This window comes from Lyngbya sp. CCY1209, assembly GCF_055795065.1.
Window position 1 is genome coordinate 1 of sequence record NZ_JAYFER010000421.1, and the last position, 47,906, is coordinate 47,906.

Consider the following 47,906-nt stretch of genomic DNA (forward strand, 5'->3'; position numbering starts at 1 on the left):
GGAACTGTACCCGACGAAGGTTGTAAATCTGCCAAAACTTCCGCGACGGACTGATAGCGACTTTTGGGTTTGGTTTCAACCAAACGGTCTAAAATTTTGCCGAATGAGTCACTGACCGGATTTCCATTCAAATAATCTCGCCAGACCCATTCCACCTCCATCGCATCATACAAATCAAAAGGATTCATCTGAGTCAACAAATGCAAGCAGGTGACACCCAAACTATATAAATCGCTGGTATATTTGGGTTTTCCCACTGCCTGTTCTGGGGCGCAGTATTGCGCCGAACCGATAACCGTTCCGGTGACACTGAGGGACGTGCGCGACATCTGTTTGGCGGCACCGAAATCCACCAAGACTAATTTTTTATCGCTTTTTCGTCTGATGATATTTTCCGGTTTGATGTCCCGGTGAATGACTTTTTCACTGTGGACAAAATCCAAAACCATCAATAAATCTTCTAACAATGACCGAATTTTCTTCTCGGTGAACACGCCATTGTTATCTAATTCTTGTTGCAGCGTTTCCCCGTCGATAAATTCTTGGACTAAATATTGCCGGTTATCGGCTGTGAAATAGGCTAAAAGTTCGGGGATTTGGGGATGTTTGCCCAGTTCTTCCAGGCGCCGCGCCTCCTGGTCGAACAGTTCGGCGGCTTTTTGTAGTGTAGCGGTTCCCTGCGCTTGGGGGAGAAACTGCTTGATGACGCAGGGGGGTTTGGAGGGTTTGAAGTCATCGACGGCGAGGAAGGTGCGTCCGAAGCCACCCTGTCCGAGGATGCGTTGAGCCTGGTAGCGTTCGAGGAGTCGCAGTTTGCCCCCACATTTCTGGCAAAACTGGGAACCGTCGGGGTTGCGGTGGAGACAGTCGGGGTTGAGGCACTGGCTCATGATTCGGGATGGTTATGGTTACTGATACCTGATTTTATTCAATGGTTTCATGGCAAAATCAGGTTATTTTGACGAAATAATCCTCCGTGTCCTGGAGTGCCTCCGTGGTTTTTCAAGTCAAACCGCTTACATATTTCCCCCCTCGCCCAAGATTGGGAGAAGGGTCGGGCGATGCCCTGAGCTGGGTCATTGGGGATGAGGGTCGAATCCAGTGCTGGGTTGTGACACGCTGACGCCGTTGGCGAAACATAACTTAACACGCTAAAACCCTCGAAATCTCGGGGTCGCCTCTCGCCATCCAATATATTTTTGTAAAGTCACCAAATGCACCATCACACAGACTGTTGATAAAAGCAACCTGGGCGGGGACTCCTTTGCGAGATAGCAGTAGGTAAGAAGTTTCCGTGACCACGCACCAAGTTGTAATCAATGGTTCATCAACTTTTTTTAAGGCTCGTTTTGCCGCTTCGTGGTGGGTGTCACGGCGGTCAGCAAGGGCCAACCAAAATCCCGTATCAACGACGATCATGCTTGGCTTGCATTTCAGTTTTTAGGACGGATTTATAATTGCTGGAAAGATCGCTTTCGACAGAGCAACAGCCGATGAAGCCCGATCGCTCTAACTTTTCAAAGGGATGTCGATTTTTTTCTTGTTGTAGCTTTTGTCAATCGCAGCGCCCAGAATGTCGGAAAGCTGTTGTTCTGTTTGTTCTTGAATTGCGGCCAATTGTTCCGCCGTGCGATCGCTCAAATGAGTTTCGATTTTTAACATTTTTATTCGGCGTTTAAAGGTTTGTATTGCCATCAATTTTAAATGAAAAATATCAAAGTGTCAACGGGCATAATGAACGGCTCCGAGATTGGGAGAGGGGTTTGGGATGAGAACCGAATCTTAAGTTTTCTTAAATTAATTGTAAATAAATGAATCCGATCGCAACGAAACATTGCAAGTCATTAATAAAAATTAATTGTCATTCAGTTTCGATCGCCCGCCCCCGAACCCGATCGCACCCTTTCCACCCGGACGAGAATCCGCCCAAACCCCCGCCAGACGGGGACTTTGGCATCAAATGGGTCCGACGCGATCGCCAAAATGTTAAATTAAAAATTTGTGAAGATCGGGTGATCAAACGTCCACCGAGTTGACTTTCGTGATATTAGTTAAAAGTGATTCTCAATATTGCCGTTCGATAGGCTTAATTAACTATGGGTACCGATCGCTCTTCCGCCGATCTCAGCTTCAACCCCTCAGATCGAAACTCAGTTTGGCAAAAATTCACCTACATCGGAAACCACGGCACCGAGAAACGGGCGGGAGAGCCATCTGGAGCCGATCTCGTCGCCGTCGGAAATCCGTCGCACACCAACAGTTTCCCCCTCTCCACCGCCCGGGCGGGCGATCGCCTGCGGATCGTCTCCCTCGACTGCGACGGGGCGAATGCGCGTCTGATGGGGATGGGATTGATGCCCGGTACCGAAATTAATGTCATTAGCTGCACCGGCAATGCCAGCGTCATGGTCGCTTTGAACGATCATCGCCTGGGACTCGGGGCGGACATGGCGCGATGTATCCGAGTCGCCCCCGTCTGGGAGACGCCGCCGGACGCCGCCGAGTCCGAAGAACAACCGATATCCGAACACTCAAAAAGGAAGCGATCGCCAATGAACAGCCAAACCGAAACCCCACGGGTGACACTGCGGGACGCCGCCATCGGTTCCCGGTTGCGGGTCGTGGGCTACGACCCCACCGCCCGGGCCTACAAACGGAAATTGCTGGCGATGGGACTGACGCCCGGAGTCGAATTTACCGTCACCCGCCACGCCCCCCTCGGAGACCCCACCCAGATTCAAGTCCGGGGATTCTATCTGAGTTTGCGAAAAGACGAGGCCGATGCCCTAAAAGTCGCCCCCGCCGAATAGCAGGGCCGTTTCATTCTCCCCTGAGAAATGGTTGGGGAAGCAGAGGAAACAGAGGAAGAAAGGGGGGAATTAATTATTAATTGTTAATTATCAATTATCAATTATCCCCACCGCCCCCGGCAATTTTTAACCGAGAATGAAACGGCTCTGCTTGCCGAATCAATAGAAGCAGATCTTAAGGAGGAACCGGACGTGAGTCAATCCATCCAACTCAACCGCCGACCCGAAACCGAAAAATCCCTCTACGCCATCGCCCTCGTCGGCAACCCCAACTGTGGCAAAACCACCCTGTTCAATGCCCTCACCGGCAGCAGCCAGCGGGTGGGCAACTGGCCGGGGGTGACGGTGGAGCGCAAAGAGGGCAGCTACCGTTACGATAACCAGACGGTGACGGTGATCGACCTGCCGGGGGTCTATTCCCTGGACGTGGAAGACGCCAGCACCGGCCTGGACGAACAGGTGGCGCGGGACTATTTGCTCTCCGGGGAAGCGCAACTGATCGTCAATATCGTCGATGCGTCGAACCTGGAGCGCAACCTGTACCTGACGACGCAACTGCTGGAAATGGGGATGCCGATCGCGATCGCCCTCAACATGATGGACCTGGCGAAAAAGCGGGAAATTGCGATCGAAGCCGAGCAACTCTCCCGCCGCCTGGGGTGCCCCGTCATCCCCATGAGCGCCAGCAGCGGGCGGGGCGTCGATCGCCTCAAAGACGTGGTCGCCGACGCCATCCAATCCCCCCAACTGCCCCAGGCTCAAGTCGCCTATCCCCCCGTCATCGAAGCCGCCCTAGCGGACATTTCCGAAGCTCTCCGGAGGGGCGACACCTCCCCGAGTGACGCCCGCTGGCTCAGTGTCGGCCTGCTGCAATACGACGACAGCCACGCCAACATCGATCGCGACGTACTCGGGCGCATCGCCACCCACCGCCACCGCATCCACCAAACCCTCGGCGACGATATCGATTTATTGATCGCCGACGCCCGCTATAGCTGGATTCACCAGATCTTGCAAGACGTGACAGCCCGCGGCAACGTCATGGGGCAGCACCTGTCCGATCGCATCGATGGCGTCGTGTTAAGCCGCGCCTGGGGCATCCCCATCTTCCTGGCGGTGATGTACCTGATGTTCCTGATCTCCATCAACTTCGGCGGCGCGTTTATCGACTTTTTCGATATCGCCTTCGGCACCATTTTCGTCGGCGGCATCGCCCACGGACTCGAACAGATCGGCGCCTCCGGTTGGCTGATCGGTTTTCTGGCCGACGGGGTGGGCGGCGGTATCCAAACCACCGCCACCTTCATCCCCCAAATCGGCTTGATGTTCATCTGCCTCGCCATTTTAGAGGACTCCGGCTATCTGGCCCGGGCCGCCTTCGTCATGGACCGGTTCATGCGGTTCATGGGGCTCCCCGGCAAATCCTTCGTGCCCATGATGGTCGGTTTCGGGTGCAACATCCCCGGCATCATGGCGACCCGAACCCTGGAAAATCGGCGCGATCGCCTGATGACCGTGCTGATGAACCCCTTCATGTCCTGCGGGGCACGGCTTCCCGTCTACGCCCTATTCTGCGCCGCCTTCTTCCCCCGCAACGGCCAAAATATCGTCTTCATGCTCTACATCATCGGGATTTTCGCCGCCGTCTTCACCGGACTGGTCCTCAAACACACCCTGCTGCAGGGCGAGGCGTCCCCCTTCGTGATGGAACTGCCCCCCTACCACATCCCCACCCCCAAAGGCGTAGCGATCCGGGCCTGGGAACGGTTGCGGGCCTTCATCACCCGGGCCGGTAAAATGATCGTGATCATGGTCGTGATTTTGGGCCTGCTCAGTTCCGTGGGCACCGACGGCTCCTTCGGCAAGCACGACAGCCAGGACAACCTCCTCAGCGCCGTCAGCCGCACCATCACCCCCGCCTTCGCCCCGATGGGCATCACCCAGGACAACTGGCCCGCCACCGTCGGCATCTTCACCGGAGTCTTCGCCAAGGAAGTGATGGTGGGAAGTATGGATGCCCTGTATACGGAACTGGCCAACCAAGAAGCCGGGGCGGATGAAAATCTCGCCGCCGAACCCCCCGAAGCATACAACTTCTGGGGCGGCATGGGAGAAGCGATCGCCTCCATCCCCGCCAATTTGGCAGATTTGGGCAACCAGGTCTTAGATCCCCTCGGATTGGGTATCATGGATAGCGCCGGCGACCAACAGGCCGCGGCAGAAGCCCAAGAAATCAGCTATACCACCTTCGGGCAGATGTACAAGCGCTTCGGTTCCCCCCAAGCCGCGATCGCTTTCCTCCTGTTCGTGCTCCTCTACTTCCCCTGCGTCTCCGCCACCGCCGCCGTCTACCGGGAAACCAACCTGGGTTGGACGATCTTCGTCGGCGCCTGGACCACCGGACTCGGCTACTGGGTAGCAACATTCTACTACCAAGCCACCCGGATCGGTCAAAATCCCGAAGCGGCAACCACCCTCGCCGGACTCTGCCTGGTCATGGCCGCCGTCCTGACCGGCTTGAAAGTGGCCGCCAAACGCCGTCAGATCAATTGATAATTGATAATTATCCAAGTATCAATTTCTGAGAAACCGGGTTTTTAACAGCATCTCAAATTCCTCCGAACCACTCGGATAAAAACCCGGTTTCTAAAACCACACCCCACACCCCACACCCCACCCCCCAAACCATGATACTCACCCAACTCCAAAACCACCTCAAAACCCACCGCCGCGCCTCCCTCGCCGAGCTCGAACACTCCCTAAAAGTCGATGCCGACGCCCTGCGGGGGATGCTCGGTAAACTCATCCAAAAAGGGCGAGTTTGCAAAATTAACGGAAAAGCCTGCGGTGGCTGTCACAGTTGTGCCCCGGAGGCGATCGAATTTTACGAATGGACCGCCCATTAAACCGCCCCCTTCCATAGAACCCCAAGGAGCGAAATCAATGCTTTCCAAAGCAATGACCGACCAACTCAATCACCAGATCAACCTGGAGATGTATTCATCCCATCTCTACCTGCAAATGAGTGCCTGGTGCGCCTACAAAGCCCTCGACGGTTGCGCGTCATTTCTCAGCCAACACGCCGCCGAAGAAATGACCCATATGCACCGCCTCCTCAACTACGTCCAGGAAACCGGAGCCCTCGCCGTCGTGGGCGGCATGGAAGCCCCGCCCACCCAGTTCAACTCCCTCAACGAACTGTTCGAGCAAATTTACGAACACGAGCGGTTTATCACCAGCAAAATCAAAGATCTCGTCCACCTCGCCACCGTCGAACCCGACTATTCCACCCTGCAATTCCTGCAATGGTACGTCGCCGAACAACACCAAGAGGAATTCTTATTCAAAGGAATTCTCGACAAAATCGAACTAATCGGCACCGAAGGCCAGGGCATCTTTTTCATCGATCGCGAAATCGCCACCCTAGCCACCAACCCAGCCAAAGAAACCACATCCATGACCCCCGCCGTATGACCGTCCGACACCGATCGTGATAAATTATTAGAGGAGGTAGAAATAGGATTTTCGAGATGTCCGATCGCCCAGACCGCGCCGCCCTGGAACGGGCCTTAGTGGAAGCCATCAACGACGAATATAAAGCCTGTGCCACCTATGGCAAGATCATCAAAAAATTCGGTCCAATCCGCCCATTTGTCAATATCATCGAATCGGAAAAGCGCCACATAATGGCGCTAATTCCGCTGTTCAAAAGATACGAAATCCCCATTCCCGAAGACGACTGGGAAACCCGGGTGACAGCTCCCGCCTCCGTGCAGGAAGCCTGCGAAGCCGGCGTTCGGGGAGAAATAGAGAATGCCGAAATGTACCGGCGGTTGCTATCTGAAACCCGCAACTATTTCGACGTGCAGACGGTATTCTTAAACTTGCGGCGAGCCTCCCAATTCAACCATCTCACCGCCTTCCGACGCTGTGCCGAACGGGGCGGCACGGCATCCCCACACCGTCAGGGAATGAGAGGTGGCTGCGGTGGCGGCGGCGGCCGGGGTCGCAGACACCGCCGCAGAGGCGGCTGGGGAAACAATTGATCATCGATAATTAATAATTAATTTCTCCACCTCAACCTCCCAAACCAAAATCATCTGCGAAAATCTGCGAAATCTGCGGATTCCTTCATTCAGCAAAAAGGTACATTGACCATGACAGACGCAACAGTAACACCAGAGGTGCAACCTTCGGCCGGTTCGGAACTGGCGCCCCAGTTGGGCAAATTTTTGGACGAATACGATGAAATCGTGACGATTTTGCCGGTGGTCGCCGGATTACTCGTCACCAGCCGCCTGCGACTCCGCGGCGCCCAGGCTTTGCTGGTCAATTTGCTGATGGCGGCGATTATCCGCCAGGTAGTCGGGCAGTTGAAACGGCAGGCCCACGCCACCCCCGCGACGGTTCAAACCGCCGACGCCCCGGCATCCGACAAAAACGGCGCGACCCCCGGCCAACAGGAAGATTACACCATCGTCCATTCCGTCCCGGGGCGGATTCGGCTGCGGATTCCCCGCCTGACGGTGGATGCCCTCTACGCCAAGCGGTTGGAAAAATTGCTCTCGGAGGACAGCCGGGTGAAATACGTCCGCATCAACCGGGCGGCATCATCTTTGGTGATTCAATACGACGGGGCCGGGGTGTCCGAACTGGAGTTGGGCATCTACTTGCTCAACATTTTGGAACAAGCCGAAGCGATCGCATCGGAAACGACATCATGACAGCTTTGAAATCAATGCCGGAGGAGAACTCCGAATTTCCACCCGTCCTTTTATCGTCCGGCGAATGCCAGGTCGTCCACCGCATTCCGGGGCGGACCCGATTTCGCATTCCCTTACTCGGGGAAGATCCAGACTCCACGGCGGCGGTGCGGGAAGTCCTCGAATCCACCCCCGGCGTCACCGACATCCGCATCAATCGAATGTCGCGATCGCTCGTCGTCCGCTACTTTCCGGAATCCTCGGTCGAAGCGCAAATTTGTCGGCGGGTGTCGGACTATTTGCGACAGTTGGCGGGGCGGGACGAAACCGAAACCGACCTTTCGACTGCCGAGGAGACGACTGAAGAAGATGCGGGATCGAATTTGCGCCTGCCGGTTGCTGCCGTTTCCCTGGCGTTGCTGAGTCGGTTTCCTCGACTGGGGGGGCTGCGACTCGTGGCGCGAGTTGCCTTTCTGGCGGCGGCGTTCCCCGTGGCGCGGCGGGCCTTCGAGAGCGTGGTGGTGCGGCGGCGGTTGAATATCGACTGCCTGGATTTTCTGGCCCTGAGTTTGAGCGCGGGGCAGGGCAAGTTAGTCACCCCGGCGATGGTGATCCTGCTGCACGAGTTGGGGGACGCCATCCGGGAGCGGACGGCCCGGGCGACGGAGGTGCAGACGGCGACTTTGATGGACGCGATCGGCCGGTTCGCCTGGGTGAAATACGACCCCGATCGCGAACCGGAACAAATTCCGAGCGATCGCGTCCAAGTCGGAGATACGGTCGTCGTCTATCCCGGCGAACAGATCCCCGTGGACGGCACGGTATTGCAGGGGGAAGCGGTCATCGATCAGCAGAGTTTGACCGGGGAGGCGATGCCCGTCGTCCGCCGTCCGGGGGAATCGGTGCTGGCTTCAACCCTGCTGCGGTCCGGACAGCTTTACCTGCGGGCCGATCGCGTCGGGATGCAGACCCGGGCGGCGTTGAGCATCGAATTATTGCAAAAAGCCCCCGTCCACGACACCCGCATGGCGAACTACGCCGAAAAAGTGGCCGATCGCCTCATCTGGCCGTCTCTATTGCTGGCGGCGATCGTTTTGGGGGCGACCCGCGACCCGGCCCGGGCGGCGGCGATCCTCACCCTCGATTTCGTCACCGGCATCCGGGTTTCCATCCCGACGGCATTTCTCGGCGCCCTCAACCACACCACCCGCCACGGGATTTTGGTCCGCAGCGGACGGACCCTGGAACAGTTGGCGGAAGTGGATACGGTGGTTTTCGACAAAACCGGCACCCTCACCGAAGGAACCATCGCCATTACCGGCGTGACAGTGGTGGAGGGGGGATTGCCCGCCGACGAGATCGCCCGGTTAGCCGCGGCGGCAGAACAGCGACTCACCCATCCGGTGGCCGAGGCGATCGTCGAATACGCCCGAAATCAAGGCCTGACGATTCCCACCCGGGGGGAATGGTTCTACGAAGTGGGTCTGGGGGTGCGGGCCGTCATCGACGAACGAGAAATTTGGGTCGGCAGCGAACGCTTTTTGGAACTCTCCGGCGTGGAGTGGGGCGGCGGTTTGCCCGAGTTGGACGGGGAATCCCAATCGTTGATTTATGTCGCCTGCGATCGCAAATTCCAGGGCGTGATCCGATATACCGACCCCCTGCGGCCCGAGAGCGATCGCCTGATCCGCGCCCTGCAAGAATCCTACGGCATCGAGGTGCACCTGCTCACCGGGGACAACCCCCAGCGAGCCGCCCAGGTCGCCCAGAAACTCAGCATCCCCACCTCCCGCGTCTACGCCGAAGCCTTCCCCGACGAAAAGGCCCGCATCGTCCGCAACCTGCACCGGGCCGGACGCACCGTCGCCTTTGCCGGGGACGGCCTCAACGATTCCGTCGCCCTCGCCTACGCGGATGTTTCCATCTCCTTCGAGCGGGGTTCGGATATCGCCCGGGAGACGGCGGACGTGGTGTTGATGAACAACAACTTATTGGACTTGTTGGAAGCAATTTCCATTTCCCGCCAAACCCGCAACCTGATCGACCAAAACATCGCCCTCGTCGTCGTCCCCAACCTCGCCGCCCTGGGGTTGGCTTCTACCATCGGCCTCAACCCCCTGGTGGCAACGGCCGTCCACAACGGATCGGCGATCGCGGCGGGGGCGAACAGCCTGCGGCCCCTGGTCGAACACCAGTTGGATTGGCGGAATTCCGGCTGACCGGATTTTCGGATTTGTCCGTCAAATTGTTGCCAATGCTTCTCATTTGACGGGCAATTCCTGCTACGCTGGGAATCAGTAGAACTGTTATCTCCAACGTCCTATGTCTCTCGTTCACTTGGAAAAATCGGTACTGACCTTCCACTTCCGAGAAATGCTCGAAGGCGGACACGGCAATCACCCCCTCGTCTGGGTGGGGTTGGGCGTCCTGGTTTTGGGACCGAAACTGCTGCCGAGTCTCAGCCAAACATCTCAACCCGCCACCCCGGTCAAAAAAGTATTGCCCCCGTCCCGCCGAACCGAAGTTCCCCTGTCCCAGTGGGTCGCCGAGGCGAAGCGGCGGGAGATGTCCGCCGCCGCCTCTTCCCGCGTCGTCGATGCGGAGGTTCGTCCCCTGTCGATGTTGAATTGATCCGATTATTTTTCTGACAAAGCGATCGCGCGTTGACAAATTGAGGAAGCCTCAATTTCAAGGGAGTTTGAGTTTTTCCGACTCCCTAATACCGACTCCCGACTCCCGCGCGAAGCGCCATCAAAGCGTTGCCGTCTGAATCCGTCCCTCTGTTCCCAAAAAAGTTCAGCCGGCAACGTCAGTTTGACTTAATCCTCCGATGTCGAGGATTTTGCAGCGGAAAGGGCTGGAGTTTGGGCGACTTTTTGCTGCAGGCTTTCGGCCTGGGCTTCGGCTTTCGCCTCCGCGACGATATCCGCCATCACTTCACCCGTCTCGGCCAGTGCAACTTTGGTCTTTTCCAACAGTGTCACGCCGGATTTTAGCGTCGATTTGAGGACGGGTTTCACCAGGGGTAAAACCACCGGCGTCAGGGCAACCGCAGCCACTCCGACGACGATCGCCCTCGTATTCGGGTTGGCTGTCAGCTCGGCGATCCGCTGCCGCAATCCAGTTGCCCCCTGATAGTTGTATTGTTCCATCATTTTCGTTCCTCTTCTATGCCGGGATGCCAATGGCATGACATCCCACATTTATTTTACTCTATATCGGTGCGATCGGGGATATTTTTTTTGGCTTCCGTTATTGATAAAAATTAAGGATTGCCATCGCTTCAAACTGCCAAAAAATGAGGCGAAAGTCATCAATTGGAACGTCCTGTTGCCGGGGGAAAAGTGACGCGATCGCTTGACCGTTTCATCACTTCCCGGGTGGCATAGATGGCACTGACCAGAATCTCGGCGGCGCGATCGATTTCGGATTCGGTGGTAAACTTGCCGACACCAATTCGCAGCGCACCTTCGATCGCATTTTGGGGCAAACCGATCGCCCGCAAAACGTGGGATGGCGCTTCGACTCCGGAAGAACAAGCCGCCCCCGTGGAAATGGCGAGGCGATCGCGCACTCGGGCGATAATCGCACTGTTGGGAACGTCGGGAATGGAAACGTGCAGGTTTCCCGCCAGTCGATTATTAATATCTCCATTAATCACTAAATCGGGGATTTTTTCAAGTAGAAAATTCTGCAATTTATCCCGCAATTTAGCAATCCTTATCTCATCTTCCGCCATCTCCGCACCCCGCAGGCGGCAGGCTTCCCCCAACCCGACAATTCCCGGCACGTTCAGGGTTCCGGGACGGATTCCCCCCTGGTGTCCGCCACCGAATCGAATCGGTTGCAAGTGATAACCTTTTCGCATCACCAACGCGCCGACTCCTTTCGGGCCGTAGAGTTTATGACCGGAAATCGCCAGATAGGTGATGCCGGATTCCTCGAAATCGACGGGGATTTTTCCGACGGCTTGGGACCCGTCGCAGAAAAAGGGAATGTCGTGGGTTCGGGCGATTTTGCCGATATCCGCGATCGGATATATCGTCCCAATTTCGTTATTTGCCGCCATCACGCACAGGAGGGAAATGCGATCGGCACAAACTTTTTCTATTTCTTCTAAGTTCAGTCTCCCCCGGGAATCAACCCGCAAAAATATCAACTCTGCCATTCCTTTTTTTTCTAAAGCCTGACAGGTATCTAAAACGGCTTTATGTTCCACCGGAGAAAGGGCGATTCGCGGTTTTTTGGGATTGAGAGATTCAGCCAAAATACTCCCTTGAATTGCCAAATTTATGCTTTCAGTCGCGCCGGATGTGAAGGTGATTTCTTTCCGGGAGGCGCCGATTAATTCCGCCACTTGAATCGCGGCTTTGGATACGGCTTTTTTGGCGCGATCGCCCCAAATATGATCGACACTGTTGGCATTCCCAAATTCTACCGTCATGTAATGCAGCATCAGTTCCGCTACCCGGCGATCGCTTGGGGTGGTGGCGTGGCAGTCGAGATAGATGGGGGAAGATTCGGTCATTCTCTTTATCCCACGGCAAACTCCGTATAACGTCGCACTTCCGGCGGATGAAACCCCAAAACAATCTGATGTTTTGGAATTCCAGCCCTCACCAAATCATCCGCTATTCCATCCTCCAAACCGTCCTCATGAATCCAAACCTTATCCCCCACAATTTCCAAGTGAACGATACAGCCATGTACGCGCTTTCCATTCACCTCTCCCACGGTCAACAAAACATAATTTTTGCGATCTTCCCCGATCGCCAGCTTTCGTTCTAAATGGCCGTGAGCATAGGGCAATCGTGCATATTCCTTCAAAATCGGAGCGATGATTTGATAATAATGATCTAAGATATCCATTGACAGATCGCCTCCTTTTTTTCGTCAAAGACAATCAAACTTAACCGCTTATTTCTCAACAAAACCTCGCCAATTGGCTCTTCAAAAATGTCTTCAAAAACATCCTTTTTTATCGCCAGATACAGCGACCGTTCTGGCTCGATATCTTGCATGATATCATAATATAACACATATTGCCCCAAGGCATTCTCCACTACTGTCATGTAATGCAGCATCAATTCCGCCACCCGGCGATCGCTCGGGGTGGTGGCGTGGCAGTCGAGATAGATGGGGGGAGATTCAGTCATCGGATAGGAATTTATCGAGCTTGTTGATAGAGAGAACGGGCAAAATTTAAAAGTTCTGTTTGTTTTTCTTCGGGAAGTCGTTCGAGTAACAATGAAACTTTATCGGTGGTGGTCAACCATTGTTTTGTTTTGGCTTGCCAAACGACAATAAATTGCTGTATATCAAGCGGACAGAGAGCTTTCATTTCTCCCTGTTCGTCGGAAAATTCAACCTCAAAATGGGTGGCATCCAAACATTCAACGATCGCACCTCGATCGCCGATGGATAACTGATATTCTGGCAAGTTCGAGAGGAGTTCTACAATATCAAAGAGTTCGGGTTTCATCATGATCGCTTTTTAATAAAAAGAGTAATCAGTCGAGCTTGTTTGGAATTTTCGGGAATTAACCAACCTGTCCGCACCGTTTCGATTTGGGCGGTTTCGATTCCTTGAATTTCGAGATCGATTTGGTATCTTGTACCGTACTGGTCTTGATTTTGGGGGATCGCTTCGGCATCGAGAACTTTCTGATGAATTTGGTCAAGTAATAATTGATAGTTGTCTATTGTATAGCCTAAATATTTGGCAAACATCAAGGCTTTATTTTTGCCTTTTGGGTTGTCTGGGTTAAGAGCATAATCGGTGAGTTTACGACGCTCAATCAGGATTTCATCGACCAGTTCTCTGAGTTTCATGGCTCATTCGAGGATGTGGGAGACTTTAACATCGAGTAAATATTTTACGTTCATGAACGACTTACTTCATTACCTCGTGTTCTGCTTTTAATTTCAATAACCGACTCACGGATGACGGCGGATTTTCATCTTGTTGACGTTCGGACTGTAGGCAATATTCCAACCAGTTGCCTATGTATCGGCTGACTTCTTCCCGATTGTGGAGATAATATAAAATTGTGGCGTACACTTGCTCCAAAGTGAGGCATGGGTAGGCGATCGCAATTTCCTCGGCGGTGCGACGGCGATAGATGTACTCATACAGAATCGTTTCGATACCGATTCGCGTGTTTTTGATCCGAATATCGTTGGGTGCGATCGCATCAAAATAATCGATAATTTTCATGGTCTTTCCGTTCTGTTTCTTGCTATTGTAGCTTAAAGGCTAACTTGGATTAAAGTTTTCATCAGCCATAAATTTTAGCATCAGCGATCGCGACCCCGACGAGCCAACAAGCGATCGCGCACCCCTTCGGGATCGAATCGACGCTGGTTTTGCCGGCGAATTTCCTCGGCGCGATGTTTTCGTTGCTGCAAATAGTTTTCCACGTCCTCCTGTCGTCGCAAGTAAAACGCGATCGTCGCATAGATGTCGGCGAGTTGTAAAGACGGATATTGAGATGCAATTTCCTCGGCCGTTGCCCCTTGATTAAAAGCGGCAACAACGGTATCTAAAGTGACTCGCGTTCCGCCAACGCGCACCACTCCATCGGGATGGAATTCTAAAGGGACGGGTTCGAGGGGAATTGAAAATGTCATGGGTTTCTCCTTGGTTATGGATTCTCTCCATTATAATAACTGAGCCTCCCTCAATACCTGCTGCCGAATCAAAGGACTCAACCCCGCTTCCGTCACGATATCCACCCGACATCCCAACAAATCCTGTAAGTCCATCAACAAATTGAATCAATAATCTCTTGAAAATTCATGATTAACTTCCCTCAACTCAGGATATCTATAAAAATAGCATATCCGCGATCGCGATCGCCTCAAATTGGGTCGGTGCTGCTGGCGTTGCCTATGTAATGCAACATCGATCGCTTGCGGTGGTGGCGTGGCAGTCGAGATAGATGGGGGGATATTCGGTCATCGGAAATTAAGACAGATACACCCAATCCTGAGAAAAACCCTGATTTTTTGCCAATCCTAACAGAGGGCCGATCGCCGATTCATAGGCATTCATCAAGCGATCGCGATCGAGTAAGTCTTCTGTTGATAAATTGAGATCGCTGATAAATGGTTCGATTTGTTTCTCCCACTTTTTCTGAGCCAGTAAATCGTGGGAAGTCACCAAACCCAAATGCTGAAGATAAACGAATTGATAGAAATATCGGGACGATGGCAAATTGTTAGACTTGGCAGAATTGACTTCTGGGACTACCGGAACTAAATTCCATAATTGATCGTGGGCGACAAATGACCAGGGCAAATAATGATCCAAGCTGAATCGAGAATAATCTAAGATCTCCCCGGAATAAATGCAGCGAGTTTCGGGATGCTGATTTAAGGTTAATTTCCAATATTGTGTTTGTTTTGATAGGGGTTGCCGCTTGGAGGGCATAAATAATTTATTCACCAAAGCGGGGGTGTTGGGGTTGCGTTTTTGCATATATCCCAACCACTCCCAAGCCGCCCAAGCCCGAACGATCACATAATTTTTTTCTAAATATTCCGCCCAACTGGGATGGATGATAATCGCCTGACAATGTTGCTTTTCTCTAGAATCAAAACAATACAGCGGTTTTTTGGAATTAAAATACTGCCCCGCCAATCCCGGCATCGCCAATTCCAATTCGTTACCCCGACCCCGGCTTACTCCCGCCGCTTTGATTTCTTGTTCTAGGAAAGGTGCAATTAACCGAAATGGAACATATCGAGAAAAATGAGATATAATATCTTTTAAATTTTGGGCAGAAATCGCTTTTCTGAGCAGTCTTTTATCGGTGTCGGTAAATTTGAGGATCGGTTCGGAAATTTCTAATTTTAAGGAATCCAGTTTTTTTGCGATTTGATCCTGCGTCCCGAAAGACAATTTAAAGTAAGTGTGGGGATACCAGGCATTCGCCAACATTTCGACGATGATCTCTTCAAAGCTGATTGACGATAAAACCTCAAACTCTCTGCGTCTCAAAATATCCAGCAGAGACAGGAAGAACAGATATTTATAAGAATTTGTCGTATCTGCGAACAGTCCGGAGAGTGCCGCCACATCCACATCTTCAGACGGGGGCAGTTCGGCGGGTTGTTCCACGGGTGCGATTTTTTCCAAAGCCATCCAGTCCCCCAAATACAGCCTGACAAATTGCCGAGAGGCATCTGGGTTGATGCCTTCGAGGGCTTGGGCGATATCCACAACGGTTTCGGCTGTGGGATCGACCTGGCCGTGAAACCATCGGTTAACCACGGTGCGTTTGGCGTCTAATGCGATCGCCAGTTGGTTTTGACTGATCCCGCAGTCTTCTAACGTCTGTCTGAGTGCGTCGCCTGCTTTGCCCATGTTCTCTATGTTGCCAGAGAAGCCGGGAACCGTAAATGTAAACATTTATGTATACACATTTACTCGAAATTTGTTAACATATATGATAACATCCCGTTGAGATTTCATCAGCCTATGTCATACCGAGATAGCCTGTATACCTGGTCAGTGGTGCGTTTGCTGCCCGATATGCGTCGGATCACCGTCGGGCGATTCTGGAAGCGATCGGATGCTGACGGACATCTGGGACTTCTGCGACGGTTGATCCCCTGGGGTCGGTTCGTGGTGGTTTTCGATCCCCCGCCTGACTTGACACGCAAAGCCGATCAATGATTGATTTTTATTCCCAGTCCCTTCGGCTGGGAATGTTATGATTTTTATGAAATGCTTGAAAAAGCGATTTTTTACCAAATAATCGCTGCTTTTTGAGTCGCAAAATCATATAAATATGACATTTTAATTTATACTGAAGACTCGAAAACTTACAAATGACACGCCAAACAGGGTTCGTCCTCATCTTCTTCATCTAAGACGGAAGATAGCACGTCCGCTAGAGGTCGATTCGGAGGCGATTTTTTGGCTTCCTTTTCCATTGATTTTTGATGATTTTCGATAATTTCCTCCTTCCGTTCGAGGAGTTCGAGCAGCGTTTCCCCGTCCGTCCAGGTGTAATTCCTGCCGTCCCGGTGATTTTGCTCGTATTCAACCGCCTGGGCAAACAGGTCGGGATGTTCCTCCGCCAGCTTCACCCATTCGTATTTTCGCTGAAAAAAGCAGAAAAAGCAACCGGAGCGACTGCGCCACCGATAATAGTCGGGGAGTCCGATGCCACTCTCCTCCAGCAATCCCATGATGTCGGATTTGACCAAACCCCGCTCCTTAAACGGATAGACGGGGCGGATGTTCGGCTTGGTGGAGATATAGCCGTTTCGGTTTTCGTCGGCTCGGATGCCGATATAGCTGATCGTTTCGTCGTCTCCGATGAATTCCTCCAAGGGCTTGATTTTCATCATCACGGTACACCAGCGCTTTTGGGGGGAGGGGAGCAACCCGTCATGAACGTCGAGCCAGTGATCGAACCCTCGCTTGGCGCTGAGATAGTGGATCGTAATCCCCAAGCGGGCTTTGATGCGATCGAGATATTCGTAAGTCTCCGGCAACTCCTTGTGAGTGTCGCAGAAGAAATATTCCATCTGCGGCACTTCTTTATGAAGGAGGATGGCAAGTGCAGTGCTGTCCTTGCCACCGGATAACCCGAGGATATGTCGGACGGGTTTGTTACTCATATCTTATAATTTTCCCACATTTCGCGCTGCTCACCCTAGTCTAGCAAAATTTGAGAGCGCTTTTTTACCAAATTTTACTCAAATCCAGAACGAATCCGGGCAAGATCGGATCGCCACTCACCGCAGCCGGATGATTGAGGCAGTCTACCGGATTGCCGGGACGATAAATGTAAACTCGACGTTGTTTTCGGTCGATCAGCCACCCCAGTTGCACTCCATTATCGATGTACTGTTGCATTTTTTCTCGGAGTGGTTTTAATGTGTCAGATGCCGATCGCAATTCCACCACAAAATCGGGGGCGATCGGTGCAAATTTTTCCTGCTGTTCCGGCGTGAGGGCGTCCCACCGTTCCAACTTTATCCAAGCCGCATCCGGGGAAATTTCCGCTCCGTTCGGTAAGGTAAAACCCGTACTGGAATCAAACCCAATTCCCGTCCCGTCTCCTTCAGTCCAGTTATAAAGCTGCCCGAGCAGTCTAAAATTGCGTCCGCCCGTTTCGCTGCCGGTGGGGGGCATAATCACCAATTCTCCCGTTTCCGTGCGTTCGAGGCGCAAGTCTCGATTGAGTTGACAAAGTTCAAAAAACTGCTCCGGGGTAAGCTCGATCGCGGGATGGAGATGCAGCACCAAAGGATGATGTTTAACCGTCTTCGAGATGTCCGTCGGATTCATGGTCAATCACCTTAATTTTGCGATCGATTCACACTGATTTTATCTTCTTCAGGCTTCCGAGTTTGACGCTTTTCCTGCATTTGGGCAATATTCTCCTGGGATACCGCCCCCAAAACTCTCTCTGTCAGTTTGGCAACCAAAGCCTGCTGAAGTTGAGGATTGTCCCGCACCAGGGAATTTTGTAAGATATCTTCAACCAACGCCTCGATTTTATCCTCCGACTCGTGTTCCACCCAAACCATGCGGTGGGTTTCTTCGCCGTCGGGACGGGTGACGGTAATCCGCCGCGCCTCGAATCCCTCGCCCTTGGCGGCGACCTCTTTTTGCAGGGCTTCCAAGTTCTTAAACCGCCGCGCGATGTCGCTGAGTTTCATCTCGAATCCGGTGGCGTCCGCATCCGTCCAAGACTCGGCGGGTTTGTCCGCGACGATCATCACCAACGCTTCCAACCACTGCCGATCGCTCTTACTTTCGTCCGCCGCGGCCCGGGCAAAACTCTTGAGGATGCGTTCCAAACACTGACCGCTAATATAACTCGCCCGAACCCGCAAATCTTCCCGCAGGCGAGTTTCCGGACTCCTGATCCCGAAGGCCTCGTACAACTGGGCCTGACAGTCATTCAACAGGCAATCGTAGGCCGTCTGAATCTCCCGCAACGCCTCCACCAACTTGCCGCGCAGGGTCTTGGCCGTGGTGGTATCCTCCGCCTTTCCGGTCGTGATGGCGGGCAATCCGCAAGCCTGCGGCAGGGACGTAAACACCAATTCATCCGGTTCTTGATCGCGCTTCAACGCCTGCAAAACCCCCACCGCTTCGTCACTCAGACGCCGGGTTTGGGCGGTGTAGGCGGGCAGTTTTTTGACGAATTGAAATAGCGGTTTGACCACCGTCAATAACGTGACATTGCGAACCCCCGCTTTGTTGAGGGGTTTGCGGTTTCCCCACATCGCCTCCAATTCTTTGAAAACCTGCGATCGCAATCCCACCACTTCAAAATATTTCACCGAAAAGCGATCGGGATACCTCACCAATATCTCGAAATGTTCCAATCCCAACACCGGGATAAACGTGCCGTCTTTGTAAACCCCCACATCGTCCACATGGTAAAGCAGCACCGCCGCCAAAATATCGCGATCGCACCCTGTTTCATGCCGTAGGGGGGCGCTTGCAGGCGTTGATACAGCAAATCTAAGGTTTGCTGCCGTTCCTTCGCCTCCAGACAAAAGGTTTCGATCGCCTCCCAAACCGTGGAAATTCCCGAATCTTCCGGCGGGGGATAAAATCCCCACTCGCCATCCTCGCACCGATGAATTTTCGTCTCATTCAAAACCGAATAATAAATACTCACTTCCGGGCCGTATCCTTCCAACCCCAACCGTTCGCGATCGGCCCGATCTAACATTGCCGAAATCAACTCCAATCTCGCCTTCGCGCCTTGGGAGGTGAGGTCGCGGCGGTTGATCAATTCGTTCCACAGAACCGGCGTTTTGGAATAAACCCCGTCGCACACCCGCGACAGTTGCGCGTTTAAATCGGTGACGTGATTGAGGGTTTCTCGCCCTCCCAAAATCCAGCAAACATTGTGATTTTCCCCCACGTCGAAAGCCTGACTGAGGGTGTCGTCGAACAATTCTTCCGCCTGCACCAAACGATAGCGCACTTCCCGCCGCGCCACCCCGTCGCTTTGCAACTCCGGCGCGTTGTGTTGGACGTGCCGCAGGGCCGCAAATTCCCGCGCCTGCATCCGCAGCGTCTCCAATTTCGCGGCACAAACCACGATCAAAGGTTTGCCGTCCGCCGTCATTTCCGGAACGCGATCGGGCAATTCTTCCCCCACCCAATAGGCGATCGCGCCGTCGGCATTTTCGAGGGTACAAGCGAGGGTCGAAAGCTGTTCTAAATTATCCAAATAGCGCCGTTCAAAATAGCGCAATGTACCCGTAAGATAACTGTGCCGTTGGGCGACCAGCGGTTCCATCGGGCGGATGTCCGACAGCAGATCCACCAGGGGGGAGCGATCGCTTGCCAGATAGTCCGCGATCGCGCGATCGACGTTGAAATCCGACCCCTCCCAAATCCGCAATTCGTCCACCTGCCGCCGGTAGGTGACGATCCCTTTTTGCAACAAGTTATCGATCGCGTTTTCCCACTCCCGGGACTCGTCAACATCGTCGCCCATCGCCAATGCAACGAGCGATCGCGTCGCCTTCAGTCCCCCCGTGGTGGTGACGATATTTAACGTTCCGATGGTTTTGAGCACCCGCAAACTGTCATTATCCAGGGTTTTAGAAACGTCGTTGATCAACCCCTGCACTTCGATCCACCGCTGCAATTTCGGGCGGGAAGTGATCCCCATCCCCACCGCTTCGATAAAGTAATCGTAAACGCGATCGAGCTTCAGCGTCGGCAGTTTCGCCCCGTCCGCCGCCGTCTCTTCCAAGTAGCGTTTGAACGAATAGGGTTCGGCACTGGTGAGGAATGTAAATAACGAGCGATCGTTCTGGGCGTATTGGGTGCACAATTCCGGCAACACCAACGCCGTCACCGGATGCAGGGGATAGGTCGCAGACACCACGTCGGCGCTAATCTCCGAGGTGAGTTCTGAAGGCAGCAAATCGAACCATTCTCTCGCCCGGTTATCGATCACGCAGGCAAATTTTTCAGCCTCCGAAGAATCGATCGCTTTGCCGATCAACCGCATCATTTGCGGGGCCGAATCTTTGAACGGAATATCCTCGAATCTTCCCTGAATTTTCGCCCATTCGTTGCGCTGAACCGAAGCCAAGCGCTCCCCGTAGTCCGCGAAAGCCTGGTGCAACAATCCGATCAGATAAATCGGCGCATCGCTCTCCCTCGGCAGTTCCGCCAATTGCTGTTTTTTCCCAATTCATCGATCAGGATCAAAACCGGAGCTTTGGCCGCTTTAGAAATTCCTCTAACTAACTTGAGAATATTTTTAGTTTTGATAGATTTTCCGTCTTCGATCTCGACATATAAATCCATCAATTCTCGGGCTATTTGCGACCTTTTACCCGGTTTTATATCCTTCCAAAAATTTTCGGAACCATGATACAGCGCCCTGACGATTGTATGGCTCAACGGTTCCCGCTGGGCCGTGACAACCGCCCGAAAAAAACCGGATTCCGGAATAATTTTGGTCAGCGATTCGTACTCGTCACTCTCCGCCCCCAAGGTCGATTCTAACAGTGAAAAAGCCCGCTGACGCGCATTATTTTCCCCGTCCCCACAGGCGGCAATGAGGAACTGGGCGAAAGACGATTTCCCGGTTCCGTAGACTCCGGTCAATGTCCAGGCGCGATTCGCTTCCGGGTTGGCAAATCCGGTCAAAATCCGCCGCAGCGCATCCAGCGATCGCTCGGTGATAATATATCCAGCCAATGCTTCTTCTCGGTCCAAATCCCGCTCGATATTGATCGAACGAGAATAGCGCCGATTCAGGCCAAAATAATCCGATAAAAATTTAGTCATAATTGCTTCCGTCCCGCCTCAAATTATAGTATCGTTCTATTATAGAATCTGCCAAGTCTTGGGGATTTTCGGTAAAGGAAAATTGAATCAACCCAGCCGCTTCCGACAGGGCGATCGCATCCCATCCCCGCGCCACCCGTTCGATCGCCTCGCAGACCGCACTTTCGGGCAACTTGAACACCATCCCCGGACTGCCGACATCGTAAAGCAGCCGGGACAGGGCGATCGTCCGCTGTTCCCGCCCCACGAAATTCGCGTATTCCAGACAGGCCGCGACCACAATTTCGGCGGGCAGATTCCGCTTGTTGTTGACCCGAAACGTGTAATATTTTGTATTTCCAGAACGGTGGATCAATCCCAATTCCGCGAACGGACAGTCGATAGAATCCTCGCTCACCTTCGCCTGGGATTTTTGTCTGACGTACATCCGCAGGATGCAGCTCACATCTTTATTGATCGAAGAATCGGCGATATTATTTTTCAGCGTTTTTCCGTAGTCCGACACCCCCAAAAACAGATCGTTTTGGGAAAATTCCACCGGGCGAAACTGATTGAAGGTATAATGCCAAGCGGCAGCGTCGCAGGTGGGTTTGAGCAAATTCCAGTGCAGCAGCCACAGAGAAGCCGGATCTTCCAAAAACGGGTCCCACCCGCCATCCTTTAAAAGATTGTCGCCGAATTCCGTCGGGCGATCGCTTTCCAAAATTTTAAACGCCTTGCACCAGTAGCGGATCGATCGCACCATATTTTTCCCCACCCCGAGACGCACCGGCGCATCTTCCGCGAGAAATACGTCGCTATCTTCTTTGGCTTTATCAAAACCCTTTTTGAGCCAGCCAAACCGAGGGTGAAAGGTTTCGTGGCGGGCAAAAACCGGATTCACCAAGGCTTGCTGGTTCGGGAGATTAATATTGAGGGGAACTTGAATCATCAATTAATTGCAGACAAAATACTATTGTTGCCAATGAGGGTCGCTGCGAGAAACACGAACAACAAAACGTCACCTCTCACATCGAACCACACCGCGATCGCGTCGTCAACCCGTCCCCCGATCCCGAGGGCGATCGCCGGCCGCGATCGACTAAAAGCGCCACAAAAATTCGTTATTTTTTCTCCGACAAAATCCACTCCGACAAAATCGGATTCACCAACTCCGGCGCCTCATCCTGGGGACAATGCCCCACCCCCTCCAGCGGCACGAACCGTTTCACCGCCTCAAAATTGGCGAACTCCCGCCCCAGGGCGATCGGTTCCCAGGGGTCCTCCGTCCCCCACAAAACGATCGCCGGACAGGGCAAAATCGGCAGCAGATCCTCCGGTAAAGGACCCTGGGAATAGCGGGTAAACGCCGCGAACACATCCACCGCCCCCCGATCCCGGGCCGGCGTCAGCAGCATTTCCACCAATTCATCCGTGACGGCATCCGATCGCCGGTAAGCTTGCAACAGGACCCGACGCACCGTCCGGGGGGTGGCAATTTGCCGAAAAAATAACTCGCTCACCCACCGCAGGCCCAAAACTTGCTGGGCGACTCCCGCGCCGAAGCTGCGATACCAGGGAATCTCCGCCCGCTTGCGATCGTGCAGCAACCGCAACGAACAGTTTAACAGCGCCACGTCGCGGGCGACATCCGGATGGGACACCGCCGCCTGCATCGCCACGATACAGCCGATGGAATTGCCCACCAAATGGGCCGGTTCGCCGACCACCTGGCGACAAAAATCGGCCACCAGATCCCCCCAGGTTTCAAAGGTGTAGGATACGGTAGCCGAGGGCAGGGGTTTAGCCGACCCCCCGAACCCCAACAGGTCGATCGCGAACACCCGGCACTTTTCGGCCAAAACGGGGATATTTTTGCGCCAGTGTCCCCAACTCGCGCCGAAGCCGTGAATCAACACCACGGCCGGCCCGGTTTCTCCGGCGGCGGTGTAGCAGATGGGAAACCCTTTCCAAAGCCAAGTTTGAGTCGTGACAGTTGCTGCGGTCATGGGGCAAATGAATAATGAAAAATGAACAATGAAAAATTCCCGACTCCCCACACCCCACACCCTACACCCTACACCGGATTCCAATTTGGTGCAGGGACTCCCCCCGACGTCGGTCCGTGGCAAAATTTGGGAATAGCCAAAACTGTCCTCTCACATCGGAGAGGCGAAATCTCAATTTTAAAATGCAATCGACCCTGACTCCCCCCTCCGTCGCGGACTTTCTCGGATCGGAAATCGTCCCCGACTACGAAACCGCCAAAGTCGCCATTGTACCCGTCCCCTTCGAGGCGACCACCACCTACCGCAAGGGGTGCCAGAACGGGCCGGCGGCGCTGTTGGAGGCCTCCCACCAACTCGAATGTTACGACGAGGAATTGGGGCGGGAAATCGCCTCTGAAGTGGGAATTTACACCCACCCGGCGATCGCAGATACTCGCCGCGACCCCTCCCTGTCCCTGGAAGAAATGCTCCGCGTCACCCGGGAAACCGTCAAATCCCTGGCGAAAGATGATAAATTTGTCATTGCCGTCGGGGGCGAACACGGCATCACCGCCGGGGTGGTGGAAGCCTATCTGGAACTGGAAACCGAACCCTTCACCGTCGTCCAAATCGACGCCCACGGCGACCTGAGACACGAATACGAGGGGTCGATTTACAATCATGCCTGCGTCATGCGGCGGGTGTTGGAGATGGGGTTGCCCACCCTGCCGGTGGGAATTCGCAGCATCTGCCGGGAAGAAGCCGACCTAATCCGGGAGCGGGACATCCCCGTGATTTGGGCGCGGGACATCGCCACACAGCCGGACTGGATCGAAAAAGCGATCGCCCGCATCCCCACCCGGCGAATCTTTCTCACCATCGACCTCGACGGCCTCGACCCCGCCGCCGTGCCCGGAGTCGGCACCCCCGAGCCTGGAGGGCTGTCCTGGTACGGGTTGCTGGCGTTTGTGCGGGCGCTGTTGACAGACAGCGAAGCGATCGGCTGTGATGTAATGGAATTAGCACCCGTCGGAGATTCCGTCGTCTCCGAATTCACCGCCGCCAAATTGATCTATAAACTGATCGGATACCAAGCCGTGGCCCGGGGTTGGGTGAAGTGACGCGGAACTCCGCTCCCCGGAGATTTCCGAGTGTCATTCCACCCCCAATTCCGACCGCCCAACTCTCAGATTGTGAACCGCGATCGCTCGAATGTTGAACTGCTTATGAAGGGTACTCCAATTAACAGCTATGCGCCCGATTTTGAACTGCCGGGGGTGGACGACGAAGTTCACCACCTGGCTCGCTATCTGGAACGATTCCGGGCCGTCATCGTCGTCTTCATGTCCAACTGCTGCCCCCACGTCCGCTCCTCGCTCGAAGGCTTGAAGCGGTTGCAGGCCGAACTGCAGCCGCAGGAAGTCACCTTGGTGGGGATCAACGCCAACGATGCCGCCCGCTCCCCCGAAGACAGCTTCGAGAAAATGAAGGCCTTCGCCGACTCCAACGACCTCAACTTCCCTTACATTCGGGACGTGAACCAGGACGTCGCCCAATGTTTCGGCGCCCGAACGACCCCGGAGGCTTTCCTTCTCGACCACGAAGGAATTCTCCGCTACCGGGGTTCCATCGACGATTCCCCCGACGGCGGATCGACCCCCGGCCTCCTCCACGCGGCGGCGGCCCAACTCCTGCGCGGAGAGGCGATCGAGCCCGCCGTGACTTCCCCGGCCGGCACCCCCATCCAGTGGCGGGGGTGACGGGCGATCGGTTTTCGATCCCCTGGGGGTCGGACGTCGCCGCCCCGGAAAAAAAGCTGAGAGGAAATCGCACCTTTCTGTTATCTTATTGGGGAGACAACTGCCAAACCGGTCGCCCCCATTGGTGATGTTTCCTGATTCGCGTGTGAGCCGAAACCTGGCCGAGTGCACAAATATAGTAGGTTTTAACGATACCCCAATGAAACCAACCCGACGATTTCAACCGTGCAGACCACCCGGAACCGTTGTCGCGATCGCCGTCGATCCCCGGGGATTGGGTCGTTCTCAACAGGGGGATTAAATGGGGACCAAATATAAGCGGATTTTACTGAAACTGAGCGGCGAAGCCCTCATGGGCAGTCTGGGATACGGCATCGACCCCGCCGTAGTCCAGGGCATCGCCCAGCAGGTGGCCGACGTGGTGGCCAAGGGCGTCCAGGTGGCGATCGTCGTCGGCGGCGGTAATATTTTCCGGGGCATGAAAGCCGCTTCGGCGGGCATGGACCGGGCGACGGCCGACTACGTGGGCATGATCGCCACCGTCATGAACTCCATCACCCTCCAGGATGCCCTGGAACAGATCGGCGTCCCCACCCGGGTGCAGACGGCGATCGCCATGCAGGAAGTGGCCGAACCCTACATCCGCCGCAAGGCGATCCGCCACCTGGAACTCAACCGGGTGGTCATTTTTGGGGCCGGTTCCGGCAACCCGTTTTTTACCACCGACACCACGGCGGCCCTGCGGGCGGCGGAAATTGACGCCGAGGTGATCTTCAAAGCCACGAAGGTGGACGGGATTTACGACTCCGACCCAGCCGTCAACACCGACGCCCGCCGCTACGAAACCTTGAGCTACGGCTACGTACTCACCCACGACCTGCGTGTAATGGACAGTACGGCGATCGCGCTGTGTAAAGAGAATGATCTTCCTATTATTGTATTTAATCTCACCGAGCCCGGCAATATCGGCCGCGCCGTGATGGGCGAACCTGTAGGAACATTTGTTGGAGGTTCTTGTGAAGTTAAGTGAAGCTGACAATTTGATGAAAAAAGCCGTCGAGGCGACTCAACGCGCTTTCAACACCATCCGCACGGGGCGGGCGAACGCCTCCCTGCTGGACCGGGTGACGGTGGAATATTACGGCGCCCCCACCCCCTTAAAATCCTTGGCCAGCATCAGCACCCCCGACGCTTCCACCCTCACCATCCAACCCTTCGATCCCAATACGCTGGGGCTGATCGAAAAGGCGATTTCCACCTCCGACGTGGGACTCACCCCCAACAACGATGGGACGGTGGTGCGGTTGAATATCCCCCCCCTGACGAAAGAACGCCGCCAGGAGTTCGTCAAGATGGCCGGGAAATACGCCGAAGAAGGCCGGGTTTCGGTGCGGAACATCCGCCGGGACGCGATCGACTCGGTGCGGAAGCAGGAAAAAAGCGGCGACCTCTCCGAAGATGAGTCCCGGGATTTGCAAGACCAAATTCAAAAGATAACGGACAAATACACGGCTAAGGTGGACGAGCTGCTCGAAGCCAAAGAAAAGGATATTATGACTGTTTAGGAGAATTTTTCAATTCCCGACAGTTCAAATCCGGCTCCCGTCAGATCGATATCGGAGGTCAGGGGTAGAAGCGGCATCGTCGCCTGCGGGGCCGGTATCGAAAACCCAAGACAGATCAGATCCACTCACAATGACAACTCTATTCGACTGCATCATCGTAGGAGCCGGGCCAGCCGGCGGGGCTGCGGCCTATCACCTTGCCAAACGGGGCCATTCGGTTCTCGTCCTGGAAAAAGACACCTGGCCGCGGAATAAACCCTGCGGCGGCGGCGTCTCTCCCGCCGTCGCCGAGTGGTTCGACTTCGATTTCGCCCCGGCTATCTCCACCACCGTCCAAAAAATCCGCTATACCTTCAAACTCGGGGACCCGGCGGAAACGGACATCGCCAAACCCATGTGGATGGTGCGCCGGGATGTCTTCGATGCCTTTTTAATGCAACAAGCCCAAGACCAGGGCGCCCTCCTGCAGGCCGAAACCGAAGTCAAAGGGATTCAGTGGAAGGGGGAGGCTTGGGAAGTCCTCACCGGCGGCGAACCGGTGACGGGCCGATATTTGATCGCCGCCGACGGTGCCAAAGGGCCGGTCGCCGGGTGGCTGGGCATCAAACAGTCCAATCCCCGCACGGCCCTGGTGACGGAGGCCGGTTCGTTTTCCGACGTCCCCACCTTTGAATTTGGCCTGGTCAAAAATGGCAGTCTGTGGGGATTTCCCAAGGCCGACGGCTACACCGTCAGCACCGCCACCTTCCGGGGGGGGGAACCCAAGAGTTTGAGCAAAGACCTGAGCAAATATGTGGCGGAACTGGGGTTGGATGCCAACTCCCCCGTCCTTGAACATTCCCTGCGCCTGTGGGACGGCGATCGCACCCTGCACGCCCGCAACGCCCTGGTGGCCGGGGAAGCGGCCAGCATCCTCGACCCCCTCTCCGGCGAGGGGATTCGCCCGTCGATGTTGACCGGGGTGAAGGCGGCCGAAGCGATCGACGCGGCCCTCGGCGGCAACGGCAATGCCCTCGAACAGTACACTCAGACCGTCCACGAAGATTGGGGCGCCGATATGGTCTGGGCCGGGCGCCTGGCGGGGTTGTTCTACCGCTTCCCCGGTATTGGCTATAAGGCGGCGGTGAAAGTCCCCGTCGCCACCCAACTGATGAGTCAGATCCTCTGCGGCGAACTCCGCTACGCCGACGTCGCCAACCGGGCGATTAAGCGACTGAGTCCCTTTTAGAACCGAAAGAAGTCGTCGAGGGGGCGGAGGGGCAGAGGGGCAGAGGGGCAGAGGGGCAGAGGAGCGGAGGAGGCGGAGGAAGCAAGGGGGCAGGAAAAATCTAAAATTCCCTATTCCCTATTCCCTATTCCCTATTCCCGACTCCCGACTCCCGACTCCCTATTCCCGATTCCCGACTCCCGATTCCCGACTCCCCCACTCCCCTTTGCCCAGACGCCAGATCGCGTCTGGGCATCGAGTTTTTGGGTGCGACCGGATTGGGGCGGGCACAAAGGGGGCGATCGCGACGATCCCGTAGCCGCATCTCGGCTTCGGTCGGGCGGTGACATTCCTTCTCCCTTGGATGATGATATCATATCAGCAGATATCGGTTGACTTCTGCGCTTTTATCTCCCTATTGAAAAACCAACAGTTCTTCCTGATTGGGAGTGGCTAACTCTCCCACTTTTGCCCCGGATCTTGCCAGAGAATGAATTTCTCTCTCCCCCGATAGTCTCCGGATCTGATCCACTTCTAACGATTAAATTGGCTCCGAAATTCGCTAAAATAACTCCAGGAGACCCGTCCGGATCGCACGGTCATCATTACTCTCGCGACCGCCACCATTTGAGATTTGAAGGAGGGCGGTGATGGGTTCGATCCCAACTCGGCACTTTTGTCGGGCCGGTCAGTTTCGGGGCAATCTGTACGCTGTCGCGGATGTGTGCGCTTCGCGGGTGTGTGCGCTTCGCGAATCGGCCTTCGCGGGCGGACGACAGGAATGACGCCAAAACGCCGGGTGCGCTCCTCGCCACCCACCTGAAAGACATCCTTTGAACCTCGATCCTCCCCGGCAGCTCGATTCCGACCTAAGGAGATTTATGAATCCCGTGGATACCGCACAAATACTTCAATCCCAATTCGATCAGCAGGTCCTGTTACACCGAATCGTCAACCGCATCCGCGAGTCCCTCGAACTCCAGGAAATTTTGAGCGCGACGGCCTCGGAAGTCCGCTCCTTTTTGGGGACGGACCGGATCATGATCTATCGATTCGACGAAGACGGCAGCGGGGAAGTGGTGGCGGAGTCCATCGACGCCGATCGCCTCCCCTCCTTGAAAGGGCTGCACTTCCCCGCCGACGACATCCCCCCCGAAGCCCGCGATCGCTACCTCCGACTCCGGCAGCGCACCATCGTCCACGTCGCCTCGGGCAGCATCGGGCTGAGTCCCCTCGATGCCGAGGAAACCGGCCGACCCCTCCAGACCCCCGAAATCCACACCCGGGAAGTCGATCCCTGCCACGTCAGCTACCTGAGAGCGATGGGGGTGCGGTCCTCCGTCGTCGTCCCCATCCTCCACTCCCCGCGAACGGCACAAATCTCCGACGCCCCGGAATCCCCCCCGCCCGAAACCCAACTCTGGGGGCTGCTCGTCTCCCACCACTCCGAACCCCACGCCATTACCGAATTGCAGCTTCAAGTCCTCCAGTTGGTCGTCGATCAGGTGTCCGTCGCCATTTCCCAAGCCAACCTGCTCGAGGGCAGCCGCCGGCAAGCCCGCCGGGAAGCCACCGTCAACCGGATCGCCTCCCTGCTGCACGAACAACCCACCATCGAATTACAGGCAGCCTTGGAAGCCACCGTAGAGGCCTTTGAGGGGTCGGGGGGGCGGTTGTACCTCTTCCCCCACGGGGATGGAACCGCCTCGGAGATCTGGACCTGCGGCGACGGGCCCACCTTGCCCGAATGGGAATCCACTTCAATTTTGGAAGAACATCCCCTGTGGCAGCAGTGGGTCGATCGCGGCTTTCAACCCGCCGCCTCGGACTCCCACTCCGACATCTGGGCGATCGCGGACCTGTACCGGGAGCCGCAACTGCGGATCTTCGCCCCCGCCTTCCGCCCCACCGACATCCGGGGCCTGCTCGTCCTGCCGGTCCGGTATCGCCGGCAAAACCTCGGCATCCTGACCATTTTCCGCGACGAGATCGACACCGAAACCCTGTGGGCGGGATTCTTCGACCCCAGCGCCAAACAGATGATGCCCCGGCAATCCTTCGAGGTGTGGCGGGAATTGAAAAAGGGACAGGCCCAGCCCTGGACCGCCGACGAAATCGCCCTGGGGCGGGCGTTGGAAAATCAATTTTCGATGGCAATTCAACAATATTGTCTCTACCGAGAAGTCAACGCCCTGAACAGCAACCTGGAGCGGCAGGTGCAAGAGCGCACCGAACAACTGCAACAGTCCCTCGCCAGCGAACAGTCCAAAGCCGAACAGTTGGCGAAAATTTTGGACGAACTGCGGCGCACCCAAAGCCAACTGATTCAGACCGAAAAAATGTCCGGACTCGGGCAGCTCGTGGCCGGCGTCGCCCACGAAATTAACAACCCCATCAACTTCATTTTTGGGAATTTGACCTACGCCAACGAATACAGCGATCATTTGTTGAAACTGATTCCCCTCTACCACCAACATTACCCCGATCGCCACCCGGATATCGAAGCCTACGAAGAAGAAATCGAACTCGATTTCATTCAAGAAGACCTCCCAAAAATTATCTCGTCGATGCAGATCGGGGCGCAACGAATTCGGCAACTGGTCCTCTCCCTGCGGAACTTTTCTCGCCTCGACCAGGCCGAGCGCAAATCCGTCGATATTCACGAGGGAATTGAGAGTACGCTGTTGATCCTGCAACACCGCCTCAAAACCAAACCCAACTATCCGAGCATCACCATTGAGAAAGAATACGGCGATCTGCCCCCCATCGAATGTTATGCCGGGTTACTCAATCAAGTGTTCATGAATTTGCTCAGTAATGCGATCGACGCCCTCGATGCCAAAATTAAGGAACGGGAGGGGGAAAAGTTCGTGCCGACGATCGCGATTCGGACGGCGATGGGTTCTGACGAAACCGCCCCGAGTCCGGCCGTGGAAATTGCGATCGCGGACAACGGGCCGGGAATTCCGCCGCCGATCCGGGAACAAATTTTCGACCCCTTCTTCACCACGAAACCCGTGGGTTTGGGCACCGGCCTGGGACTCTCCATCAGCCATCAAATTGTCGTGGAAAAACATCGCGGTCAGCTCCACTGCATTTCTCAGCCTGATCAGGGGACGGAGTTTCGCATCAAACTTCCGGTCAGTTGACGTTTATTTCGCATAAAAAAAGGAGTTGCATCCACCAATTGCCAGACCCATTATTTCTCAACTCAAATTGCTGACTTATGCTTGTTAACTCTCATCAGTGGCAACAATTCCGAGACTGCTGTCGCGACGAGGCCGCCTTCACGAAGCTGCAAAATCTGTTGAATTTGACCCCACCTGACGCCGAACCCGCCGCGGCGGGAGCCAATTCCCCATTTTGTCAACTGTGGATGGATGCGGCCGAAGATGCCATTTTCATCTGCGATCGCCAACTGCGCTACACCCAAATCAACCGCGCCGCCTCCGCAGCCCTCGGCCTGTCCCTCTCCGAGGTCGCCGGAAAAACCCACCGGGAGCTATTCGGGTTCGGGGACGAATCCCTGGAATTGGGGCTGCGGCAGGTTTTGGAGCTCGGCGAACCCCTGCGGGTCAACCACAAACTCTCCCCCCGCCCCGGCGCCCCACCCTACAACTGCGCCTACACGGCCGTCCGGGATGAAGAGGGCGCGATCGTGGGACTGTTGGGCATCTGCCGCCCCCTGAGTTCCATGAATCTCCCCCCCCGACTCGACCCCGCTCCCCGGCTCACCCCCTCCCTCAAACAGCGCTACGGTGCCCTTTCCCACGTCATCGCCTCGATCCGCGAGTCCCTCGACCTCCAGACCATTTTCAACACCACCAGCACCGAAGTCCGCCAACTCCTCGATGCCGACCGGGTGGCGGTGTTCCGCCTCGATCCCGAGTCCGGCTACAATGACGGCGAATTCGTGTCCGAAGACCTCTTGCCGCCCTTCTACTCGGCCCTGCAGGCGAAAATCCACGACCACTGCTTCGGCGAACAATTCGCCATTTATTACCAGCAGGGCCGGATTCAGGCGATCGCTGATGTGGAAACCTTTGAACTGAGCGACTGCCACCGAGACATCTTGACCCGGTTTCAAGTCCGGGCTAACCTGGTGGTCCCCCTGCTCAAAACCGGACAACTGTGGGGATTGCTCTGCATCCACCAGTGCCGCGGCCCCCGGCAGTGGCAGCCCGATGAAATTGACTTCATTCGGGAAATCGCCGGCCATCTGGGAGTGGCGATCGGACAGGCCGAACTGCTGGCCCGCACCCGCTCCCAACTCGAACAGCGAAAAGCCCTGGTAGCGGTGATCCGGCGGATTCGGGAACCGATGCACATCGACGAAATCTTCGTCGCCACCGTCCGGGAAATTCGCGGGTTGCTCGGCGCCGACCGCGTCGGGGTGTTCCGCTTCTACCCGGAGTCCCACTACGACGACGGGGAATTTATTGCCGAAGATGTCGCCCCCGGCGTGAGTTCGGCTCTGGGGGTCCCCATCCACGACCACTGCTTCGGGGAGCGGTTTTCACCGGGCTACCAAAAAGGGAAAATCAGTGCGATTTCCGATATCTACGCAGCCGATTTGAGCGACTGCCACCTCGAGATTCTGGGTCGGTTTCAAGTGCGGGCGAACTTGGTCGTCCCCCTGTTGAAGCATCAAACCCTGTGGGGATTGGTTTGCATCCACCAGTGCGATCGCCCCCGCCCGTGGACGGAGGAGGAAATTGATTTTATCGTCCAAATTGCCCGCCACCTGGAAGTTGCCCTCCAACAGGCCGAATACGTCGCCCGGGTGCAGGCTCAAAATACCCAACTGGCGATCGCCCAAGAGCGACAGCGGGAGATGGAACGGCAACAAATTCAAGCCGCGATCGTCGATAAAATTCGCCAGTCCCTCGACATCGACTCCATCTTCAACACCACCACGGCCGAGGTGCGACACCTGTTCAAAGCCGATCGCGTGGCGGTGTACCGCTTCCACCCCGACTGGAGCGGTTCTTTTGTGGCGGAGTCGCGATCGCCGGAGTGGAAACCCCTGGTGGGGACGATGCCCGCCATCGCCGACGACCACTTGCAGGGAACCGAAGGGGGACGCTACCGCCGCCACGAAACTTTCGCCGTTGACGATATCTACACCGCCGGACACCAGGACTGCCACGTTCGACTCCTGGAAGAGTTTCAGGCTCGGGCTTACGCGATCGCGCCCATCTTCCAGGCTAACCGCCTGTGGGGCCTGCTGGCCGCCTACCAAAATTCCCGTCCCCGCCGCTGGGAAGACTACGAGATCCGCCTGCTGGCTCAAATTGGCGTCCAGTTCGGGGTCGCCCTGCAACAGGCGGAGTTGTTAGCCCAAACCCGGCGTCAGGCGGAGGCCCTGGCCCGAGACTTGCGCCACACCCAAACCCAACTGGTGCAGAGCGAAAAAATGTCGAGTTTGGGCCAACTCGTGGCCGGCATCGCCCACGAAATCAACAACCCGGTCAACTTCATCTACGGCAATTTGGACTACGCCGCCGACTATTGCCACGACCTGCTGGACTTGGTGGAATTGTATCGGAAAGAATATCCCGACCCAACTCCGGCCCTCGACGATCGCATCGAGGAGATCGAGTTGGATTTCCTCACCGAAGATCTGCCCAAAATTCTCTCGTCCATGAAAGTCGGCACCGATCGCATCCGCAAGTTGGTTTTATCCCTGCGGAATTTCTCCCGCCTCGACGAGGCGGATATCAAATCCGTCGATATCCACCAGGGCATCGACAGCACTTTGTTGATCCTCGGACACCGCTTCAAGGCTAAACCCGATCGCCCCCCCATCGAGGTGGTCAAAGAATACGGCCGACTGCCCCGGGTCGAGTGTTATGTCGCCCAGTTGAATCAGGTGTTCATGAATGTTTTGAGCAACGCCATCGATGCGTTGGAAGCCACAACTGACGTCTCGGACTCCGACAAACCGCCGACGATCGCGATCGCGACATCCCTACAACCGGCCGCCGCCCCCGGACTGGGCGATCGGGTCGTTATCGCCATCCGGGACAACGGTCCGGGAATTCCCCCCGAAGTCCAACCCCAAATTTTCGACCCGTTCTTCACCACCAAATCCGTCGGCAAGGGCACGGGTTTGGGACTCTCGATCAGCTATCAGATCGTTGTGGACAAGCACGGTGGGGCGATCGAATGTGCCTCCGGGCCGGAGGGGGGGACGGAGTTCCGGATACTGATTCCGGTCGCACAGCGGAGATAGGGGCAGGGGAGCGGAGGGGCGGAGGAAGCGGAGGGGCGGAGGGGCGGAGGGGCGGAGGGGCGGAGGAAGCGGAGGAAGTAACTCAGACCGCTTGGGAATCAATTCCCAAGCTAATAGCGAAAATCATCTAAAGATGATTGAGAAGTTGGTACGGATCTGATATCAGGACACCCTATGTCCAACCCAGTCCACGCAAGCGTGGACTTTTGCTATTAGCCTTGAAATTCATTTCAAGGCGGGTCTAAAATTGGCAGACCTGTCCGAATCGCCCTGGCGGTTGCTATAAGTCTTCCTCCTCCGCCCCCCTGCTTCCTCCGCCCCCCTGCTTCCTCCGCCCCCCTGCTTCCTCCGCCCCCCGACAAATGTCACAATAACGGGGACGGATCACTCAAAATTGATAATGCTGCGAAATTTGCTGACTGCTTTCGTCCTGGGCGTGATGGTGTGGGTGTTGGGCTTCGGGTCCCCCGCGATCGCCGAAAAAACCGACACCGGAGCCCAAATTTTTAGCGCCCAGTGCGCCGGGTGCCACGCCGGCGGGGGCAATATCGTGCGCTGGTGGAAAACCCTCAAGAAGGGCGCCCTGAAGCGCAACGGCTACGACTCCGTGGAGTCCATTTCCGAAATCGTCGCCAACGGGAAAAGCAATATGTCCGCCTACAAAAACCGCCTCAGCGAAGCGGAAATCCGACGGGTGGCGGCCTACGTCCTCGAACAGGCTGAAAAGGATTGGCGGTAGTCGAATCGCCCTTCGAGCGGGTGGGAAAAGTGGGAAAGGTGGGAAAGGTGGGAAAGGTGGGGTGAGGCGATCGCGGGCGAAAATGACCGGAATCGAGAGGATAAAATAACGACAGCTCGAACTCCCGCACATCAACCATCTCAATTTGAATGGATTTGGCCGCCGCCCTCAAACTCGTCGAACAAAAATTACGGCGATCGCTCACTCCCATCGAGCGATCGATCTTTTCAGAATCCTGGAGGGGCAAAACCTACGGGGAAATTTCCCGGCAATCGTCCTACGGAAACGACTATGTAAAAGAAGTCGGATCGCGCCTGTGGCAGGAACTTTCGGAGGCGGTGGGGGCGAAAATCACCAAAAAGAACGTCCGGCTTGTCCTCGAATCCCCGGACACCGCCGAACCCACCGAACCCACCGAACCCACCGATCCGGGCGGCTCCGAACCCACCGATCCCACCCATTGGGAACGACCGGGCGGTCCGATTCCCATCGACTCCCCCCTCTACGTCGATCGCCCCCCCACCGAAGAGCAGGGGTTCGCCGAACTGCGGCAACCGGGCTGCGTGATTCGCATCAAGGCCCCCCGGAAAATGGGAAAAAGTTCCCTGCTCAACCGGATGTTGATCCTCGCCGACTCTTGGGGATACCGGACGGTTTCCCTCAACTTTTTAGAAGCGGATGCCGACACGTTAAATTCCTTGGATCGCCTGCTGCGCTGGTTTTGTGCCAACGCCGGCCAACAACTCGGCCGGCCGTCGCAACTTGACGAACTCTGGGACCTCGATCTCGGCTCCAAAGTCTCCTGTCGGCTCTATTTTGAAGAATACTTACTGCCCGACAGGGATTCGCCGCTCGTCATCGCCCTCAACGAAGTCAACCGGGTGTTCGAGTACCCCGCCATCGCCCGGGACTTCCTCCCCATGCTGCGATCGTGGCACGAACATTCCAAACAGGACCAACTCTGGCAACATCTCCGCCTGATCGTCGTCCACAGCACCGAAGTTTACATCCCCCTCCAGTTCCACCAATCTCCTTTCAACGTCGGTTTGGTGTTGAAATTGCCCGAGTTTACCGCCGAACAGGTGCAGGATCTCGCCCTCCGACACCGGCTCGGTTGGGCCGGGGGCGCGGCGGGACTCAAACGCCTCGGACCTTTAATTTCGATGGTGGGGGGACATCCCTATTTGATACAACTGGCATTTTATCAGATGTGTCGGAAACGGATGTCCCTGGAAGAGGTGTTGCGAGATGCCCTGCAACCCGACGGTATTTACAGTTCCCACTTGCGGGAGTTGTGGGTGACGCTCCAGCAAGATCCATCTTTGGCGATCGCCCTCGATCGCCTCATCGAGTCCGACCGCGGCGTACCCCTCGAGGCGATCGCGGCTTACAAATTGGAAAGCATGGGATTGATCCATTTCGACGAGAATTTGGCCCGGGTTCGCTGCGAGTTATACCGCATTTATTTTCGCCAGCAATTTGGGAAACTGAGTCGCTCAACGGCCGGGGAAGTCGGGCCGGAAGTGGGAAGGCACCCACTCCACCATTCCTCCGAGCTCGACGGGCTCACACAACTGGCAAACCGCCACTATTTTGAACGGTTAATCCGACAGGAATGGCAACAAACCATCGACCGAAGTTTGCCGTTATTCTTGATGCTGTGTGAAGTCGATTATTTTCAACTGTACAACGACACCCACGGCGATTCTGCCGGGGATGAATGCCTCAAAAAAATCGCCGCGACCCTTCGGGAATGTGGTGGCGATCGCGCCCGCTCGATCGCCCGCAACGGCGGGGCGAGATTTGCCCTTCTCTTCACCGATGCCGATGTGGAAACCGTGACGGATATCGCCGAGAAAATGTGCCGCGACGTGAAAGCCCTCGCCATCTCTTACGATATTTCCGAATTCGACGGGTTCGTTTCCCGAAACATCAGCCTCAGCGTCGGCGTGGCGAGCCAGATTCCCACCTCCAACAATTCTCCCGAACGGCTGTTTCAAGCCGCCGAAGAAGCCCTCGACCGTTCCAAATACCGGGGCGGCGATCGCGTCACCTTTTACGACTCTTTCCGGTTCTAGATGCGATGGTGCGACTGGCGACAGTTCAAGAGGGAATCGCCAATTTGTTGGCGACTCTAGATAGCGATCGCCCGACAATTCAAATAACATCTAATTTGAGAACGTCATACAGGATGAAAAAATGAGGTGATCGCGCCCATCCCAAGTTTTGACCTTATAATTGTGATAGAGTATTGGGATTCAAACCATGTCCGCACAACAGATGGGAAAAATAACCACCACATTAACAATTGTCAATCGGATCGACCAGGCGAGTGCCACACGGGGTTACATTCCCCCGGAGCAGGTGCGATCGCTCACCCTCAATAACGTCCTGGTGGATACCGGAGCCACCACCCTCTGTTTGCCGGCAGACGCGATCGCCCAATTGGGTTTGGAACTCCTGCGGGAAGTGGACGTGATGACGGCGAATGGTATCGGAAAAGCCCGCATTTTTCGAGATGCGAGTGTTATTCTGATGGGGCGAGAAGGAACCTTTGAATGTCTGGAACTGCCGGGGAGAGGGGATGCCCTTTTGGGCGTGGTTCCCCTGGAAGCGTTGGGAATTGAATTGGATCTAAAAAATCAACGGCTCAAAGTTTTGCCCGAAACGTCGGCGGACACCTATTTGACGATTTTATAAAAGCGATCGCACCTCAACCGATTGAAATGGCGATCGCCGACTGCAACTGAACTGGGAAGGGGTCGCCCACATTCAAACCCCTGACCTGCGGGTGTATGAAAAGGTTTATCGGGGGGAATATTTAACCTCGTATAGAACAGATATCAAGCCCCAAAATAGCGGCGGATAAACTGTTCTAAGGATTCCATTTTGATGTCAAATAGCGTCTCCAATTCCGCGATTTCTTCCGGTGTGCAGAAAAATTCATTCCCCAACAAAACCCGCAGGGTTCCCAAACTGCGTTGCAAGTCCGGGTTGAAGAAACCCGCCGCATTTCGCAGGCCGTCGAACAGCATCAGGGGGGGATTGATAACGATGGGTTCGCGATTGAATACCTGGCTGAAAATTTGATAAATTTGCTCTCGGGTGATGATTTCCGGGCCGCCGACGGGGAGGATGCGATCGCGGGCACCCTCCACCTGTGTAGAGGCGATCGCGATCGTCGCCACATCATCCGTACTGACGATGGAACTGCGATTTTTCGGGTCGCCGATCAGCAAATAAAAACCCGTTTCTTTGAACCGTTCCGCCAGGGGTAACAGGCTCGAAGCCAAAGCAGAAGGCTGCAATATGGTATAATTTAAACCGCTATTGGAAAGAACCTTTTCCACCTCCCGCTTCGCCTTGAAAACCGGGGAATCTTCGTAGCCGCGATCGGTGCCCAATACGGAGGTAAAAACGAAATGTTCCACCCCCTGGGCTTTGGCCTGGTCGATCAGTTCGACATTCGCCCGATATTCGAGGGCCTGGGCATCTCCGCCGGAACCGTGGGCGGTGATAATATAACGCACCCCCCGGCAGGCTTTTTCGATGTCCCGTTCCCGCTTCAAATCGCCGATAAAAATTTCCGCCCCGCGATTTTCGAGTTCCGAATAGCGGGAGGTGAGGCGGACAAAGGCCCTCACGGGCAGATCCCGTTCCCGTAACTGCCGCACGATGCGGCGGCCGAGATCGCCGGTTGCTCCTGTCACTAAATACATCGCCATAATTACCCACGCTTCGTCTTATTAGGGTAGCGCGGTTTCAGCGCAGGCGCTGCCGCAGGACCTCCAGCAGGGTGGTCATGGCCTCGGGCAAGGGCGCGATCGCTTCGATCGCTTCCTCGGAAATCGGGTGGCGGAGGGTGAGTTTCCAGGCGTGGAGGGCCTGTCCGGGGAGGTTCACCCCGGGCGATTTGCCCCGCCCGTAGACCGGATCGCCGACGATGGGATGCCCCAGACTGGCGCTGTGGACGCGAATTTGGTGGGTGCGGCCGGTTTCGAGGTCAAATTCGACCAAAGTGTAGTTTCCCAGGCGTTCCCGGACCTGCCAGCGGGTGATGGCGGCACGCCCGCCCCGGTCGGGGGGGACGATCGCCATTTTTTTGCGGTCTGTCGGGTGGCGTCCGATGGGTTCGTCGATGATGCCGGATGGGGTTTTGGGGGCGCCGTGGACGACACCGAGATATTGGCGACGGGCGGTTTTGGCTTGAATTTGGGCTTGTAAATGTTGGTGGGCGCGGTCGGTTTTGGCGATCGCGATCGCGCCGGTGGTATCCTTGTCGAGGCGGTGGACGATGCCGGGACGTTGCACTCCGCCGATGCCGGCTAGGGTTTCGCAGTGGGCTAATAACGCATTCACCAGGGTATCATTTTCGTGTCCGGGGGCGGGGTGGACGACCAATCCGGCGGGTTTGTTGAGGATCAATAATTCTTCGTCTTCGTAAAGAATATCCAGGGGAATATCGGCGGGTTTGAGTTCTAATGGTGCGGCGGGGGGGACGTTAATTTGGATGCGATCGCCGGTTTTGAGTGCCGTTTTTTTGGAGGTGCAGGGGCGATCGTTCACCGAGACACAACCTTCGGAAATGAGGGTTTGTAGGCGCGATCGCGACAACTCTTTTACTTGTTCCGATAGCCAGCGATCGAGCCTCTGATTTTTCTCCGTTTCCGTTTCGACAATTAACTCAATAATCGTTTCCAAAATAATGCCTTCTCTCGTTTAATTGTAGGGTATAGGAACCGTCAATGGGGAATCGGTGATTTTTCACTTTTCAGTTGTCACTTTCCTCCCCCATCGATTCTTCCTGTTCAATGACAATCTCCCACCGTTCCAATGTTGTCCCCAAAGTTTGCTCCAACTGAGTCAAAGAATTGAGGTAATCAATTTGTGCGTTTAATTCCGCGTTTCGCGCCGCCGCCAAATCATCTTGAAAGCGAACCAGATCTACGATCGAAGTATCTCCGACACCCAGGCGAATCTTTTCTTCCTCATTATTTAATTCCTGTTCCCGCAATTCTGTCAACTGTTGCCTCAATTCCAACTGACGTAAATTATCCCGGACATCGCGAACCGCATTGGCGACATCGATATCGATTTGCTGCCGTTCTTCCTCTAAATTATTTTTGGCTTGGAGAACGTTGACCCGGGCGCGATCGAATTCCTGCTCGATCGTCAAATCTCCGAGGGTTTTGCTGAACACGATTCCCGCCCGAAATTCCGTCTGTTCTTCCAAAATATTGGGGGTAGCATTGTGACGGATTTCGGTATCGAGATCGATGTTCCAACGGCGATTATTTTCGGCGACCATTAAACGGGTTTCCGCCTTCTCAATTTCCAGCTTTGCCTTCAAATAATCGGGCCTGTTTTTAAAGGCAATTTCGATAATTTCTTCGGGATCTGGAAGTTCTGCTTCCGGCACCTTGATCTCGGTGGCGATCGGAATCCGACCACCTTCGAGCTCTATATCGAGTAAATCTAGCAATGCCAACTGTTGCTGTTTGAGATTATTCTCCGCATTTAAAACGCTGACTTCTTGATTGGTTACACCCCGTTGAGCCGTGATTAAATCGACCGCAGGGCGGCGACCAGCATCGATCAATATTTGCGTGTTTTCGACCTGCTGTCGGGCCGCTTCTAAAGAACGAATTTGAATGTCAAGTCGCTCCTGAGCTTGTACGAGACTCCGATAGGCTAAAATGGCTTCCGTTATTTGCTCGATCAAGGTATTTTTTAAATCCAGAATATTGATCGCTTCATCCAAGCGGGCAACTTTAATGGAGGCGCGGTTGACATCGGTTCCCGCCCCCCGCAAAAGGGGTTGTTGAAAGGATAATTCCAGATTTTGTCTCAATTCACTTTCTGCATCAGCATCAGTTCCTACCTGTGTTCCTCGTCCCCTCCAACCCATCCCCAATTCGCCGCCGGTGGGGATTTTCATGACCAATCGGGCTTCGGCGACTAAACCCGCAGTCCTGGAAAAGGTTTCGCTCTGTTCGATATTTTCCCATTCGATGGATAAACTGGGGGTGAAGTCGGGGACAAATTCATCTTCTGCCACTTCCAGAGCGCGGCGCTGAACGATCCGTTCCAGGTATTGATTTTTGATGGTTCTGTTATTTTCTAATGCCAAATATACGACATCTCTTTGGGTTAACTCTAGGGTATTTTGTTGGGGTTCTGGTGCGGTTTGGGTGATCAGGGCTGCGGCGGAATTTCTGAGAGTTGGGACGGGGGTTTCTAGGGTGGGAGGAAGGGAGATTCCATCCCACCAACTCGACGCGATCGCACCTTCATCTTGGCGAGAAGGTGGGGACGGTTCGACGATTGGAGAGTCGGATTTTTCTGGGGATTGGGGTTGACTTTCCGGAAGATTTGGGGTATCTTTAAAGAAGATAGATTGACGAAAATCATCAGTCTTTTGATCGGGAACGGGTGAACTTTGCGGCGGTTCCGCAGGCGGCAATTGGGGAGCGGTTGTCTGGCGGATCGCCACATTGCCAAAAATTCCCGGAAGTTGAGGTGGCGGTGGAGCTTCCCGATCGCTATCTTTGAGCGGTTTTTGTTTGTGAAAATCTGGGGGAATTGTTGAGGCGTTTTGGGATGGCTTTTCGGTACTCGCATCGGCTTCCGGGACGGGACGGGATTGCAACCCCACCGCCAGGGCGATACAGAGTCCAGAAGTGGCGATCGCGATCGCCGAAAACCGCACCCACCAGGCGCGATCGCTTGTCGGCAAGGGTTCCTGAGATCGAGTCATGGTTATTGTCCCCTTAACGCTTTCACCGGATCGAGTTGGCTGGCGCGGAGGGCGGGAAAAAATGCCGCGCCGATGCCCACCACCACGGACGAACCGAGGGCGATCGCGGCCGTCTGCCGGTCAAATTCATAGGGTAACTCAAACCGGTCGGCGATCACCAGGGTTATCCCGTGAACCGTGGCGATCGCGATCGTCCCCCCCACCACACTCAAAATCGCCGCTTCGAGTATGAACTGCGACATCACGTCCAGTTGCGTCGCCCCGATCGCCCGCCGCAACCCGATTTCCGGTGTCCGTTCGATCACCGATGCGATGGTGACGTTGGCGATTCCCACGCCGCCGACAACTAAAGCAATTCCACCCACCACCAGCAGAGCCCGAGAAACCGATTCCAAAGTTTGCTTTTGTTCGAGGATATCGTTGATATTTTTCCAAGCGCGATAATCCTGAGTCGGAACCCGCTGTTTCATCAGCGCGATCGCCCGTTTTTCCACCGCTTCCATGTCTTCGATGCGATCGACCCCCACCGCAATCGTATGAAGTTTACGCTGCCCCGTCACCGCCGTATCTAAGGGCAGCGGCATCATCAAAAGACCTTGTTGATCTGATCGCGATGAAAATTCCTTGGTTTCGACCACCCCAACAACAATGTAGGGTCGATTTTTAATGTAAACTGATTGGTCGATGGGAGCGACCGTTTCAAAAAGTTCCTTAGCCAAAACTTCGTCAATCACGACCACCGGACGATATCGCAGGAAATCGGTGGCATTGAAAAACCGACCTTCGAGCACTTTTCGACCCGAAATTTTTTGATAGTCTTGGGAAACGGCCAGCACATATTCCGGGCTGACACTGCGATCTTGAAAGACAACCGAATCGACCCACCAACGACTGTAACGCTGACCCGCGATCGCCGTCGCACCCCGCAGGCGGTGTTGCAGAAATTCCAAATCCTCTAGGGTCAAGGGTTGAATTTCACGTCCCGGTTCCCACGCGGGATTCAACCGGAGCGTGGGGGCTTCTCTGGCTTCAATTTGTTGGGAAATCACCGTTCGAGAAATCGTCCGGACTTGCAGGGTCGCCGTCACCGCCGCCACTCCCATAAAGACGCCGACGGCGGACAGGGTGGAACGCAGGGGATTGCCCATCAAAGATTGACAACTCAGACCGAATAAATTGAAGGGAGATAGACTCATGGAGTAGAAAATTAAAAATTAACAATTAACAATGGACTCGATTCTGTGATTGGGTAATGGCAATTTAATCGCCCCGCAGGGCTTTCACCGGGTCGAGTTGGCTGGCGCGGAGGGCGGGGAAAAATGCCGCGCCGACTCCCACCGCCACCGACGAACCGAGGGCGATCGCAGCCGTTTGGCGGTCGAATTTATAGGGTAACTCAAATGGCTCGGCGATCACCACTGTGGCACCGTGAACTGTGGCGATCGCCATCGCCTCTTCTTGGATGCGATCGATATCCTCCAAGCGATCGATTCCCATCACGATTCTGATGGGGTGGAGGTCGGTTATTCCGCCCCTCCAACCACGGCCATTCCGGGCTTCAGGGGTTCGTCGGGAGAGGAGGAAATCACGCGATCGCCGGGACTCAAACCCGATGTGACCTCCACCTGCAACAGCCCTTCCAAACCCAGGGTGACGGGCCGTTTTTGGGCGCGATCGTCGGCATCCACGACCCAGACGTAGGGCGATTCTCCGTCCCGTCGAATCAACTCTGTACTTAAAACGACGACATCTTCCCGGGCGTCCAAAACAATTTCCACACTCACCGGACTCCCCGGAATCAAACTTCCCGTCGGCCGATCCAATTTGATGGTGGCGGGAACTGTCGCCTGTCCCGAGTCGGAACTTTGATTGTTTTCAGAGGAACTCGCTTTCAGATCGATCCGCTCCACCCGCCCGGTAAATATTTCGGGATCGGGGCCGATTTCGCTGACGCGGGCGAGTTGGCCCGGTTTCACCTGGACGGCGTTGAGGGTGGACAGTTTCAGTTGCACCACCTCCTGATTCGGGTCGCCGAGGGCGATCAGATCGTTGCTGCGGTTGACTCCATCCCCCGGTTTGACGTCGATGTTGAGAACGATGCCGTCGATGGGGGCGGTGATCACATAGTTTTGGAGTTCGAGAGCCGCTTCTTGATATTCGATTTTGAGGCGATCGAGTTCGCTCTGGCTTCCTCTCAAATCCGCCTGAGCCTGTCGCAGGTTCACTTCGGCATTAATGACGGGGCCGCTGCTCGGCGTCTCGATCTCCTCGATCAGTCGGGTTCGGGCCGTTTCCAAATCCACCACAGCCGTTTCTAAGGCGTGTCGGGCATCCCGCAATGTCGCCCGTTTTTCCCGGACTATCTGCTCTTGTCTGTCAATTTCCTGTTTTGCGATAAATCCCTTTTCTAACAGTTCCCGATCCGTTTCCAATTGGACTTCGGCCGCCGCCAGTTCCACCTCGGCTTCTTTGACCTTTTGGCGGTTGCGATCGACGATGGTTTCCTGCTTTTCAATTTCCAGGGCTTTGACGGCTTCCGCCGACTCGATTTTTCGTTCGTATTTGGCGATATCCCGCCGCAACTGCGCCTCGGCCGCCGCGAGTTCTTCCTCTGCTTCTCTGACTTTTTGCCGATCGCGATCGACGGTAATTTCCTGTTTTCGGATTTCGAGCTGCTGCTTTTGTAAAATGGTTTCGCGATCGGGGTTCCGCAGGCCGATCAGTTCCTGGCCCTCCGAGACGCGATCGCCCACCGCCACCAAAATCCGCTCCACCGCCCCATCCTCCGGGGACTTGATGCTCCGCTGTCCCCCCAACTCCAGGGTCCCCCCCTCGCTGATCTTCTTTTCCACTTCCCCCAGTTCCACCGGGGTCAGTGCCACGGACACGGGGGCCGGGGGCTGATTCTGGATCAGATCGTAGGCCAAAACGCCGCCGACACCGATGGCGGCGAAGAGTGCGGAACCCATCAACCATTTGATTCCCCGTTGATAGGCCCGTTTGGCTCGATAGTCTAAAGTTGACACGGTATGACAGTTGCGGTTGAGGTCGAGGTCAGGTTTGAGCGAATCTCCCCTACCAGTTTAGCCGATCGCCGCCGTCGGTTGTCACCAGGGGGCCGGGAAGGACCGGCCGTCGGCAAACCGTTCACTTTCCCCAATTCCGAATCCGAGAAGAGCGGGTAAATTTATCTTGAATTTAACGCATCGTTTACCTGCGCTTTCTATGATGGGGGCGGATGCCAAATTATCTGAAATTCATGACATTATCGACCCTCTCCGACGCCCTGGATCTGAATCGGCGATCGACCCAGTTGCTCGCCCGTTCCGCCAGTCGCTATCAAATCACGGTACAAGTTGCCAAACGCGCAAAGCGATTTCATTACGAAGAATTTCACAATTCCAACCCCTCCGAAATCAAGCCCGTCGCCCGGGCGATCCTGGAGATGTCGGACGAACTCATGCAGCCCCAACTCCTCGTCGAAGACGGGGGGTGAAAATGACGAGAACTTAAGCTTTTTATTACCAAATGATAACTCATGTTCGGGGGAATGTAGGTAAGCTATATAGTAAGGTTTCGTGTGATTTTTGTGACGATGTGTCTGTTGTGGTTGATTTTGGGCTTTGCGATCGCCGGTTGGGCCCTGAAGCAAAGGGATGAAGTGTATCGGATCGCCCTGTTCCTGGGGGGCGGGTTCTGCGGTTTGTTGTTTTTATTTCATATCCCGGATACACTGCAGTTATCCATCGAGGCGATTCTGGTCGTCGGGCTGATTTTGAAAACCAGTCAACTGATAAAGAAGGTTTCATAAAATGAGTGGCAAGACAATCAACTGGCGGGACTACGGCGACGTGCTGATCGCCTATTACGAAGATGTGGACAATGGAATTTATTTGAAATTCCGCTCCGACGCCCCCTACAACGAGTTGAGATGGCGGGACAGACCCTTTCCCCTCACCTACCCCCACGGATGTCCAGCCCAAGGGCGCAGCAGTTTGGATGCGATCGCCGAGCAGGTCATCCTCCGACAGATTTCGACCCGGCTCCAAGCCAGTTAATTGTTCTCCGGGGCCGCGAACGTCGCCCCGGGGGTAGAATCGGCGCAGAGTTGACAGATCCGGAGCAACGATTGAATTTAATCCGGATAGTTGGCAAACAGTCTATAATAATGGGTTAAAATTCTAACCCCGGGCTTCGCGATCGCCGAAGGGACGGTGTAGAATTGCGGGGGGGAGGTTTTGATCTCCTCGTTCCAAAACCTTGTCGAAATCTAATTACCCGTGTGAGGAGAGAGAGAGTGTCGAAACGATCGTTCAATGCTTGGCTACTCAGTCCGGCAGTTTTGGGAGCCAGTTTGCTGGCCTCTTCACCTGCCCTCGCAGAACTATCTGCATCCGAAACAGGAGAAGCGGAACTGACGGCTAACACGGCAACCACCATCACTTCCCGAGAAGGTGCGGTGGAACGGCCCCAAGAATTCGCCCAGGTTCCCGTCAACCCCCACGCCGGCGGTGTGGGCGTGCAGGGCAACCCCGCAGCCGGCGCGACATCGGAAGTTCCCGTTGCCGACTTGGATGCCCCGGGCGCCGAAGGGCAAACCCTGGACCAACTCAACCAGTACGGCCGGGAAGGTCGGGGCCGCCAGAAACAGTCCCAAGTCACCTCGGTTTCCCAACTGTCCGACGTCCAACCCACGGACTGGGCCTTCCAAGCCCTCCAGTCCCTCGTCGAGCGCTACGGCTGTATCGCCGGTTATCCCGACGGAACCTACAAAGGAAACCGCGCCCTGACCCGTTTTGAATTCGCGGCCGGGGTCAACGCCTGTCTGGAGCGGATCACCGAATTAATTAACGCTTCCACCGCCGACCTGGTGACTCGCGAAGATCTGGCCAAAATGCAGCGGCTCATGGAAGAGTTTGGCGTGGAATTGGCCAGCCTGCGGGGGCGGGTGACGGTTCTGGAAGCCCGTACCGGGGAACTAGAAGCCAACCAATTCTCCACCACCACCAAACTGAGCGGGGAAGCGGTGTTCTGGCCCGGTGACAGCTTGGGCGATCGCGCCCAATTTAACGTCGCCGGCGGCCCCTTCGGACAAGACAGCGACGACCCCACCCAATTCTACATGGGCTATCGGGTCCGCCTCAACTTCGACACCAGCTTCACCGGGAAAGACCGGTTGAGAACCCGTTTGCAAGCCGTAGACATTCCCAACCTCAGCGACTTCGACCTCACCAATACCCTGATGGCGCGCACCGGCATCGACGGCCAATCCGACGGGGTGGAGATCGACGACCTGCATTATCGCTTCCCGGCTTTTAACGATCGGGCGCAATTCTACATCGGCGCCAACAGCCTCGACCTGGACGACGCGATGGACATCCTGACGCCCTTCAACAGCTCGGGTACCGGTGCCATCTCCCGGTTCGGGCGGCGCAACCCCGCCATCTTCCGGGGACCCGAAGGAACGGGGGCGATCGCCAAGTTCGGCTTCGGTAGCGAGGGTCAGTTCAAACTGAACCTGGGTTACTTGGCCGGCGATGCGGCGGACGCCCGGGAAGGACGTGGCTTATTTAACGGTGGCAACACCGGATCGGCTCAGTTCGTCTTCGAGCCGACGGACAAACTAGCCTTTGCCGTTGAATACGCCCGCAAATACTTCACCGACGGAGATGTTAACGTCGCGGGTGGAACCGGGAGCTGGATCGCCGATCGCCCCTTCGGAGATAACTCCACCACCAGCGACAACTTGGGCTTCCAGTTCAACTGGCGGGTCGCCAATAGCTTTGAATTCGGCGGCTGGTTCGGCGCCACCTGGGCGAATCAGAAAAATGGCGGCGACAGCGATGCCACCATCCTCAACTGGGCCGTCACCCTCGGATTCCCCGACGTGCTCAAAGAAGGAGATTCCGGCGCGATCATCGTGGGGATGCCTCCGAAAGTCACCTCCCACGACATCGCCGCTCTCGAAAACGAGGACACCTCCCTCCACATCGAGACGTTCTACCGCTTCCCGTTCAACGAGTACATCTCCATCACCCCCGGAGCGTACATCATCACCAACCCGGGCCACAACGATTCCAACGATACCATCGTCGTCGGGACGCTCCGAACCACATTCCAGTTCTAGGTGCTGGAGTGCGATCGGCCCATTCCGATTCGCACGGATGAGATGAGTCAATGGTAGGGGCGAAAAATTTTTCGCCCCTACTGTCATTTGTGGCCGACCCCACCCCCGCAGTTGATGAAGAAACCCGGTTTCTATGAGAGTTTTTTTGGGGGATGAGAAATGCTGGTAGAAACCCGGTTTCTAGCGATCGGGTTGAGGATGAAGAAACCGGGTTTCTATGAGAGTTTTTTTGGGGGGATGA

At 55.3% G+C, this 47,906-nt stretch carries 47 protein-coding genes and 1 pseudogene; 23 read left to right on the top strand and 25 right to left on the bottom strand.

Annotated features, from left to right (window positions below):
- The 3 genes from AC0QHF_RS12775 to AC0QHF_RS12785 all read right to left on the bottom strand — a co-directional run.
- Positions 1-890, bottom strand: an 890-nt coding sequence (locus AC0QHF_RS12775) for a serine/threonine-protein kinase (protein ID WP_324704601.1), incomplete at its 3' end; no start/stop codon positions are given.
- 253 nt (positions 891-1,143) lie between these two features.
- Positions 1,144-1,419: a type II toxin-antitoxin system VapC family toxin gene (locus AC0QHF_RS12780; RefSeq protein WP_324704602.1), complete on the bottom strand. Its 276-nt coding sequence runs from the start codon at positions 1,417-1,419 to the stop codon at positions 1,144-1,146.
- Between the two features lie 90 nt (positions 1,420-1,509).
- Positions 1,510-1,662: a hypothetical protein gene (locus AC0QHF_RS12785; RefSeq protein WP_324704603.1), complete on the bottom strand. Its 153-nt coding sequence runs from the start codon at positions 1,660-1,662 to the stop codon at positions 1,510-1,512.
- A gap of 434 nt (positions 1,663-2,096) precedes the next feature.
- Here AC0QHF_RS12785 and AC0QHF_RS12790 point away from each other — a divergent pair, with 434 nt between their 5' ends.
- From AC0QHF_RS12790 to AC0QHF_RS12825, 8 genes are all read left to right on the top strand, one after another.
- The gene (locus AC0QHF_RS12790) at positions 2,097-2,810 is read left to right on the top strand and encodes a FeoA family protein (protein ID WP_324704604.1); all 714 of its coding nucleotides are present in this window, start codon (positions 2,097-2,099) and stop codon (positions 2,808-2,810) included.
- 204 nt (positions 2,811-3,014) lie between these two features.
- Positions 3,015-5,363, top strand: a complete 2,349-nt coding sequence (gene feoB, locus AC0QHF_RS12795; protein WP_324704644.1) for a Fe(2+) transporter permease subunit FeoB — start codon at positions 3,015-3,017, stop codon at positions 5,361-5,363.
- A gap of 134 nt (positions 5,364-5,497) precedes the next feature.
- Entirely contained in the window at positions 5,498-5,716 is a 219-nt protein-coding gene (locus AC0QHF_RS12800; protein ID WP_324704605.1) for a FeoC-like transcriptional regulator, read from the top strand.
- 37 nt (positions 5,717-5,753) lie between these two features.
- On the top strand, positions 5,754-6,284 hold the full coding sequence (ftnA, locus tag AC0QHF_RS12805) for a non-heme ferritin (protein WP_324704606.1): 531 nt from the start codon (positions 5,754-5,756) through the stop codon (positions 6,282-6,284).
- A 56-nt stretch (positions 6,285-6,340) separates the two neighbouring features.
- Complete coding sequence (locus tag AC0QHF_RS12810) at positions 6,341-6,856, top strand: ferritin-like domain-containing protein (RefSeq protein ID WP_324704607.1); 516 nt, start codon at positions 6,341-6,343, stop codon at positions 6,854-6,856.
- Positions 6,857-6,967: 111 nt separating this feature from the next.
- Positions 6,968-7,534, top strand: a complete 567-nt coding sequence (locus tag AC0QHF_RS12815) for an HMA2 domain-containing protein (protein WP_324704608.1) — start codon at positions 6,968-6,970, stop codon at positions 7,532-7,534.
- On the top strand, positions 7,531-9,732 hold the full coding sequence (locus AC0QHF_RS12820) for a heavy metal translocating P-type ATPase (protein WP_324704609.1): 2,202 nt from the start codon (positions 7,531-7,533) through the stop codon (positions 9,730-9,732). The genes AC0QHF_RS12815 and AC0QHF_RS12820 overlap by 4 nt, the downstream gene beginning before the upstream one ends.
- Before the next feature lie 103 nt (positions 9,733-9,835).
- Complete coding sequence (locus tag AC0QHF_RS12825; protein ID WP_324704610.1) at positions 9,836-10,144, top strand: hypothetical protein; 309 nt, start codon at positions 9,836-9,838, stop codon at positions 10,142-10,144.
- Positions 10,145-10,332: 188 nt separating this feature from the next.
- Here the strand turns inward: AC0QHF_RS12825 and AC0QHF_RS12830 are convergent, their stop codons facing one another.
- The 9 genes from AC0QHF_RS12830 to AC0QHF_RS12870 all read right to left on the bottom strand — a co-directional run bounded on the left by AC0QHF_RS12830 (position 10,333) and on the right by AC0QHF_RS12870 (position 15,881).
- Positions 10,333-10,668, bottom strand: coding sequence for a DUF5132 domain-containing protein (locus AC0QHF_RS12830; RefSeq protein WP_324704611.1), 336 nt, complete (start codon positions 10,666-10,668; stop codon positions 10,333-10,335).
- 158 nt (positions 10,669-10,826) lie between these two features.
- On the bottom strand, positions 10,827-12,041 hold the full coding sequence (locus AC0QHF_RS12835) for a cysteine desulfurase family protein (RefSeq protein ID WP_324704612.1): 1,215 nt from the start codon (positions 12,039-12,041) through the stop codon (positions 10,827-10,829).
- Between the two features lie 5 nt (positions 12,042-12,046).
- Positions 12,047-12,382 carry a XisI protein gene (locus AC0QHF_RS12840; RefSeq protein ID WP_324704613.1) on the bottom strand — a complete coding sequence of 112 codons (336 nt, stop codon included), beginning with the start codon at positions 12,380-12,382 and terminating at the stop codon, positions 12,047-12,049.
- Positions 12,370-12,669: an element excision factor XisH family protein gene (locus tag AC0QHF_RS12845; RefSeq protein WP_324704614.1), complete on the bottom strand. Its 300-nt coding sequence runs from the start codon at positions 12,667-12,669 to the stop codon at positions 12,370-12,372. Before AC0QHF_RS12845 ends, AC0QHF_RS12840 begins: the two co-directional genes overlap by 13 nt.
- 11 nt (positions 12,670-12,680) lie before the next feature.
- Entirely contained in the window at positions 12,681-12,998 is a 318-nt protein-coding gene (locus AC0QHF_RS12850) for a DUF4926 domain-containing protein (protein WP_324704615.1), read from the bottom strand.
- Positions 12,995-13,345, bottom strand: a complete 351-nt coding sequence (locus AC0QHF_RS12855) for a DUF6883 domain-containing protein (RefSeq protein WP_324704616.1) — start codon at positions 13,343-13,345, stop codon at positions 12,995-12,997. The genes AC0QHF_RS12850 and AC0QHF_RS12855 overlap by 4 nt, the downstream gene beginning before the upstream one ends.
- A 61-nt stretch (positions 13,346-13,406) precedes the next feature.
- On the bottom strand, positions 13,407-13,730 hold the full coding sequence (locus AC0QHF_RS12860; RefSeq protein ID WP_324704617.1) for a DUF433 domain-containing protein: 324 nt from the start codon (positions 13,728-13,730) through the stop codon (positions 13,407-13,409).
- An 80-nt stretch (positions 13,731-13,810) separates the two neighbouring features.
- Complete coding sequence (locus AC0QHF_RS12865) at positions 13,811-14,143, bottom strand: DUF433 domain-containing protein (RefSeq protein WP_324704618.1); 333 nt, start codon at positions 14,141-14,143, stop codon at positions 13,811-13,813.
- A 337-nt stretch (positions 14,144-14,480) separates the two neighbouring features.
- Positions 14,481-15,881, bottom strand: coding sequence for an HNH endonuclease domain-containing protein (locus tag AC0QHF_RS12870; protein ID WP_324704619.1), 1,401 nt, complete (start codon positions 15,879-15,881; stop codon positions 14,481-14,483).
- Between the two features lie 114 nt (positions 15,882-15,995).
- Here AC0QHF_RS12870 and AC0QHF_RS12875 point away from each other — a divergent pair, with 114 nt between their 5' ends.
- A complete protein-coding gene (locus tag AC0QHF_RS12875; protein ID WP_324704620.1) occupies positions 15,996-16,193 on the top strand; it encodes a hypothetical protein in 198 nt (65 codons plus the stop codon).
- Between the two features lie 149 nt (positions 16,194-16,342).
- Here AC0QHF_RS12875 and AC0QHF_RS12880 read toward each other — a convergent pair whose 3' ends face one another.
- From AC0QHF_RS12880 to AC0QHF_RS12910, 7 genes are all read right to left on the bottom strand, one after another.
- Entirely contained in the window at positions 16,343-17,146 is an 804-nt protein-coding gene (locus tag AC0QHF_RS12880; RefSeq protein ID WP_324704621.1) for a phosphoadenosine phosphosulfate reductase family protein, read from the bottom strand.
- 64 nt (positions 17,147-17,210) lie between these two features.
- On the bottom strand, positions 17,211-17,819 hold the full coding sequence (locus tag AC0QHF_RS12885) for a Uma2 family endonuclease (RefSeq protein ID WP_324704622.1): 609 nt from the start codon (positions 17,817-17,819) through the stop codon (positions 17,211-17,213).
- A gap of 11 nt (positions 17,820-17,830) precedes the next feature.
- Complete coding sequence (locus tag AC0QHF_RS12890; protein ID WP_324704623.1) at positions 17,831-18,934, bottom strand: hypothetical protein; 1,104 nt, start codon at positions 18,932-18,934, stop codon at positions 17,831-17,833.
- The gene (locus tag AC0QHF_RS12895) at positions 18,844-20,688 is read right to left on the bottom strand and encodes a hypothetical protein (protein ID WP_324704624.1); all 1,845 of its coding nucleotides are present in this window, start codon (positions 20,686-20,688) and stop codon (positions 18,844-18,846) included. Before AC0QHF_RS12895 ends, AC0QHF_RS12890 begins: the two co-directional genes overlap by 91 nt.
- Positions 20,646-21,308, bottom strand: coding sequence for a hypothetical protein (locus AC0QHF_RS12900; RefSeq protein WP_324704625.1), 663 nt, complete (start codon positions 21,306-21,308; stop codon positions 20,646-20,648). Before AC0QHF_RS12900 ends, AC0QHF_RS12895 begins: the two co-directional genes overlap by 43 nt.
- Positions 21,301-22,239, bottom strand: coding sequence for a DUF4007 family protein (locus tag AC0QHF_RS12905; protein ID WP_324704626.1), 939 nt, complete (start codon positions 22,237-22,239; stop codon positions 21,301-21,303). The genes AC0QHF_RS12900 and AC0QHF_RS12905 overlap by 8 nt, the downstream gene beginning before the upstream one ends.
- 172 nt (positions 22,240-22,411) lie before the next feature.
- The gene (locus AC0QHF_RS12910; protein ID WP_324704627.1) at positions 22,412-23,296 is read right to left on the bottom strand and encodes an alpha/beta fold hydrolase; all 885 of its coding nucleotides are present in this window, start codon (positions 23,294-23,296) and stop codon (positions 22,412-22,414) included.
- Positions 23,297-23,478: 182 nt separating this feature from the next.
- On the opposite strand from AC0QHF_RS12910, the gene speB reads away from it, so the two are divergent.
- The 10 genes from speB to AC0QHF_RS12960 all read left to right on the top strand — a co-directional run bounded on the left by speB (position 23,479) and on the right by AC0QHF_RS12960 (position 37,481).
- Positions 23,479-24,396, top strand: a complete 918-nt coding sequence (speB, locus tag AC0QHF_RS12915) for an agmatinase (RefSeq protein ID WP_324704628.1) — start codon at positions 23,479-23,481, stop codon at positions 24,394-24,396.
- Between the two features lie 105 nt (positions 24,397-24,501).
- On the top strand, positions 24,502-25,035 hold the full coding sequence (locus AC0QHF_RS12920) for a thioredoxin family protein (RefSeq protein ID WP_324704629.1): 534 nt from the start codon (positions 24,502-24,504) through the stop codon (positions 25,033-25,035).
- Between the two features lie 301 nt (positions 25,036-25,336).
- Positions 25,337-26,065 carry a UMP kinase gene (gene pyrH, locus AC0QHF_RS12925; protein ID WP_324704630.1) on the top strand — a complete coding sequence of 243 codons (729 nt, stop codon included), beginning with the start codon at positions 25,337-25,339 and terminating at the stop codon, positions 26,063-26,065.
- Between the two features lie 13 nt (positions 26,066-26,078).
- On the top strand, positions 26,079-26,600 hold the full coding sequence (gene frr, locus AC0QHF_RS12930) for a ribosome recycling factor (RefSeq protein ID WP_375341423.1): 522 nt from the start codon (positions 26,079-26,081) through the stop codon (positions 26,598-26,600).
- A 130-nt stretch (positions 26,601-26,730) separates the two neighbouring features.
- Positions 26,731-27,828 (top strand): geranylgeranyl reductase family protein, encoded by a 1,098-nt coding sequence (locus AC0QHF_RS12935; RefSeq protein WP_324704632.1) that lies wholly within the window; start codon positions 26,731-26,733, stop codon positions 27,826-27,828.
- 860 nt (positions 27,829-28,688) lie between these two features.
- On the top strand, positions 28,689-30,956 hold the full coding sequence (locus AC0QHF_RS12940) for a GAF domain-containing sensor histidine kinase (RefSeq protein WP_324704633.1): 2,268 nt from the start codon (positions 28,689-28,691) through the stop codon (positions 30,954-30,956).
- A gap of 77 nt (positions 30,957-31,033) precedes the next feature.
- Positions 31,034-34,042: a GAF domain-containing protein gene (locus tag AC0QHF_RS12945; protein ID WP_324704634.1), complete on the top strand. Its 3,009-nt coding sequence runs from the start codon at positions 31,034-31,036 to the stop codon at positions 34,040-34,042.
- Positions 34,043-34,439: 397 nt separating this feature from the next.
- Entirely contained in the window at positions 34,440-34,781 is a 342-nt protein-coding gene (gene petJ, locus AC0QHF_RS12950) for a cytochrome c6 PetJ (RefSeq protein WP_324704645.1), read from the top strand.
- A 149-nt stretch (positions 34,782-34,930) separates the two neighbouring features.
- On the top strand, positions 34,931-36,859 hold the full coding sequence (locus tag AC0QHF_RS12955) for an AAA-like domain-containing protein (RefSeq protein ID WP_324704635.1): 1,929 nt from the start codon (positions 34,931-34,933) through the stop codon (positions 36,857-36,859).
- Between the two features lie 187 nt (positions 36,860-37,046).
- Entirely contained in the window at positions 37,047-37,481 is a 435-nt protein-coding gene (locus AC0QHF_RS12960) for a retroviral-like aspartic protease family protein (protein WP_324704636.1), read from the top strand.
- Between the two features lie 143 nt (positions 37,482-37,624).
- Here AC0QHF_RS12960 and AC0QHF_RS12965 read toward each other — a convergent pair whose 3' ends face one another.
- From AC0QHF_RS12965 to AC0QHF_RS12990, 6 genes and pseudogenes are all read right to left on the bottom strand, one after another.
- Positions 37,625-38,500, bottom strand: coding sequence for an SDR family oxidoreductase (locus AC0QHF_RS12965; protein WP_324704646.1), 876 nt, complete (start codon positions 38,498-38,500; stop codon positions 37,625-37,627).
- Between the two features lie 43 nt (positions 38,501-38,543).
- Positions 38,544-39,473: an RluA family pseudouridine synthase gene (locus tag AC0QHF_RS12970; RefSeq protein WP_375341424.1), complete on the bottom strand. Its 930-nt coding sequence runs from the start codon at positions 39,471-39,473 to the stop codon at positions 38,544-38,546.
- A gap of 79 nt (positions 39,474-39,552) precedes the next feature.
- Positions 39,553-41,538 (bottom strand): TolC family protein, encoded by a 1,986-nt coding sequence (locus AC0QHF_RS12975; protein WP_324704637.1) that lies wholly within the window; start codon positions 41,536-41,538, stop codon positions 39,553-39,555.
- Positions 41,539-41,540: 2 nt separating this feature from the next.
- Complete coding sequence (locus AC0QHF_RS12980) at positions 41,541-42,734, bottom strand: ABC transporter permease (protein WP_324704638.1); 1,194 nt, start codon at positions 42,732-42,734, stop codon at positions 41,541-41,543.
- Between the two features lie 64 nt (positions 42,735-42,798).
- Positions 42,799-42,987: pseudogene (locus AC0QHF_RS12985) on the bottom strand (ABC transporter permease); the annotation flags it as partial.
- A gap of 74 nt (positions 42,988-43,061) precedes the next feature.
- Positions 43,062-44,564, bottom strand: coding sequence for an efflux RND transporter periplasmic adaptor subunit (locus AC0QHF_RS12990; protein ID WP_324704639.1), 1,503 nt, complete (start codon positions 44,562-44,564; stop codon positions 43,062-43,064).
- 233 nt (positions 44,565-44,797) lie between these two features.
- Here AC0QHF_RS12990 and AC0QHF_RS12995 point away from each other — a divergent pair, with 233 nt between their 5' ends.
- The 4 genes from AC0QHF_RS12995 (at position 44,798) to AC0QHF_RS13010 (ending at position 47,665) form a co-directional block, all read left to right on the top strand.
- Positions 44,798-45,034 (top strand): DNA-directed RNA polymerase subunit omega, encoded by a 237-nt coding sequence (locus AC0QHF_RS12995; RefSeq protein WP_324704640.1) that lies wholly within the window; start codon positions 44,798-44,800, stop codon positions 45,032-45,034.
- An 84-nt stretch (positions 45,035-45,118) separates the two neighbouring features.
- Positions 45,119-45,349: a hypothetical protein gene (locus AC0QHF_RS13000; RefSeq protein WP_324704641.1), complete on the top strand. Its 231-nt coding sequence runs from the start codon at positions 45,119-45,121 to the stop codon at positions 45,347-45,349.
- Position 45,350: 1 nt separating this feature from the next.
- Positions 45,351-45,596: a hypothetical protein gene (locus AC0QHF_RS13005; RefSeq protein WP_324704642.1), complete on the top strand. Its 246-nt coding sequence runs from the start codon at positions 45,351-45,353 to the stop codon at positions 45,594-45,596.
- A gap of 239 nt (positions 45,597-45,835) precedes the next feature.
- A complete protein-coding gene (locus AC0QHF_RS13010) occupies positions 45,836-47,665 on the top strand; it encodes an iron uptake porin (RefSeq protein WP_324704643.1) in 1,830 nt (609 codons plus the stop codon).
- Positions 47,666-47,906: the final 241 nt, after the last annotated feature.

Excerpts from the sequence above, each read along its gene's own strand:
- AC0QHF_RS12780 (WP_324704602.1), bottom strand. The coding sequence starts at position 1,419 with ATGATCGTCGTTGATACGGGATTTTGGTTGGCCCTTGCTGACCGCCGT.
- AC0QHF_RS12785 (WP_324704603.1), bottom strand. The coding sequence starts at position 1,662 with ATGTTAAAAATCGAAACTCATTTGAGCGATCGCACGGCGGAACAATTG.
- AC0QHF_RS12790 (WP_324704604.1), top strand. The coding sequence starts at position 2,097 with ATGGGTACCGATCGCTCTTCCGCCGATCTCAGCTTCAACCCCTCAGAT.
- AC0QHF_RS12800 (WP_324704605.1), top strand. The coding sequence starts at position 5,498 with ATGATACTCACCCAACTCCAAAACCACCTCAAAACCCACCGCCGCGCC.
- ftnA (WP_324704606.1), top strand. The coding sequence starts at position 5,754 with ATGCTTTCCAAAGCAATGACCGACCAACTCAATCACCAGATCAACCTG.
- AC0QHF_RS12810 (WP_324704607.1), top strand. The coding sequence starts at position 6,341 with ATGTCCGATCGCCCAGACCGCGCCGCCCTGGAACGGGCCTTAGTGGAA.
- AC0QHF_RS12815 (WP_324704608.1), top strand. The coding sequence starts at position 6,968 with ATGACAGACGCAACAGTAACACCAGAGGTGCAACCTTCGGCCGGTTCG.
- AC0QHF_RS12820 (WP_324704609.1), top strand. The coding sequence starts at position 7,531 with ATGACAGCTTTGAAATCAATGCCGGAGGAGAACTCCGAATTTCCACCC.
- AC0QHF_RS12825 (WP_324704610.1), top strand. The coding sequence starts at position 9,836 with ATGTCTCTCGTTCACTTGGAAAAATCGGTACTGACCTTCCACTTCCGA.
- AC0QHF_RS12830 (WP_324704611.1), bottom strand. The coding sequence starts at position 10,668 with ATGATGGAACAATACAACTATCAGGGGGCAACTGGATTGCGGCAGCGG.
- AC0QHF_RS12835 (WP_324704612.1), bottom strand. The coding sequence starts at position 12,041 with ATGACCGAATCTTCCCCCATCTATCTCGACTGCCACGCCACCACCCCA.
- AC0QHF_RS12840 (WP_324704613.1), bottom strand. The coding sequence starts at position 12,382 with ATGGATATCTTAGATCATTATTATCAAATCATCGCTCCGATTTTGAAG.
- AC0QHF_RS12845 (WP_324704614.1), bottom strand. The coding sequence starts at position 12,669 with ATGACTGAATCTCCCCCCATCTATCTCGACTGCCACGCCACCACCCCG.
- AC0QHF_RS12850 (WP_324704615.1), bottom strand. The coding sequence starts at position 12,998 with ATGATGAAACCCGAACTCTTTGATATTGTAGAACTCCTCTCGAACTTG.
- AC0QHF_RS12855 (WP_324704616.1), bottom strand. The coding sequence starts at position 13,345 with ATGAAACTCAGAGAACTGGTCGATGAAATCCTGATTGAGCGTCGTAAA.
- AC0QHF_RS12860 (WP_324704617.1), bottom strand. The coding sequence starts at position 13,730 with ATGAAAATTATCGATTATTTTGATGCGATCGCACCCAACGATATTCGG.
- AC0QHF_RS12865 (WP_324704618.1), bottom strand. The coding sequence starts at position 14,143 with ATGACATTTTCAATTCCCCTCGAACCCGTCCCTTTAGAATTCCATCCC.
- AC0QHF_RS12870 (WP_324704619.1), bottom strand. The coding sequence starts at position 15,881 with ATGGGCAAAGCAGGCGACGCACTCAGACAGACGTTAGAAGACTGCGGG.
- AC0QHF_RS12875 (WP_324704620.1), top strand. The coding sequence starts at position 15,996 with ATGTCATACCGAGATAGCCTGTATACCTGGTCAGTGGTGCGTTTGCTG.
- AC0QHF_RS12880 (WP_324704621.1), bottom strand. The coding sequence starts at position 17,146 with ATGAGTAACAAACCCGTCCGACATATCCTCGGGTTATCCGGTGGCAAG.
- AC0QHF_RS12885 (WP_324704622.1), bottom strand. The coding sequence starts at position 17,819 with ATGAATCCGACGGACATCTCGAAGACGGTTAAACATCATCCTTTGGTG.
- AC0QHF_RS12900 (WP_324704625.1), bottom strand. The coding sequence starts at position 21,308 with ATGACTAAATTTTTATCGGATTATTTTGGCCTGAATCGGCGCTATTCT.
- AC0QHF_RS12905 (WP_324704626.1), bottom strand. The coding sequence starts at position 22,239 with ATGATTCAAGTTCCCCTCAATATTAATCTCCCGAACCAGCAAGCCTTG.
- AC0QHF_RS12910 (WP_324704627.1), bottom strand. The coding sequence starts at position 23,296 with ATGACCGCAGCAACTGTCACGACTCAAACTTGGCTTTGGAAAGGGTTT.
- speB (WP_324704628.1), top strand. The coding sequence starts at position 23,479 with ATGCAATCGACCCTGACTCCCCCCTCCGTCGCGGACTTTCTCGGATCG.
- AC0QHF_RS12920 (WP_324704629.1), top strand. The coding sequence starts at position 24,502 with ATGAAGGGTACTCCAATTAACAGCTATGCGCCCGATTTTGAACTGCCG.
- pyrH (WP_324704630.1), top strand. The coding sequence starts at position 25,337 with ATGGGGACCAAATATAAGCGGATTTTACTGAAACTGAGCGGCGAAGCC.
- frr (WP_375341423.1), top strand. The coding sequence starts at position 26,079 with ATGAAAAAAGCCGTCGAGGCGACTCAACGCGCTTTCAACACCATCCGC.
- AC0QHF_RS12935 (WP_324704632.1), top strand. The coding sequence starts at position 26,731 with ATGACAACTCTATTCGACTGCATCATCGTAGGAGCCGGGCCAGCCGGC.
- AC0QHF_RS12940 (WP_324704633.1), top strand. The coding sequence starts at position 28,689 with ATGAATCCCGTGGATACCGCACAAATACTTCAATCCCAATTCGATCAG.
- AC0QHF_RS12945 (WP_324704634.1), top strand. The coding sequence starts at position 31,034 with ATGCTTGTTAACTCTCATCAGTGGCAACAATTCCGAGACTGCTGTCGC.
- AC0QHF_RS12955 (WP_324704635.1), top strand. The coding sequence starts at position 34,931 with ATGGATTTGGCCGCCGCCCTCAAACTCGTCGAACAAAAATTACGGCGA.
- AC0QHF_RS12960 (WP_324704636.1), top strand. The coding sequence starts at position 37,047 with ATGTCCGCACAACAGATGGGAAAAATAACCACCACATTAACAATTGTC.
- AC0QHF_RS12965 (WP_324704646.1), bottom strand. The coding sequence starts at position 38,500 with ATGTATTTAGTGACAGGAGCAACCGGCGATCTCGGCCGCCGCATCGTG.
- AC0QHF_RS12975 (WP_324704637.1), bottom strand. The coding sequence starts at position 41,538 with ATGACTCGATCTCAGGAACCCTTGCCGACAAGCGATCGCGCCTGGTGG.
- AC0QHF_RS12980 (WP_324704638.1), bottom strand. The coding sequence starts at position 42,734 with ATGAGTCTATCTCCCTTCAATTTATTCGGTCTGAGTTGTCAATCTTTG.
- AC0QHF_RS12995 (WP_324704640.1), top strand. The coding sequence starts at position 44,798 with ATGACATTATCGACCCTCTCCGACGCCCTGGATCTGAATCGGCGATCG.
- AC0QHF_RS13005 (WP_324704642.1), top strand. The coding sequence starts at position 45,351 with ATGAGTGGCAAGACAATCAACTGGCGGGACTACGGCGACGTGCTGATC.